Origin of the sequence: Sorangium sp. So ce887, from assembly GCF_051521455.1 — a bacterium.
GTDB lineage: Bacteria > Myxococcota_A > Polyangia > Polyangiales > Polyangiaceae > Sorangium.
On sequence record NZ_CP150354.1, the window covers coordinates 7,738,066 to 7,795,736 of the forward strand.

A 57,671-nucleotide genomic window follows, 5' to 3' on the forward strand; every position below is an offset into this window, starting at 1 on the left:
TCGGCGTACCGCGCCGTCGTGGCGAGCAGCGCGAGGCTGCCCTCCACGATGGCCTTCTGCCGGAGCAGCATCCGGCGCACGTCGGCGTGCTCGAGGATCGGCACCTGCGGCGCCGCCGGGTCCTTCGCGCCGAGCCGCCGGCCCTGCGGCCGGACGAGCGCATAGCCGAGCGCCTCGTGGTAGGCCGCCGAGGCGGTGGCCGCGCCGTTCACGCCCACCATGATCCGGGCCTCGTTCATCATCTGGAACATGTAGGCGATGCCCTGGTGGGGGCTGCCCACGAGGTAGCCGTGGCAGTCGCCCCGCTCGCCGAAGCTCATCGCCAGGCTCGGGAGCCCGCGCCAGCCGATCTTGTGGATCACGCCGGCGACCTCGACGTCGTTCGGGACGAGCTGCCCGCCCTCGGGCCGCCGCTTGGGGACGGCGAACAGGCTCACCCCCTTGATGCCCTGCGGCGCGCCCTCGATGCGCGCCAGCACGAGGTGGACGATGTTCTCGGTGAGGTCGTGATCGCCGCCCGAGATGAAGATCTTCGACCCGCGGACGAGGTAGTGCCCGGCCTGGGTCGGCTCCGCGCGTGTCTGCACGTCGGCCAGGCTCGAGCCGGCCTGGGGCTCGGTGAGCGCCATGGACCCGGTCCACTCGCCGGCGTACATCCGGGTCATGAAGGCGGACCTCAGGGCGTCGTCGCCGAACGCCTCGATCAGGTGCGCCGCCCCGGTCGTCAGCCCGAGGTAGCCGCACGCGCTCAGGTTGGCCGCCTGCAGGTAGGCGCCGGCGAGCGTGGCGACGACGAGCGGCAGCTGCTGGCCTCCCACCGCGGCCGGCCGCGTCGCGGTGAGCATCCCGAGCTCGACCATCGGCCGGAAGACCTGCTTGAGGGCGGGGTGCACCGTGACGGCGCCGCCCTCGAAGCGCGGCGGAGACGCGTCCACCGGCCGGTAGGTCGGGAACAGCACCTCCCGCGCGAACCGCCGGCAGCTCTGGAGGTAGAGGTCGAACGTCTCCCGCGCGTGATCGGCGAAATAGGGGAGCTCGCAGAGGCGGGGCGCGTCGAGCACCTCGTAGAGGAGGAACTCGACGTCGCGGTCGTTGAGCAGCGGGTTCTGAGGGGCGGTCATGGGGTCTCTCGCCGGGCTTGGCGCAAGCTAGGCGCCGATGAGGCGGGATGTCGAGGGCCTGGCTCGGCCGTGGGTCCAGCGAGCGTGGACGGACGCGCGCCGGTGGATCGCGACGGCGCGGGGCGCGAAGCCGCCGGCATCACGGCGGAGGGCGTCGTCAGCCGGGGAGGAAGCCATCGTCAGCCGAGGTCGAGCTCGTCGTCAGCCGGCGGGGACCCATGGAAGGGAGGGCGGGCGGAGGCTGGACGTGCGGTGTTACAGCAGGACGCGGAGCACCGCAACGGGTACGTTCAGGAGGCGCAGACGCATTCCGATCAGAGCCCAGCCGGGCTCGAGGTCAACACGCCGCCAAGCGAGGTCCAGCTCGACCAACCGCCATCGTAGTACTTGTGCCAGATGGCGTTGTCGGTGCCGCGCGCGAAGACGACCAGGCGCCCTTCGGGCGTGACGGCGGAGCCGGGCTGGTCGACCATCGCGCCGCCGAGCGAGAGCCAGCCGGACCAGCCGCCGTCATAGTACCTGTGCCAGATCGCGTTGTCGGGGCGGCGCGCGAACACCGTCAGTCGCCCCTCGGCCGTGACGACCGCGGAGGGGCCCGACGCGATGGCGCCGCCGAGCGAGATCCAGCTGGACCAGCCGCCGTCGTAGTACCGGTGGACGAGCTCGCCGCTCGTGCTCCTCGCGAACACCGTCAGTCGCCCATCGGCCGTGACGACCGCCGCCGGATCATGCGTGGTCGCGCCGCCGAGCGAGATCCAGCTGGACCAGCCGCCGTCATAGTACTTGTGCCAGATGGCGTTGTCGGTGCCGCGCGCGAACACCGTCAGTCGCCCCTCGCGCGTCACGGTCGCGGCGGGGGCCGAGGCGAGGGTGCCGCCGAGCGAGATCCAGCCCGACCAGCCGCCGTCATAGTACTTGTGCCAGATGGCGCTGTCCGTGCCCTTCGCGAACACCGTCAGGCGGCCCTCCTGCGTGAGCGTGGCGGAGGGCGCCGAGGCGAGGGTGCCGCCGAGCGAGGTCCAGCCGGACCAGCCGCCGTCGTAGAACTTGTGCCAGATGGCGCTGTCCGAGCCCTTCGAGAACACGACGAGCCGCTGCGTCACGTCGCGCAGGATCGGGGACTCCTCGATGATCGACGTGATCCTGACGCCGGCGTTGGCGCCTCCGACCGAGGTGCACCCGCCGTTCGTGTGGACGCCGACGAGCTTGCCAGACGGGCCATGCAGCACGCCTGAGCCGGAGTTGCCGCCGAGCGTGTCGAGAGAGCCATACTGGAGATAATCGCCGCTGAAGCTGCTGGCGGGGCCCGCGTCGATCTGCTTGGGCTCGCCGCTCGGGTGGCCGATGACGGCGAGCATGTCGTTGACCGCGGCGTCCGTCGTGGAGACCACCGTGAAGCCGTAGCTCGCGGCGGCGCTCTGCGCGAGCTGCACGACGGCGTAATCCAGGCCGCCTTGCCGGTACTCGCGCAGGGACACGATGTCGAACGACACCGCGGTCCTGAGGTCGCCGCTCGGGTCCTCCTGGTAACCGAAGTTGACGCGCATCTCGGCGGCCCCCTGGCTCGCCGAGATCGGCGTGTTCGCGGCGGTCCGGGGCCAGGTCCAGTTGCTGCCGTCAGGATCGAAGCAATGGCCGGCGGTCAAGAAGAGGTTGTGCGCGATCAGCGTCCCGGAGCAGGTGCGGGTGCCGCTCACGTTGCCCGGGTTCGCGTAGCGGGACGCGAGATCGCTCTTCCATTGGATCTGCCCGACCGGCGCCTGGTGCGCTCCGACGAACCCCGCCGTCACGCCGAGCGTGCCGTCGTACTGCTCGACGTGCTGGAAATCGACCGTGCTGCCGCAGATGCTGGGCTGGGATACCTCGCCCACGAGCTGCTCCTCGAGATCAGGCGCCGCCACGCAGCCCATCATCATCGCCGATGCCGCCGTCAACGCGCTCGAGACCATCGCGGAATATCGCATGTCAATCCACCTCGGGTGGTGTTCTGCAGGTCGACGGGGAGCCCTCCCAGCGATCGCCGGATACGGCGGCGGAAGGGGGACGTCCCTGCGTGTCCGGATGAATAGCAACCTTGATGCCACCGGCGCGCGCGGCCGATCGGGGCGATTCGCTCGCGAAAACGACCATTGCGCGGGCCTCGAGGCGCCCGGTCAGCGGCTGGAGTCTTCAGGGGTGGCGGCTCGGGCCATCACCTGGAGCAGCGGTCTGCTCCACCCGCATGCCGGGGCCGCGCGACGGCGGCGGCGCGTCGAGCGCCTGCGACGCGGCCAAGTACGACGGCAGGCCTCGGGAGGCAGCGCCATCGAAGGGCGCCGCCGTTCGGTGGGACGGGTGCGTGGCGTGGGCTCTCCTCGTGCACCGCCTCGGCCACGACGAGCCCTCGGTCCGGGCCGTCCACGACCTCGACGCGGATCTTGCGTGAGGCGAGCCTGTGGGCGCCGTCGCGATCGATCGGCTTCGTCAGCTCCTCTGCCACGCATCGAAGTATACGCGGGCGGCGCCTCGCCGGGGGAGCCGGCGGCGTGCGCGCCCGGCGCAATGCCGGGGAGCTGCGCTCGCGGCTCCTCGGCGCGCGCTCGGCACGGTGGGCGCAACGATGGCTCGCAGGAAGAAGGGCGATGCGCGGTAGGATGCGGGGCGCAGGCAGCGGCCGTGGAGGCGCGGGACACATGACCCGATGGAGTGGATGGATCGGAGGCCTGACGTCGCTCCTCGTGGCCTGGCTCGCGCTGGCGGCGAGCGCCAACGCCGCCGAGCCGCGCGGCGCCGTGCTCGGGCCGGGAGATACGACGGCCGCGCTCTGGTACATCGGCGAGGACTACACCGGCGTGGCACGCTGGCCAGAGTCCCGCATCGCATCCCACGAGGAGCGGCGATCGAACAGCGGCCGCCTCCCGAGGGATGCGGTCGAACGTGACGCCAAAGTCTTCCGTGATCTGATGGATCTCGGGGCCGCGCGGATGGGGAGCGGAGATTACTCCAGCGCCGTGCCGCTGCTCGCCCGCGCGCTCGCCGTGGCGGAGCGGGATCACGCAGCGCAGCCGGAGGACGACAGTCGGCGCGGTCGGCTCGCGATGGCCCTCGCGCTGCTCGGCGAGCTGCGCATGAAGCAAGGCGACTATGCCGCTGCGGAGCCGCTCCTCACGCGCGCGACGTTCCTGTGGGGAGAGGCTCATGCCCGGTGGACGTACGCGGGAGTCGTTGGAGCCCTGGACGGCCTCGCTCGCCTGCTCCTGGCGAAGGCGGAGTACGGCCGTGCCGACGCGCTCCTGAGCACGCTCCCGGAGGGCAAAGCCGGCCGGGATCACCTCGTCCTGACCCTGGCGGAGCTCGAGATCGCCCGCGCGCAGCACGGGCGCGCCGAGGACCGCCTCCACCGCCTCCAGAGACAATCGAAATGGAAATGCGACGAGAGCGACCTCCCCATCGCCGCGCGCTGCCTCCAGGACCTCGCCGACATCCACGCCGAGGCGGGTGATCCGGCGCTGGCCCGGCCGCTCCTCGAGCGCGCGCTCGCCATCCTCGAGAAGCGGCTCGGCCCGGAGCACCCGAGCCTCGCCGCCGCACTGGACCGGCTCGCGTCGGTCCAGCTGCTGCAAGGGGCCGAGCCCTCGGAGGTCGAGCCGCTCGTCGAGCGGGCGCTCTCGCTGCGCGACAGAACGCTCGGCAAGGGTCACGTGGGACGGAGCACCTCCCTGATGCTCCGCGGCGATCTCGCGCTGAGGCGCGGCGATCCTGCGGCCGCGGAGCGCGCCTACCGCGACGCGCTCGCGCTCCGCGAGCAGCGCCTCGGCGACAGGCACCCGGGCGTCGCGGAGGCGCTCGCCGCGCTCGGCCAGCTCCGGGAAGAGGGCGGGGAGCCTCGGGCCGCCGAGCCGCTCTATCGGCGCGCGCTCGCCATCGAGGAGGCCGCCTTCGGCCCGGGCCATCCGCGCGTCGCCCGCGCCCTTGTGCGGCTCGGCCGGCACCGGCTCGACCAGGGGGCGATCCGCGAGGCCATCGGCCTGCTCGCGCGCGGCGCGGACATCCAGGACCGGCGCGCGCTCGCGCTGCTCCCCGCGGCGAGCGAGGAGCAGCGGACCGCCCTCGCCGGCGCGCTCCGCGACGAGACCGATCTCCTCCTCTCGCTGCACGCGGACAGCGCTCCCTCCGACGCGGAGGCGGCGCGCCTCGCCTTCACGGCGGTGCTCCGGCGCAAGGGCGTGGTCCTCGACGCCGCCGCGGACCGGATCGCCGCGCTCAGGGACCGGAGCAGCCCCGACGACGCGATGCTCCTCCGGCAGCTCGTCTCCGTCGAGTCGCGGCTCGCCGATCTCATCATCCGCCTCCCCTCCTCGGGGCAGCCTGGCGAGCTCCGCGCGTCGATCGACGAGCTCGAGCGAAAGAAGCAGGCGCTCGAGGGAGAGATCGGCCGGCGCGGCGCCCCGCTGCGGATCGACGACGAGCCGGTCACCCTGGACCGCGTGGTCGCCGCCCTGCCGCAGGGAGCGGCGCTCGTCGAGCTCGTCGTGCGCCGCCCGCGCGTGCGCGAGCGCGGCGGCGCCGCGCCGCTCGCCTGGGGCGCGCCGCGGTATGCGGCGTACGTGCTCCACTCGGACGGCCGCGTCGCCTGGGCCGACCTCCGCGACGCGGCGCCGATCGACGCGGCCGCCGGCGACCTGCGGCGCGCCTTCGCCCAGCTGCTCCGTGACCCGCAGCGCACCGCGCGCGCCGTCGATGAGCGCGTCATGCAGCCGGTGCGGGCGCTGCTCGGCGGCGCCCGCTGGATCTTCCTCAGCCCCGACGGCGAGCTCAACCTGGTCCCCTTCGGCGCGCTCGTCGACGAGCAGGGCAGCTACCTGCTGGAGCACAGCTCGTTCACCTACCTGACGAGCGGCCGCGATCTGCTCCGCGCCCGGCATCACGACCCGCGGCGCGCCGAACCCGGGTTGCCTGCGCTGGTCATCGGGGCGCCGGAGTTCGGCGACGCGACCCGGCACGCGCGCTTCCGCCGCGAGGCCCCGGCCGGCGCGACGCCGGCGAGGCGATCGATCGACATGCGCGCGCTGTCGTTCCCGGCCCTCCCCGGCACGCTGCCCGAGGCGACGGCGATCGCGCGGCGGTTCCCGGGGGCGAAGGTGCTCACCGGGCTCGGCGCGACCGAGGAAGCGCTCAAGAGCGCGGCGCACCCGCGGATCCTCCACCTCGCGACGCACGGGTTCTTCCTCCCCGACAGCGAGCACGCGGGCGGGGCCGCCGGCGAGAACCCGCTGCTGCGCGCCGGCGTGGCGCTCGCCTCGGCCAACCGGCCCTACGACGGCCCCGAGGACGGCGTCCTGACCGCGCTGGAGGCCTCGGGCCTGGACCTGTACGGCACGCAGCTTGTCGTGCTGTCCGCCTGCGAGACGGGCCTCGGCGAGGTGAAGCGGGCGGACGGGGTCCACGGCCTGCGGCGAGCGCTGGTGCTCGCCGGGGCGGAGACCCAGGTGATGAGCCTCTGGAAGGTCCAGGACCGCGAGACCCGCAACCTGATGGAGGCCTACTACGAGAAGCTCGCCGCCGGGGGGGGCCGGGTCGAGGCCATGCGGCAGGCGCAGATCGAGATGCGGTCCCGACCCGGAACGGCACACCCCTTCTACTGGGCTGCGTTCATCGTCTCCGGCGACGGCGCGGCCCTCGACGGCCGCGAGGTGGCGCCGCGGCCGGCCGCGCCTCGCGCCGTGCCCTCCGTGCCGCCCGGGCCCCGCGGCTGCGCGTGCGGCGCGGCGGGTACGGGCGCTTTCTCCGGGAGCGCCGGGAGCGGCGCGCTCCTCGCGGCGGGCGTCCTCGTCGGGGGCCTCCGGCGACGGAGCGCCGCCCTGCGGCCACGGACCGCTTGATCCGCCGTCCGGGAGGCCTGTCCGCGCGGATCACGCCCGCTTCGTCGTGGCGACCCACGCCCGCGCCTCGTCCATCAGCCCGAGCGTGAGCGGGCGCAACGTCACGCCCGACCCGGCGGCCTCGGCGACCGCCTCCTCCAGGGCCGCGACCACGAGCTCGCCGCGCCGCGCGAGGTGCAGGAGCTCCCACAGCCGCGCGCCCATCGCGAGATCGCGGTCGGCCCGGGCCTCCGCGACGCTCCTGGCCGCGCGCGCGTCGGCGAGCGCGTCGTCGGAGCGGCCGGCCAGGGCCAGGATCTCCGCGCGCCGCAGGAGGGTGAGCGCCTGGCGGCGGTCGCGGTGGGCGCGCTGCAGCGCCTCGGCCTCGTCGGCCGCGGCGAGCGCGCCAGGGAGATCTCCGACGCGCCGGAGCGCGTCCGCGCGCAGCGACAGCGCGCTCGCGCGCAGCCCCGGATCGCCGGCCTCCGCCGCGAGCTCGGCCGTGCGCCTGGCCGTCTCCGCGGCCTCGATCGCGCGGCCGTCGCGTAGCAGGAACGCGGCCAGGTTGGTCAGCACGAGGCGGAGCTGGCCGCGCATGCCGTCCGCCTCGGCCTGGCCGGCGATCCTCTCGAGCCGCCCGATCGCCTCGCCGAGCCGGCCGCGCTCGGCGTCGAGCACCGCGAGATCCGCCTCGATGTGCAGCCTGTGCCAGCGCGATCCGAGCGCCGAGGCGATCGCGAGCGCGCGCGTGAGGTCCTCCTCGGCCACCGCGAGATCGCGGCGGTTCGAGGCGTAGTTCAGCTCGAAGCGCAGCACGCGCGCCCCGAACTCCAGCGCCGGCCCGGCGCGCGCCCCGAGCGCCACCGCCTCGCCCGCGAGCTCCAGGGCCCGCTCGGGGACGGCGACGCCGGCGAGCGCCATGCGCGCCTCGCAGCGGAGGGCCTCGTCGGGCTGGGCGTCGGCGGCCGCGAGCAGCCCGGGATCGTCGTAGCCCTCCTCGCGCAGGCCCCGCGCCACCTCCAGCCGGCAGAGCCGGCGCCGCAGCGCCACCTCGGCGCGGCGCGCGGGGAACACCGCCGCGCGCGCGTCGAGCGCGTCGAGCCGCCGCCGCGCCTCCTCGGGCTTCCTGCCGCGCAGCAGGGCGCGCACCACGTCGATCTCGGCGGCGGCGCGCTCGTCCGGATCCTCGATGAGCGCGGCGAGGCGCTCGCCGAGCTCCACCGCCTCGGTGAACAGGCCGGCCGACATCACCGCCGCCATCGCCGGGCCCAGCCAGCGCCGCGCCTCCGGGGCCGCGCCCAGGCGCTCGTAGCCGGAGGCCAGGAACGCGGCGTCGGCGGCCGCCGTGGGGCGGCGGGCGATGGCGTCGAGCAGCGCGCGGTGCAGGCGGCGCAGCCAGGGGCGCGGCCGGACCAGGTTGAGCACGGAGAGGCGCACCATCTCCTGGACGAAGCTGTACTCCGGCCCGTGCTGGCCGGCCCCGGAGGCGGTGAGCAGGCCGGCGTCCACGAGGGGGAGCAGCGCGGCCTCCAGCGCCTCGTCGTCGCGGCCCGCGGCCTCGGTGAGCACGTCCACGCCGAGGCCGCCGCCGTGGAGCGCCACGGCGGCCAGCGCGCGCAGGGCGAGGCGGCCTTCGTCGCTCGCGGGGTCGAGATAGCTGGCGAGGCGCGCGACCACGAGGTCGGCGACCCCCGGGACGCCGCGGCTCGCGAGGTCGGGCTCGGCGGCATCCCAGGCGCCCGCGCGATAGACGAGCGCGCCGGTCTCGCGCCACGCGACGAGCGCGTGCACGATGAAGAACGGCACGCCGCCCGAGCCGCGCACGACCGCGCGCTCGAGCGCGGGCGCGACGGGGAGCGTGGCCTGGGCGAGGCGCGCGGCGTCCTCGTCGCCGAGCGGGCTGAGGGCGAGGTGCCGTGCGCCGGGGCGGGCGCGCCCGCGCGCCTCGGCGAGCAGCGCGCGCAGGGGTGGCGAAGGGCTCGGCTCGTCGCGCGCGGCCGCGAGGACCAGGAGGCGCGCCGGAGCGCCCCTGCGCGCCACCGTCGCGCCCACGCGCTCGACCAGGAGCCGCAGCAGCGCGAGGGTGTGCGCGTCGGCCCACTGGAGGTCGTCGAGGGCGAGGACCAGCGGCGCCTCGGTGCTCGCCGAGAGCAGCGCGTCCTCCACGCCCTCCAGCGCCGCGGTCGCGTCCGGCGCGCCGGGGAGCACGCTCGGTGAGAGGGCCCGCTCGATCGCGTCCACCACCAGGCCGAGCGCGCTCGCGGCCTCCGGCGGGAGCGCCTCCAGGGCGCGGAGCAGCGGCCGGAGGGGGCTCTTCCGCTCCGGGGAGCAGGCGGCACGCAGGACACGGTCCGCGCCGAAGCTCTCGCGCTCGAGCGCCGCGGCGAGCAGGTGGGTGCGGCCGATGCCGAGCGGTCCGGTGATCAGCGCGGCGCGGACCCCGCCTCCGCGCACCTCCGCGGCGAGGCGCGCGAGCGCCGCGAGGGCGTCGTCGCAGCCGAAAAGCGGGGTGTGCAGGCAGGGCGCGGGTGGCGCGAGGGTCTCGGTCGGCGCCCTCGAGCCCTCGACCTGCGAGGCCGGACGCGAGACCGGCGCGGTCGGGCTCCCGGCGTGCGCGGCCGGACGCGCGACAAGCACGGTCGGGCCCACGACCTGCGAAGCCCGCCCCGCGATCCCGCCCGGGGCGGTGGGCATCGCAGGCTGGGAGTCGAAGGCGGCCAGGTCGTGCGGGACGGCTCTCTCGCCCGGAGGACCGTGCTCCGCGCGCCGGAGGTGCGGCAGGACCTCGCCGGTCGAGAGCGCGAGCACGCGCTCGAGCTCGCGCGCGACCCACTCGGCGTGGCGCGGGCGCGCGCGGGGATCGGGATCCAGGAGGAGCGCGGTGAGATCCGCGAGCGGCGCGAGCGCGGGTGTGTCCAGCGGCAGGATCGCGTCGAGCCGGGGTGCACGCCGCTGGGGATGGACGGCCACGGGCCCGCCCGCGGGGTCGAGCGGGACCTGGCCGGTGCACAGGCGCAAGACGGTGGCGCCGAGGGCGTAGAGGTCGGCGGCAGGGGTGGCCGCACCGCCGAGCATGATCTCCGGCGCGATGAAGCCGGGGGTGCCGACGAGGAGCGGCGCGGCGGCGCCTCGCGGCCGGAGCGCGGGGTCATCGACGACGATGCCGAAGTCGATCAGCTTGTGGACCGGATGGGCGGCGAGGCCCCGGCCTTCGCCGCGCGCCCCTTTCGCTGCGGCGCGCTCGATGATGTTGGCCGGCTTGACGTCGCGGTGCACGAGGCCGGCGCCGTGCACGGCCGCCAGCGCCCAGGCGACGCCGAGGGCGGCCCTGGCGACCCCATCGGGGCTCAGCGGGCCGGCCTCCGCGAGACGGACATCGAGGCTCACGCCCGCGATGTGCTCCATGGCGAGGCCCACCACGCCCCAGGCGTCGTCGCGGTGCAGGGCATAGAAGCGGACGACGTTCGGGTGCTCGACGCGGCAGAGGGCGCGCGCCTCGTCGAGGATCGCATCGCGCCAGCGCGCGGCGTCCGCCGAGCCCGGGGAGAGGTCCATCGGGAGGAAAAAGAGCTTGACCGCAGCGTCGCGGAGCTTGCGTCCCTCGTAGACCTCGTCTGCCAGCCAGACGGGGGCGAAGCCGCCGCGGCCGAGCTGACGGATCAGCCGGAACGGACCGAGCCAGCGATCCGCAGCGGGGCGCTGCAGGAAAGCGGGCGCTACGGAGGAGGTGGGAGACGGCATCCAGCCGGCGACGATGCTACCGCGGCCGGGCCTGCGCCGGATCACGGTTCGTGGGGGACATGTAGGGTCACCTGGCGGGTCTCGAAGGGCGGCCGGGGCATGACCGGACTCGGAGTCCGAGCGCGGGTGCGACACGGCAGGGAACGAAAGGCAACGCCTCCGGCCTCGGTGCGACGCCCTCGTCCCGGCAAGGGCCCGCGGGACGGCCCGCTCCAGCGACCGGCGGGTCGCGCCGCCGGGGCGCCGAGGAACGGCGTCCCCTTCACGGTCCGGCGGATCCCCTCCACGAACCGTGGCCCTGCGGCAGGCGGCGGCGCGGGACGCGCGGCGCCGGGTACGGCGTGGAATGCTGGTTGCCAAGAGGGTGCTCCTTGAGACCCAATCGCCGCACCGCGCGCGCCGGATCGCCGGACGCAAAGCGGATGCTGCCCACGTGCAATCACGGAGAGTTGTCATGTCCCGAAGCCTGATCCTGATGCTTCTCTCGTCGCTCGCCCTCGCGGCGACCGCCTGCCAGAGCAGCCAGCCGCAGCCTGCCGACGCCCCTGCCGCCGCCACGCCTGCCGGCACGCGCGAAGGCGCGACCCCGGACACCGCACCTGCCAGCCGCGCGCAGACGACGGCCGCCGGTGAGGCCGAAGAGGACGTCTGCGCGGACCAGCAGCCGACCGGCGATCCGCCGGTATGCCCCTCAGGCTGCGTCTGGGACGAGGGCAAACAGCGGTGTACGCAGCTCCGTGGCGTGATCGTCGACCAGCGCCCCGAAACGCTGCGGCCCCCGACCATCCCGGATATCCGCCCCGTGAAGATCCCGACGCCGTGATCCTTACGCACGTTCGTTCTCGATGAGAACGAGACCGATGACCCCCGCGTCTGGGCACAAGTCAGGGGTAGCGGCGCCATGGCGGAGGGTGGGGGCCAGACCTCCCCACGCAACGACCGGCCATAGAGCGACAAACGGGTTGAAATCCCGAAAAAAGCAGAAATTTCACAGGGAGGCGAGGAGGCGGGGAGGGAGAGACGGCGAGAGGGAGAGATTCTTTTTTTTCTTCCTCCCCGCCTCCCCGCCTCCCTGTGAAATTTCTCCCGGTTTCAACATGATTGGTGCTCTAGCGCTCGGGCGCGGCGGGGTGCGCCGGACCGGCGGGCGCCCGGCGCCCTGCGCGCCGCGCCCGGAGCCGCGCGACGCGCCCCTGCACGTCGTCGGCGACCACGTAGAACGCCGGCACGACGAGCAGGCTCAGCGCCGTCGAGACGAGGAGGCCGCCGATGACCGCGGCGGCCATCGGGGCCCGGATCTCGGCGCCGGGGCCGAGCGCCAGCGCCGACGGGACCGCGGCCATCAGCGTCGCCGTCGAGGTCATCAGGATCGGGCGCAGCCGCACCGGGCCGGCGCGGAGCATCGCCGTGCGGGCGTCCATGGCCTCCCCTGCCCCGCGCTCGCGCCCCGGTTCATTGTGGGCCGCGCGCCCGCCCTCGCGCCTCACCTCGATCGCGTGATCCACGAGGATGATCGAGTTCTTCTTCACGATCCCCATGAGCAGGAGGATGCCGATCATGCTGAAGATGTTGAGCGTGTGCCCGGAGAAGAGCAGCGCGAAGGCGGCGCCCGCGATCGACAGCGGCAGGATCGTCAGCACCGTGACCGGGTGCAGGAACGAGTTGAACTGGGACGCCAGCACCATGTAGGCGACAAGGATCCCGAGCACGAGCGCGAAGAGGAGGCCGCCCATCGACTCGCGGAACGTCACGCTCGCGCCGCCCAGCACCAGGCGGTAGCCGGCCGGCAGGTCCCGGCCGAGCTCCTCGACCCGGGCGACCGCCTCGCCCTGGGAGTGCCCGGGCGCGATGTTGCCGAAGATCGAGATCGCGCGCTCCCGGTCGCGGCGCGTGATCGCCTGCAGCGCCGGGAGCTCCTCGTAGGTGACGACCGACGTCAGCGGGACCAGCGCGCCCGACGCGCTCCTCACCTGGATGCGCGCGAGGTCCTCGGGCCGGCTCCGCTGCTCGGCGAGCAGGCGCGCGCGGACGTCGATGCGGCGCCCGTTGTCGTTGAACTTGGCGACGCGCCCGCCGCCGACCAGCGTGTTCAGCGTCGTCGCGATCGCCTCGACGCTCACGCCGAGATCCGCGGCGCGCGCCCGATCCGGCAGGATGCGGAGCTCGGGCATGCCGAGCTGGTAGTCGGTGTCGAGATCCACGACGAGGCCGCTCTGCGCGAGCTCGCCCCGCATGCGCTCGCTGTGCTTCGTGAGCTCTTCAAACGAGGGGCCGCGGATCGAGAACTCGACAGGGAAGCCGCGCTGGGCCGTGAACCCCGACTGCGAGAGGTCCTGAACCACGGCGCGCAGGCCGGGGTAGCCGTTCAGCTCCTTGCGGAGGACGCCCTGGAGGTCGGCCTGCGAGAACGACCGCTCGTCGGCCGGCTTCATCGTGACGAACAGGATGCCCGTGTTCACGGAGCCCCCGCCGAAGCCGCCGACCACGGCGAAGACGCGCGACACCGCCGGGTGCTCGCCCACGAACGCCTCGGCGCGCTGGAAGAGCCGGTCGGTCTCCTCGATGTCCGAGCCGACCGCCGTCTGCAGGCGGACCATGAGCCGCCCCTGGTCCTGCGACGGGACGAACTCCGTCGGGAGCCGCTGCATCGTGACGATCGCGCCGGCGAAGAGGAGCGCGCCGAGCAGGACGACCACGAGCGGGAACCGGAGCGCCCGGGCGAGCAGCCAGCCGTAGCCGCGGGAGAGGGACTCGAAGCCGCGATCGACGAGCCGCCCGACGCGGCTCCGGCCCTCGCGCGAGACGTCGAGGATCTGCGCGCAGCGGGCCGGCGCGAGGGTGATCGCCTCCAGGTACGAGAGGAGCACGGCGATGCAGAGGGTCACGCCGAACTGGAGGAAGAAGCGGCCGACCACCCCCTCCATGAAGATGATCGGGATGAAGATCGCGACGACCGCGAGCGTCGCGGCGAGCGCCGCGAAGGTGATCTCGGCCGTGCCCTCGCGGGCGGCGCGGACGCGGTCCTTCCCCGCCTCGGCGTGCCGGTGGATGTTCTCGAGCACCATGATCGCGTCGTCGACGACGATGCCGACCGCGAGCGAGAGCCCGAGCAGCGTGAAGGTGTTCAGCGTGAAGCCGAGGAAGTAGATCGCGGCGACCGTGCCGAGCAGCGACATCGGGATCGCGAGGACGACGTTGAGCGTGCTGGAGAGCGAGCCGAGGAACATCCAGCAGACGAGGGCCGTGAGCGCGATGGCCATGCCGAGCTCGAGCTCGATCTCGTGGACCGACTCCTCGATGAACTTCGTCGAGTCGAAGTTCACCCCGACCTCCATCCCCTCGGGCAAGGTCTTCTCGACCTCGGCGAGCGCGGCCCGGACCCCCTGCGCGACCTCGACCGCGTTCGAGCCCCGCTGCTTCCTCACGCCGAGTCCCTGCGCGGGCTGGCCGTTCACCCGGGCGAGCCGGCGGACGTCCTCGAAGCCGTCCTCGACGAGCGCGACGTCCTCCAGGTACACCGTGGCGCGCGCCGACGACGGCGGGCCCGCCGGCTGGACGGCCGCGTCCGCCGGCCGGGCGGCGGGGCCGAGATCGCCCTGGCGGAGGACGATCTTCCTGAAGGTCGCGAGGTCGAGCGCCTCCCCCATCACCCGCACGTTCACCTCGCGGCCCTCGGTCTCGATGCGGCCGGCGGGGAGCTCGATGTGCTGGCGGCGCAGGGCCTCGGTGACGTCGGCGACGGTGAGCCCCCTGGCGGCGAGGCGCTCGGCGTCGAGCCAGATGCGGACGTTGCGCTCGAGGTAGCCGCCCAGGGTCAGCTCGCCGACGCCGGGCACCGTCTGGAGCTTCTCCTTCAGCCGGTAGCGCGCGATGTCGGCGACGAGCTGGGGGGAGAAGGGGCCGGAGAGCCCGACCCACATGATCGGCTGGTCCTCCGGGTTGCTCTTGGAGACGACGGGCGGGTCGAGGTCGAGCGGCAGCCGCCGCTGCGCCTGCGAGATCTTCGTCTGCACGTCCTGGAGCGCGACGTCGACGTCGCGCGACAGGTCGAGCTCGATGGTGACCGAGGCGCTGCCCTGGCGCGACGTCGACGTGATCGACCGGATCCCCTCGACCTGGACGGCCGCCTCCTCGAGCGGCTCGACAACGTCGTGCTCCATGATCTCGGGGGCGGCGCCCTCCAGCGTGGCGGAGATGGTGATGGTGGGGAAGTCGACGTCTGGGAACTGGCTGATGCCGATGCGCGACACGGCCACGAGGCCGAAGACGATGGTCGCCGCCATCAGCATCCAGGCGAAGACCGGCTTCCTGAGGCACGCTTCGGTGAGGCTCACGGCGCGCTCCGCGTCGAGCTGGCGGGGGAGGTCGCCGGCGCCGAGCCGGCCGGCGACGCGCCGGCGCCTTCGCCTTCCCTGGCGTGCCCCGCGGCCTGGCCTTCGGGCATGCTGCCGGGCTGCGCGGCGCGGACCTGGGAGCCGTCGCGCAGCGCCTCCGCGCCGCGCACCACAAGGCGCTCCCCCACGGAGAGCCCCGACTTGACCTCGACGCGCCCGTCCGCCGTGCGCAGCCCCAGCGAGAGCACGCGCTCGCGCGCGGTGGTGCCGTCGACCACGTAGGCGAGGAACCCGCGCTCGCTCGGGCGCACGGCGGTCTGCGGGATCACGGGCGCCTCGCCGCTCGCGCCCACGGGCACGGTCACCTCGGCGAAGGTGCCGGGGCGGAGCAGGTCCTTGCCCTCGCCCTGCACCTCGCCGGTCACGGCGACCATGCGCGTCGCGGGATCGGCCGCGTCGGCGACGTGCGTGAGCTTCGCGGTGTAGGCCCGCGCGTCGCCCTTCACCGTGAAGCGCGCCTCCATGCCGGGCCGGACGCGCGCGGCGTCGGCGGCGGGGATCTGGAAGCGGAGCAGGAGCGGGTCGCGGCGGAGGAGCGTCGCGAGCACCGTGCCGACCGCGACGTGCTGGCCGGTCTGCACGGTGCGCGTCTGGATCTTCCCCTGGATGGGCGCGCGCACGTACGCGTCGCGCAGGTTGAGGAGCGCCTGGTCGACGGCGACCTTCGCCTCGGCGACCTGCGCGGCGGTCGTCGCCGACCTGGAGCGCCACGACGCGACGTCTTCCTTGCTGAAGACGCCCTCGGCGCCCTCGGCCTCGCGCCGCTCGAGGCCCGAGGCGGCCTCGGCCTGCGTGGCGGTCATGCGGTCGAGCGTCGCGCGCGCGGCGCGGACGGCGAGGTTGTACCGGGCCGGATCGATCTCGACGAGCACCTGCCCCGCCTTGACCTCGTCGCCCTCCATGAACCGCACCGCCTCGACGACGCCAGCGACGCGCGCGGTGAGCTGCACCTGCTCGAACGCATCGACCGAGCCGACGGCGGGCACGGCATACTCGACCCGCTCCGCCGCGACCTGCGCGATCTCGACCGGGAAGCTCATCCCCTGCTTCCCTGACCTGCGCCCCTGCTCGGGCGAGGCCTCCTCGCCCTTCTTGCAGGCCGGAGAGCCGATGAGGACAAGGCCCGCCACGAGGGCGAGCGCGGCGACGCGAAAAGGTTGGAGCGCCATCGAGTTGGAGGAGTAGCGCAACTCGCGGCCCAGCGCGCGTGCTTAGGCGGGGCGGCGGGCAGCGTCACGCCGGCCACGAGGCGCCTCGGAGGGGCGCGGCGCTCCCTACAACTTGCTCTCCGGCTTTCCCGCGCTCGGCGGTGGAGCCCCGCGCTTCGCGCTCCCGCCTCGCGGCGCCGGGAGAGCGCTTCCGGTGGAGGTCGCCACCGGGCTCGAGCTCACCGCAGCCGGTGGCGCCGCCGGCGGCCAGCGCGTGCACCGGTAGTCCCCGAGGACGATGTGCTCGCGCCGGCACCGGACCGAGATGTCCTTACCCCGCACGATGAGTTGGAAGCTCCGGCCGAGCGAGCTGCGCACGTAGCTGATCAAGAGCTCGTCACACGGAGCCTGCGCGCCCTCGCACGCCTGGGCCCGCGCCATCGCGTCCACCTCCGGCTCTTCCGCCGCGTAGTTGTTGACCAGCGCCAGTATCAGCCCGAGGCCCGCGAGCCAGAGAAGAAAGCCGAACGATTGTCCCAGCACACGTCCCATGGAGACGACGTTAAACCTCCTCTCCCATAGAGAAAATCCATTTCATCTCCATGCTCTCGCGAAATGCACCGCGCCGGGCGACCCCGCCGCAGAGCATTTGCGATGATTCAACGAATTTTCCTTAACGATTTTTTGCCGCTGCTCGTAAGCAGTCACGCCGCGGCGCTTCGCGTCGCATCCACAGCGTCACCGAGATCGATTTTTTGACGGATCTGATGTGCTGCTCGTAAGCGTGTGAAGGGCCGTCGGTGCACGCCGAGCCACTCAGGTCGATTTGCTGACGGATCTGACGGGCTGCTCGTAAGCGTGTGAACGGTGTGCCGGCCCGCGACGCACATCGAGCTCCGCAGCACCTGGGCCGGGGTTCCGTCGGGCGCGCGGGGGCGCCGCAGCGCACGCCGCCACGCGGGCGCCTTTCTCGCGCGCTCCGGCTCCGTGCCGCCACGGTCGCCCGCGCTCGTCACGGGAGCGCTCGGCGCGCTCAACCTGCGCGCGTGCCCTGCAGGACGTGTGTTCTGTGCTCGCGAGGACGCGCCCGCTCCTGCGCGGGACCTCCCGCACCTGCCCTCGGCCAGACGGCGCTGGCCGGGCCAGCACATCGATATCACCCCTCACGCGTGAGCTGCCCGCCGCCTCGGCATCATTGACTCTCTCGTCCGGCGGACGACGCATCAATTCCTTTCAAGGCTCGCACACATCGCTCAGCCAAATCATGTTTTCCGGCTCCACCATCAGACTTGTATGGATGCACGGCCCGGCATGCCCCTGCTCGCATCGCCTCCCGCTCGCGAGGTGCACGTGGTCGATCCCTGCAGGACGAGCCACGGCTTCAGCGTGATCCGTACCGTGTGGTGCTGGCGAGCGAAGATCGAGCCCCTTTGGATGCCAGGATCGACGCGCGGACGAAGGGCGTGTCGAACCCGAAGACGTCGATACGAACGGCATCGTTCTCCCCGAGCGGCCGGTGCTCGTCCGGCCCGGAGCACGCCGCCCCTGAAAGGCCCAGCACGGCGAGCACGGCCAGCCTCGCGATGTTGCGCATGAGGTCCTCCGATCCCAGCTTCGCCGCCGGCGAGCTCCCGTCAATTGCAGGGAGGGCAGTCCCCGTCGCAGTCGACGTCTTCCTCTTCCCCATTCCGCCGGCCGTCGCTGCACGTGCGCGGCTGACACGTGCCAGCGAAGCAAATGCCACTCTCGCAGTTCTCGTTGGCCCGACACTTGTACCCATCTGCACAAGGGTAGCAACCGTAGCCACAATCCACGTCGGACTCGTTACCGTTCTGCACGCGATCAAGACACCTGTCAACCGAGCATGTCCCGTCTTGCCCGCACACACCCGTGAGGCAGTCGTACTTGTTCTTGCACGGCCGCGTTATCCTGCATGGATCACAATGACCGCCGCAATCCATGTAAGTCTCCCCAAAATCGGGATCGAGCATGCCGTTCTTGCACTCGAGGGGAATACAGTTCCCGAGGAGGGAGCAGAACAGCGTCGAGTCAGCGCAGTCCGCATCGTACAAACATGTAACCTCCTGTCCACTGCCATTGCAGAACCCAGAGCCGGAGGGCGCGGGGGAAGGCGCTACATACTTGTTGACGGGCCCAGTCGGATCACAGACGTCATCGGTGCACGGGTTGCCATCGTCCCACACGTCATTCGGGTCGCGCTCGGCGACACGTTGCCCATCATGGCAGCGGGTGATCTCACAGTCGCCTCGATACTGGCTCCTCGATGTCTCAAGCAGCTCGATCTCGCAGGCGCCTTCGATGCAAGCCATCATCCCGCATCTCGGGTCCATATCATAAGGAAATTCACAATCCGCTGCGGCTCTGCACTCCGGTGGTGGCGTGTAGGGGGGCGGTGGAGTGTCCGAGCAAGCGAGCCAGGACGAGGCGACGATGAGCGCCGCGAATGCCGCAGCGAAGCTTCTAGGTCTCTTCATGATCCCTCGTGTCAGATATCTGGGCGGTCGATGTACAGCGGGCACGAGAGGCAGGGGCCGCCGCAATCGCGACCAGCCTCGTCGCCATTCATCACTCCATCGCTACAGGTTGCCTCGCGGCACACGCCGTCCACGCACACGCCGCTCTGGCACGACTCGTGTGAGCTGCACCTCTCTCCCAAGTCACAGGCGGGGCACGATGGGGCGCCACAATCCACGTCCGTCTCCGCTCCGTTGAGCACACGATCGCCGCAGCGCGCGTGCGCGCACGTCCCGTCTTCGGCGCAGATTTGCTCAACGCAATCGTCGTCGCTGTCGCACGGCTGTCCGGATTCGCAGGGATCGCAGGGGCCGCCGCAGTCGAGCGCAGTCTCTCCGGAGGACACATCCAGGATGCCGTTCTCGCACCATTCATGGACGCACCTGCCGGACGCGGCACATGCATAGGATGGGTTTCCACAGTCCTCATCTCGTAGACAACCAACCCACTTGCCACCCTTGCAATATCCCGACGTCTCCGGCGATGGCCCAGTCGGCTGAGGCAGGTGCGAGCTAGCTCCGTCTGTGCAGCCGTCGATTGTGCACTCGTTGCCGTCGTCGAAGACGTCGCTCCCTGAATGCTCGACCCGGATCTCCCCTGCATCATCGCATTTGACGATACGACAGTCGCCAGGGAGCTGGTGGTCGAGCTGCTCGCGCAGGGCCAACCTGCAGACGCCGGCGACGCACAGAGCTTGGCCGCACCGTGGATCCACGGGTCCCAGGCAGTCCCGAGTCGCCTCGCAGCGCGTGGCGCTGCACTCCCCAACGGGCCGGCACGCCCGATTGCAGGCATCGCCCTCTTCCTCCCTGGCGCCAGGCTCACAGCAGCTCACTTCCTCGGGATCCGAGCACCGGCAGCGCCCGTCGATGCACTGCGTTCCGGTCTCTTCGGGCGCGCATTCCTTCGTTGAGTCGCAAGGAGGATCCTGCTCCACGTCGACGTAGGCGTCACCGTTGCAGGCCGCCCAGAGGACACCTGCCAGGAACACCGCGCAGGAGGCACACAGGTGCCGCTTCCACATGCGCGCCACGATATCAGGCGTCCTCGTGCAGCGGACAGGGAGATCCGGAGCAGGTGTGGAAACGCGAGCGTGGATAGCATTACGTTGAGTGCGCCAAAATTCTCTACAAAATGGATTAACGCTCCTGGAAATGAACCCGGCGCCGCGCTCGGGAGCACGCCGGTACGAGGTGGCGCTACCACGAGAAGGAGAGCACGGCGCCGGGGGCGGCCCCGACGGCCCCCACGCGGACCTTCGCCTCCGGCGCGAGCAGGAACCCCGCGACCACGGCGCCGCCGGCTGAAAGGCCGGCCCCGATGAAGGCGCCCACCGACAGGGCCGTGAAGGTCCTCGTGCGCCCGTCGGCCTCGGCGTGGGCGTCGCAGGCCGGGAACCCCGGCCGGCAACGGAAGACCTCCCGGTGCGCCCGGGCGAAGGCGGCGTCCCGGTCGCCGGCCGCGTCGTTGGCCTCCGCGACCGAAACGCCCCCGACGACGCCGAGGACGACCGATGTGGCCGCGAGCCCGCCCACCGTCCACCAGCGGAGCTCAGGGCCGCGCGCAGACCGAGGCGGCGCCGCGCCGGGCAGATCGCCTGCCGTGCTCGCCCGGGGTCGCGCGGGCGCCTCCGCTCCGGCGCGCTGGAGCACAAGCCATACGGTCCGCTCGCCGCCCGCGTCGACGGCGGCAGGCACCTCGACCTGCCTCCCGGCGAGCTGCGCGCTCACGCGGTGCTGGCCGGGCGCGACGTACACCGGGCGCGGGAGCGGGGAGACGCCGACCTGCCGACCGTCCACGAGCACGGCAGCGCCGGGCTCGCTCGCGCGCACCTCGAGCGCCCCGACGTGCCGTCGCGCCTCGGCGAAGTTGGCGCGCGCCAGGTCGTAGCTCTCCTTGAAGCCCGGCGGGACCCAGATCTTCGGCGCCTCGGGGGTGCCGACCATGTCGAAGTAGATCGAGAGGAACTCCGCCGCCATCGGGAACTCGCGCAACCGGAACGACAGCATCCCCACGCGGAACGCGTCGGAGGCGCTCCTCGTGAGCCGCCAGAGCGTCAGGTGGATGTCGCGCGCGTCCGCGATTCGCCCCTGGTCCACGAGCCGCTTCGCCTCGTCGAGCATCTCCTGCTCCGGTCCGGTCGGCGGCGGGCGCCGCGGGAGCGGCTCTGCCTCCGCCGCCGCCGGGCCCCATAGCAACAGCAGAACGGCGGTGATCGGGCTGTGCAGCGAGCGTCGCATGGTCTCGTCTCCCGGGCGTCTTCCGCGCAACCGGCGCCCTGTGCAGTTCGCGAGGAGCTCGCAGGCGCCCTGTCGCTCGACCCGGCGTCGACGACCCGCACGGAGAGCCGCGCAACGCGATCTCCCGCCCTCGACAGGCCTCTCTTAGCAGAGATCGACGCGCGGCTGCGCTCGAGGCGCACAGGAAAGCAGACGTTGCGCGCGCCACATGCATTGCGGCGAACGCGCTTCAATTCTCTGTTTTCTGGTCCGTCCTCAAAAAAATCTCTCCGACTCTCCGATCAGCAGCGGTGAGGCGTCCATCGCGCCTCGGCCGACATGCTTGTGGTGCGGCCGACATGCTTGTGGTGCCCTGCGGCGCAGGCGCGTCCTGCGGCCAGCCGCGTGGACGCCCGCGCCGGCCGCAGGACGCGCCTGCGACCGGGCGCGTCGGCGCACGCTGTCCTCGAACGCCGCCCCTGTCCGTCGGCGAGCCATCGCCCCGCTCCGATGAGGCCGCCCGAGGACCGCTCGCCGCGCCTCCGCGCTCGCCCTCGCGTCGCGCCGCATCTACCATGGGGAGATGCGCCCCACCGTCCTCCTCTGGGACATCGACGGCACCCTGCTCTCCACCGGCGGCGCGGGCCGGCGCGCCATGGAGCGTGCGTTCGCCCGGTATGCCGGCCGGCCCGACGCGTGCGAATCGTTCTCGTTCGCCGGCATGACCGACAGGGCCATCCTCCGGGCAGGGCTCGACGCGCTCGGGCGCGAGGTCACCGAGAGCGCGATCGACGCGCTCCTCGCGATCTACGTCGAGATCCTCGCGGAGGAGATGTCGCTCGCCGACGAGACCCGGGTCCACCACGGCGTCGTCGAGGCGCTCGACGCCGCCGCCCGGCGGGCGAGGTGCGCCGTCGGCCTCGGCACGGGGAACGTCCGCGCGGGGGCGCAGGCGAAGCTCACGCGCGTCGGCATCTACGAGCGGTTCGCGTTCGGCGGCTTCGGCTGCGATCACGAGCGCCGCGACGAGCTCCTGCGCATCGGCGCGACGCGCGGGGCGGCGAGGCTCGCGGCGCCGCTCGAGGCGTGCCGCGTCGTGGTCATCGGCGACACGCCGAAGGACATCGCCGCGGCCCGGGCGATCGGCGCCGAGTCGATCGCCGTGGCCACCGGCAGCTACGCCCTCGCGGAGCTGGCCGCCTGCGCCCCGACCCACAGCTTCAGCGACCTCGGGGAAAAGGGCGTGCTCGAGGCGCTGCTCGGCTAGCACCCAGCGCGTCGTTGCCCCTCTGAGCGTTCACGGTCAACCCCCGCCCCGATAGACCGGGCTACCGCAGAGATCCGCTGCATCGCGGACCTGCACACCGCCGCGCCGGTGGGATGCTTGCGCGCCGTGATACGGACGATGGCCATCCAGGGCATCAGCGCACAGCAGAGCGAGAGGCCATCACCGAGCGCGAGCGCTGGACTCACGGGCCACCCATCGCTCCAAGACATACCGGAGATGCATTCTGATCGGGTGAGGCGCCGCCGACACGTCTGGCGCCAGCTCAACGACCTGGCCACCTGTCGAAGGGGTCGCGTTCACTCCACAGCTCAATGCACAGCGCTGCGAGGTGTCCCGATCTCGACCAGTTGTCCGGGACGGAACGGTTCGCACGAGGGCGGCGCCGACTCGCGCGTCGATATCCTGCGATATTCGGCGCCGCGCGGCCTGACCATTGCGCGAAATCTTCCTGAAATGCGACCTTTCATGGTCGTCGAGGCAGCGGAGCGTCAGGACTGAAGCACGCGCGGGGCGCTCGAAGGTTCGCCACCGAAATGGCTTGACATGCGCCAACGCTCTACGGTCTCCTAACCACTTCGAGGATGCACCTGTACGCTTCGGCAAGGTGCAACCCGGCGCGACAACCTTTCGTAGGACGGCGACTCGCCGGTTCAACATTGAAGGGCGACGCGATCGGCTGCGGGGGCAGGGCGAGGACGGGGGACGGCGCTGGAACCACTGAGTCCTGTTGCGATCGACACGGAACCCTCCCGCACGCGCCCAAACCGCTGTGACGCTAGAGTGAGGTTTACTTGAACCACCCAATCCACCATCTGCCTGAGACGGAGAAGCGAGCACGAGTATGATGGAGCCCAGCTCGACACCCAACTGGCGCAAATTCGGGTCCAATCTGCCGGCCGGTAGCGACTTTGTACCACCGGGGGAAGGCTTTCCCGTCGCGAAGATCTTGGCGCTCAACCTCGGCAAGTGGAAGGACACGGCGGGGCTGCAAATCGCGCAGGCGCTTCACCTGTTCGCGTACGGGTACAAGCGCTATCGCGAGGGGAAGTTCATCATCAAGGCCACGTCCGATCTCGGGCTGGGCGCCATCTTCGAGTCCGTCGATGACTGGGAGACCTTCGACCAGTTCGACGAGTTCTTCAAGCCGTGGACCTTCATGCGCAGGCCCCTGGTCGCGGCGCGCTGGATGGAGGACGCCGAGTTCGGGCGGCAGCGCCTGGTGGGGATCAATCCGACGCACATCCGCCGCGCGACGCCGCGCGATCTCTGCGAGTTCCTGAGCGGCGCCGAGCCCCAGCCGATCACCCTCGCCGACGGTCGCACGCTGGAGATGCTGTGCGAGAGCGGGAAGCTCTACTCCATCGACTATCGCATCTTCAAGGGCATCGTCGACACCGAAGTGCAGCAAGAGCTGGGGAAGTACCCGCTGGCCCCGACGTGCATGCTGCACCAGAGCGCGGCCGGCGAGCTCTTGCCAGTGGCCATAAGACTGGCGCACTCGCACGGCGGGGACGGGACGCCGCCCGACAAGATTTTTACCCCTCTGGGCCCAGCGGATGACTGGCTCACGGCCAAGATCGCCGTCGCGAGCACCGACGCCATCTACCAGGGCGAAGTGACCCATTTACTCTTCTCGCACCTGATCATGGAGCCGTTCGCGGTGAGCACCTACCGCAACCTGCCCGCGACGCATCCGCTCCATCAGCTGCTCAGGCCGCATTTCTTCAACACCCTGGCGATCAACGAGCTGGCTCGCCGGCGGTTCCTCGGGCGAGGGCGCTTCTTCGGCGTCACCAGCGCCGTGGCCAGCGAGGGCTCTTTCGAGCTCCTGAGGCGCGCCTATGCCGGCTCGGGCATCGGAGGATACCGTGGCAAGCCCTGGCGGTTCTTCGAGAGCGCGCTCCCCTACGATGTGGCAGCGCGCGACGTCGGCGACTTGAAAAATTATCACTACCGCGACGATGCGCTGCTGCACTGGACCGCGATCCAGGAGTACGTCGAACAGGTCTTGAAGATCGCCTTTCCGACGCCACGATGTCTGGCGAGCGACGCCAGCCTGCAGAGGTGGGTTCAAGAGCTGGCGTCTCCTGATCTTGGCGACGTGAACGGCCTGCTCCCGCCGGAGAGCTCCGATCAGCTCAAGACGCTCACGAACCTCGACGACCTGATCGCCATCGTCACCAACATCATCTTCACGGCGACCGCGTACCACGCCGCCGTCAACTTCGGCCAAGCCGATTATTACACCTGGATCCCCAATGCTCAGTTTTCCACCTATCGCCCCTACAGCGATATCCTGAACGGAGACGACAAGCGACAGTTCACGCCGCTGGAGCGTCTCCCGGGGCGGACACAGAGCATTCGCCAGATGGTGCTCAGCCGCTCGCTCAGCATCGGCCCCCCGCTGACCAGCGCGAGCCTCACGACGATGAAGTGCATGTTGCAAGATCCGGCGGCAAAGCAGGCGTTCGCTCGCTACCGCGAGCGCCTGGTCCACATCGAGCGGGAGATCACCGAGCGCAATCGCACCCGCGAGCAACCGTACATGTACCTGCTCCCTTCGATGGTCCCCCAGAGCGTCGCGATCTGATCGACCTGCGAGAAAGGAATTTACCCCATGAGCATCTGCAGCGAAGAAGATGAACAAGACGAGAAGACGGACTCTTCCAAGGCGCCTTTTGACTATCTCGAGGCCCTCCACAGCGCGCTCTTGCACGAGAATGATCCGGTCAAGAGGCAGCAGATCGAGGCCGGCATGGTCTTCAAGTGGCTAAAAGAGGAGCCGCTTCCGTTCCTCCGCCAGCTGCGACGCGAGAGGCCCATTTTTGCCAACCCAGCCCTCACGCTCGTGACTCGATACAACGATGTCGTCGAGGTGCTCAACACCAACGACGTCTTCACGGTCGACAACATCGCGCCCAAGCTGATCGAGGACGTGGGCCAGAACATCCTGGCGATGAACGACTCGCCCAAGTACGAGAAGGAGAAGTCGCTGCTCCGCCTGGCGTTTCCTCGCGCCGATCTGCCCCGCTACCGTCAATTCGTCATCGAGGAGGCGAACCGGCTGTTGACCCATGTTGGCATCGACAGGCCGTTCGACCTCGCCGGGGAATATGCGCTCAAGGTGCCGGCCGCTGCGATGGCGCGATACCTCGGCGTCGGCGAGATACCGACCGAGAAGGTGGTGGCGTGGACCCACGCGCTGTTCCACGACATCTTCCTCAATCCGACCAATGACCCGGCAGCCGTGGGGGCGGCGCAGGCCGCTCGTCAGGAGGCGCTGCCCATGATCGACGCGATCATCGCCGCGCGCAAGAAGCAGCTCGCACAATCGCCTCCGCCAGAGCAGCCCTCGGTGATGGACCGCTACCTGCTCATGCAGTCGGTCCCCGAAACCTACGAGAGCGACGAGGGGATCCGCGACGTGATCCTGGGGCTGCTCATGGGCTGCGTGGATCTCAGCGGCGGCGCGATCGTCAACGTTTTGGTCGAGCTGATGAAGCGCCCGCGCGTGCTGCGCGAGGCGCTCAACGTGGCGAATGTCGCGGACGACGCCGCCATAACCGGCTATGTGCTGGAGGCGCTCCGTTTCCGTCCCCCGTCGGTCGGCGTCACCAGCCGCTGTGTGCGCGAATACACGGTCGGGCTTGGCACGCATCACCAGGCGAAGATCCCCGCCGGCGCGCTGGTGATGGCTTGCAGCGCCTCGGCGATGCACGACCCAGAGCACATCGCGGCCCCGGACGAGTTCAAGCCCGGACGCCTGGCGAGCAAGAACTACCTGTTCTGGGAGTCAGGGATCCATACGTGCCACGGCAAGTATGTAGCCATTCTGCATATCTCGATCGCCGTCAAACAGCTGCTGCGGGCCGGCGTTCCCAACCGGATCGATCCCACGCCGCGCCATCACGGGTACCCTTCGGCGTTCCGCGTGCGCCTGGCCCCCGTCGAGGGCTGACCACGCGTCCCCGAGGCGGATCTTTTCCATGGATGCACTTGTGCCCCGGCGGGGAGGCGTACCCTCCCACCGTCGTGAGCTTGTCTAGCAATTGGTTCAATTGACCTCTGTCGAAAATTCAGCCGCTTTTGAGGGCGGCAAGGGAGGAGTCGAAATGGCAACACCGCGAGCGCTTTCGGTCGTGGAGTCATACTATGACGCTTTTCGCGCCGGCGAATCGGCCGCCGTGGCCCTCGCGCTGGCCGCGGTCTTCCATGAGGAGTTCGTCGTCGAGAGCCCCATGGTGCACGCCAAGTATGGGGGCCCGCTGCGCGGTCAGGATGCGGTGAAGGCCGCGACCGCTTTTGCGCCCTACCTGAAGCACCTGACGGTCGAGGCCACTTACCTGAGCCCCGACGGTCACTGCGTGGCGACCCTGATCCGCTTCCCGTCGCCCGTCGGCGAGGTCGTTCAGTCGGAGCACTTCGAGATCGATCCGGACACGCCGAAGATCAAGCGCCTGCGCTCCTACTACGACCCGCGCAAGCTCCTGGCGCCCGGCCCGTAGAGGAAATAGCTCGGAATGAGGCCCCGCTCCGGGGCCCCTCTTCTCCGCTCCCCGCTTCTCCGCTCCGCTCCCCTCCCCTCCCCGGATCGAAAGATCCGCCAATCCGGCAACAAACGGCGCCCTGCAGCGGAGGTGCCGCTCGCGCTACGACTCGAGCATGGCGAACGAGGCGAAGGACAGTGGACCGATGACAGACGTGGTGGGCGACATGACGAACCGCCTGCTGGCCGATGCAGGTATCGGCGCCGGCATGCGCGTCCTCGACGTGGGCTGCGGTCCCGGGGATGTCTCGTTCCGGGTCGCGAAGCTCGTCGGCGAGCAAGGGCAGGTCGTGGGCGTCGACCGCGACGCGCGTCCGCTCGCGGCGGCTCGAGACAGGGCGCGCGAGCTCGGCCTCTCGAACATGACCTTCGCCGAGGGCGACCTGGGCGCGCTGGCGCCCGAGCACGGCCTCTTCGATGCGATCGTGGGCAGACGCGTCCTGATGTACCAGGCCGACGCGGCGGCGGCCGTGAAGAGCCTCTCCCGCGCCCTGCGCCCCGGCGGCCTTGTCGTCTTTCAGGAGCACGACACCACGATGGTGCCGGCATCCGTGAAGCCCCTGCCGCTCCACGAGCGCACGCATCAATGGACGTGGGGGACGGTGGAGCGAGAGGGCGCCGACATCCACATGGGCTTTCATCTCGCGTCCGTGCTCGAGCAGGCCGGCCTCACCGTCGTGAGCGTGCGCGCGGAGGCGGTCGTGCAAACGCCGCAGACGCGCTACCGCACCGCGGCCATCGTCCGCGCGATGTTGCCTCGCATCCTGCAGCAGGGGGTCGCGACCGAGGCCGAGATCGACGTCGACACGCTCGAGGAGCGCCTCGTGGAAGAGCGAACCCAGGCGAACGCCACGTACATCAGCGACATGGTCTTCGGCGCCTGGGCCCGAAAGCCCGCCTGAGGGCCCGCGCTCTCCCGCTCAGCGCGAGCACATCTCGATCAGCATCGTCTCCAGCACCGCCTGCGCCGGGCGGCGGCTGCTCTTCAGCGCGAGATCGGTCTCGGCGAGCATGCGCATCCAGCCGGCGAGCGCGCCCTTCGGGAGCTGGCGGATCGACTGCGCCACGTCGTTCGCCTTGAAGGGGGCCACGCCCGCGCGCTGCGCGGCCTCGGCCTGGCTCGCGCCCGTGGCGAGCGCCGACTCGAACTTCACCATCTGGCGGACCGACCACGAGACCGCCCCGAGCAGGCGCAGCCCTCCGTCGCGGGGGTCGTACGCGTCGGCGAGCGCCGCGAGCGCGCGGTCGAGCCGCCGCCGCCCCAGCGCGTCGATGAGCTCCCAGACCGTGCTCTGCCGGACCCGGATGACCACCTGCGCGATCGCGTCCTCGGTGATCGGCTGCTTCGGCCCGACGTACAGCGAGAGCCGCTCGATCGCGTCGACCACGTAGCCGAGCTCGGGCCCGGCGAGCTCGGCGAGCTGGTCGGCCACGTCGCTCGAGATCGGGTTGCCCTTGTCGCGGGCCATCGACGTGATGAAGCCGGGCAGAGCGCGGCGGTTCAGGGGCTCGCACGCGACGAGGAAGTCGCCCTTCTTCGCGGACGTGACGAGGCGGCGCTGGCCGTGGAGCTTCGCCGCGACGAGGACGAGGACCGCGCTCGGCGAGGGCGCCTTGGCGTACTCGGCGAGCGCGTCGAGCGGGCTCAGCTGCTTCGACGCGCCCCGCTTGCCGCCCGCGCCGCCGCGCTCGTCGTCCCCCTCGCCGTCGTCGCCGTCGTCCTTCTTCTCCCAGCGCTCGACGCCGCGGACCATCACGAAGCGGCGCGGGCCCATCATCGGGAGCATGCGCGCGGCGCCGAGGACCGACTCGATCGGCGCGTCGCCCGCGGTGAACTTGTCCTCGTTGAAGCCGGCGACGCCCCCCTTGGACGCCGCTTCCCGGATCGCGCTCACCACGCGATCGACAAGCCAGCGCTCCTCCCCCATCACGAGGTAGACCGGGCGAAGGGCGCCGGTCGTCGCTTCCTTCAAGGCTTGGTCGGGCGTCACCGCTCCGGCATCGGGCGTTCAGGCGGGTGCGTCAAGGGCGACGCGCGGGGTCACAGCCCCGGCGGGCTCGGCGCCCGTCACGGCAGCGAGAACGGGACGTCCACGCGCACGCTCGCTCCGGGCGGCGCGACGGCGACCGGCGGGAGCGCGGTGACCAGGCAGGCCGTGATCTCGGGGCGCGAGGTCTCGCGATCCTCGAGGATGCCGCGCGCGATCTGCCGGCCCTGCGCGTCGAACGTCAGGTTGAAGACGTACTTCACCCCGCGCGGCGCAGGCTGCGCCGCGATCGCCGGCCTGTAGCAGCGCTCGACCAGGGCCGGGCGGTGCGCGTCGAGCGCCCGCGCGGCCTGCCTCGCGACCTCCTCGCGCGGCACGCTCGACGCGCGCTGCGGCGCCGGCGCGCCCTCTCCGGACGCGCGGGCGCGCTCCGCCGGCCCGGCGGAGGACCCCGGCCCGGCGCGCTCCGCGGCCGTGTCCCCGGCGGAGCGCGCGTCCGGGGCGACGGCGGCCGGGCCGTGGCGCAGGCCGAGGTAGACCGCGGCGGCGATCAGGGCGCTGCCGAGGAGGATCGCGGTGGGGGTCGAGAGCTGCCTGCCCATGCCTTGGCGTTCCCGCGGAGCCCGGGAGAGCGCCCCCGCGGACCCCGGGAGAGCGCCCCGCCCGCGCCCGTGCGAGGCCGTCGCTGCTTACCCGGAATGCGCGCCGGCGGCGAGACCGCTGCGTCGCCTCCGTTTGACAGCCGCGCGCCCGACCGCTCAGATGCCGCGCCGTGTGGTCCGTCCTGCTCGTATTCTCCGCGACGTACCTCCTCATCGCGGCGCGGCGCCTGTCGATCCTGCCCATCGGGCGCCCGGCCGGCGCGCTCGCGGGCGCGTGCGCCATGGTCCTCCTGAGCGCGATCGAGCCCGGCGCCGGCCTGACGCCGCACGAGGCGTTCGCGGCGATCGAGCCGAACACCATCGGCCTCCTGCTCGGCATGATGCTGCTCTCGGCGTCGCTCGACGCGGCCGGGGTGTTCGAGCGCGCCGCCGCGTGGGTCGCGCGGCGGAATCTCTCGCCGGTCCGCCTGCTCTACCTCGTCACGGTGGGCGCCGGGCTCGCCTCGGCGGTGCTGCTGAACGACTCGGTCTGCGTGATGCTGGCGCCGCTCGTCGACCGGACCGCACGGCGCGCGGGGCTCGATCGGGTGCCGTACCTCCTCGCGCTCGCGATGGGCGCCAACGCCGGCAGCGCGCTCACGCTCGCCGGCAACCCGCAGAACATGCTCGTGGGCCACCTCTCCGGCATCTCGTACCGCACGTACCTGCTGGAGGCCGGCCCCGCCGCGCTGATCGGGCTCGCCGTCACGGCCGTGATGCTGCACCTCTTGCTCCGGCGCCGCATCGCGGTCCAGGCGCCCCTGCCCGAGCCCGAGCCCCTGCCCACGCCCGCGCGTACGCCGGACGTTCGGCCGAGCGCCCTCGTGCCGCTCGCGTGCATCGCGGTCGTGTCGGTGCTGTTCGTGCTCGGCGCGAACCTGGCGTGGACGGCGATCGGCGGCGCGACCGCGGCGATCCTGCTGCACCGGCGCGACGCGAACGGGCTGTTCGACAGGGTCTCGTGGACCGTGCTCGTGTTCTTCGGCGCCCTCTTCATCGTCGTGGCGGCCCTCCAGAAGACCGGCATGCCCGAGCAGGCGCTGCGCGCGGCGAGCCCCTACCTCCCCGCGGGGCCGACGCTCGGCCTCCTCGGGCTCGGCATCGCGATGCTCGTCGGGTGCCAGATCGTGTCGAACGTCCCCTTCATCCTGCTCGCGGAGTCGTACATCCGCAGCCAGCCCGATCCCCACATCGCCTGGATCGCGACCGCCCTGGTGTCGACCCTCGCGGGCAACTTCACGCTCCTCGGCTCGGTGGCGAACATCATCGTCGTGGAGACCGTGGGCGCCGAGCGCGAGATCGGCTTTCGCGCCTACGCCAGGGTCGGTGTCCCGGTGACGCTGGCCTCGACCGCCGCGGCGCTCCTCTGGCTCCTCTTCGTGCGCTGAGCCGTACCGCCACCGCGCCCTGGAAGCACCGTGTCAATCACAGCCTGGCCTGGTCGCGCGGCCGCTGGAGCCGATGCCGCACCGCAGCGCGGGCGAGGCGGCGCCGCTCCGGCGACCTGCGCCGCACGTCGAGCCACGCGTGGATCAACGAGATCCCCACGGCAGCACAGAACACGGGTCCCATGGCGAGCATCACGAGAGGGCGCAGGGCCTGTCGCAACGTGCGTCTATTCATGTGGCCCAGCATACGACGCCCAGGGGGCGACCAGTAGCGCGTTGCGTTGAAAAACTTCAATTCTGCTGGTGAAAAGGCGGAGCACCGGCGCAGCAGCACGACAGAACGACGTAAAAATCCTGTATTGCTGGATCTCGGTGGATACCGCAACCGTTGACCTACCTCGGCCCTGTGCGCGCGCGGCGAGCGGCTCCGCGCGCGCAGGGAGGCTCCCGCAGGCGCGCCTGCGCGGTCGATCTCCTTTACAGTGCCGGGCGAACCGCGATCCCCCATCTCCTGGAGAGGCCTGAATGGCGCACGATCTGTCGAAACGAGTTGCCCTTGTCACCGGCGCTTCGCGCGGCCTTGGAGCCGCCATTGCCCGCAGGCTCGCGGCCTCCGGCGCGCGTGTGGCGGTGAACTACTTCGCCGGCCGCGAGGAGGCGGGGCGGGTGGTCGAGGAGATCCGCCGGGGCGGCGGCGAGGCCGAGGCGTTCCAGGCCGACGTGCGCGAAGAGCAGGAGGTCGCCCGCCTCGTGGACGGGGTGCGGGCGCGCTTCGGTCCGATCGAGGTGCTCGTGATCAACGCGACGGGCCCGCAGCCGCACGTCAAGCTGGAGGAGCTGACGTGGCGTCACTGCCTCGACCAGCTCGAGTTCTTCGTGAAGAGCCCGGTCCTCCTCGCGAAGGCGGTGCTCCCCGGGATGAAGGAGCGCCGCGCGGGCCGGATCATCCAGATCGGGTCCGAGGTCTTCGAGCAGGGTGTCCCCGAGTTCTCCAGCTACGTCTCGGCCAAGGGCGCCCAGCTCGGCCTCACGCGCTCGTGGGCGCTGGAGCTCGGCCCGCACGGGATCACCGTCAACCTGGTGGCGCCCGGCTGGGTCCCGGTCGAGCGCCACCTCGGCGAGGGCGCGAACCCTGCGGCCATGCAGTCGTATGCCGCGAGCAACCCGCTCCGGCGCATGGGCACGCCGGACGAGATCGGCGATGCCGTCGCCTTCCTCGCGTCCGACGCCGCCAGGTTCATCACGGGCCAGAAGCTGTCCGTGAACGGCGGCAGGACCCTGGCCTGACCCGGCCCCCGGGAGGACCCCATGAATCGATCTCTTTCTTCCCTCGTTCGACTCGACTCCTTCGCTCGTAAGGCAGCCGCACTCTTCGCCGGGCTCACCCTGATCGCCGCGTCCGGCTGCGCCACAAAGCAATGCACGGAGATGGGCTGCGTCGAAGGCTTCACGATCACCGCGGCGACGGCGGACAAGAGCTGGGCAGCGGGAGAGTACACGCTGGATCTCGAGGTGGATGGCAGCAAGGTGTCGTGCGCCTACAGCTGGACGAACACGCCGCAGCCCGGCGGCGGCGTGTTCGTCCAGTGCAGCCCGACCGTATCCGTCTCGATCCAGCCCGTGACACGATGCACCGAGAGGTCGGACCGCGACTCCGTATCGCAATCCTGCGTCCCGATCCCCGGGCAGTTCACGCAGCTGCTCGCGATCCAGGGCACGCCGGCGCGCGTCGACGTCGTGGCGCGGCGGGACGGCGCCGCCCTCGGAGAGCGGAGCTTCACCCCCGGGTACCAGACCTCGTACCCGAACGGCAAAGACTGCAGTCCTGGGTGCCGACAGGCCACGCAGGACTGGGAGCTCCCGTAGCCGTCTCCTCCGACGAGCCGCCGCGCCGGCCCTCCCGCGGGCCAATCCGCGAGGGCCGCGGCGCTCGGCGGCGCCCGAGATGCCGAGCAGCGCCCGCGGAGCGCGCCTCAGCGGCGGCAGCCGATGCGCTCGGTCGCGATGACGACATCGTCGTACAGGATCGTGTGCGCGTCGGAGACGGTGAGGCCGCGCTCCTCCATCTCCGCCCGCCGGCGGGCGTCGGAGTCGCGCTCGTAGTACGCGTCGAGCATGAAGCTCTTGAAGCGCACGTCCTCGCTCGATCGGAAGTCGAAGCCCCCGAACGGCTCGGGCGGCGTGCACGCGCTGAACTCGCACCCTCCCGTGTGGAACTGGGCGCGGAGCCAGGTGCCGTCGGGGTACCCGGGGCGGTAATCGCCGATCGGCGCGCCGTCGATCCAGAACGCGAGCGCGCCGTCGCTCTCGCCCACCGTGTTCGCGCGCGCATGCATCTCGATGCAGAACCAGCGGTCGCGCGGGAACGACGCTTGTCCCGGCGGCTCGAAGACGTTTCCGTAGTAATACGTGGTCCCCTGATCGCCGGCGCATCCGGGCGTGGCGGTCCCGTCGTTACAGCGGCCGGAGCGCATCTTGTACCAGTAGGCGTAGAAGTTGAAGACGTCGTCGGTGTTCGTGTCGAAGTCGAACCAGAAACCTTCGTCTCCGGCCGGCACCGTGTTCGCGAGGCCGCTCCAGTCCCATTCTTCGGTGCCCGCCGCCATGCGCACCCAGTGGTGCGGGTTCGGGGCGAGCTCGGGGAAGCGCGCGTGAAAGCGCCAGTAGATCGCGTCGACGCGCTCGTGGGTGACCCACGTGGACGACGAGATGTACATGTCCTCCGCGAGGTCGGCCGTGGTCACGGTCGAGCGGAGGTAGCCCTGTCCCCCGTGGGCGGTGGCCGGATCGGCCTCGATGTGCAGGGTGCGCGTGTCGGCGGCGGGCCCGTCCCAGCGCCCCCACCCTGCCTCGAAGTCGTCGTGGAAGAGCACGGCCGGGTCGCCGCGGATCCCCTCGTCGCCCGGGTAGCGCGCGCTCAGCGTGCCCGTCGGCGACACCGAAGCGTCCTCGTCGTCGCCCCCGCCGCCGTCCGTGGGCGGCGACACACCGCCGTCCATGGACGGCGGCGAGCCGCCCGCCGGTGCTCCCCCATCGCCGGTGGCGCTCGACGGGTCGCCGCAGCCCGCGAGGACCACCGCGAGCGCCGCCAGGGTAGATTGAAAATGGTCGCTCATCGTTCCACGCTCCAGAGGGTTCTTCATCCTTCCACGCTACCTGCTCCAGCACATGAGCGCCCGAACGAGCGCCCCTGTCCGTGACGCGCGCATTGCCCGGCCGGCGAGCGCCTCCTGAGAGCGCCAGTCCTCCCCCGCTGAGGAATCCCCTCAGATTTTCGGAAAATTCACAGGGAGGCGGGGAGGCGGGGAGTAAAATCTCAGAAAAACTCCCCGCCTCCCCGCCTCCCTGTTCAATTTCCCGCTGTATACGGGCACGAAATGAGGGGATTCCCCAGCTCCCCCTCCCGTCCCGCGATCCCCTCAGCGCCGCGCCGGCACCACCGCCTCGGCGTCGCACCCGGCCTGCCGCAGCAGGTCGGCTGCGCGCCGCGCGTGCTCCTCGGTCACGTCGACGAGGATCTCCCGCGGCAGCCCCTCGAGGGCGGCCTTCACCTCGTCGAGGTCGCAGCCGACGGCCTGTCGCACCGCCTTCATCGCCGCGATCCGGTCCGGGCCGATCTGCCAGAGGATCACGTGGAACGGGCCCCAGGGGTTCGGCCGCGCCCGCAGCCGGGCGAACGGATCGGCCACGCCGTGCGGGCACTCCGTCACGCGCACGGTGAGGCGCATGCCGTGCTCGCGCGCCAGACGCCGCACGCCCTGCACGCCCTCGACGAGGTCGGCGAAGACGGCGGACAGGTGCCGCGAGCGCCATCCGTCGCCGTGCCACGCGGGCGCGATCGGCGGCCGGCTGTCGTGCTCGCGGGGAGCCGTCCAGGCGGGGAGCTCGGCGGTGACGCGCTGCTCGAACGCGTCGAGCCGCTCGGCCGCCCCGGGGTCGTCCCAGCGCACGTCCGCGGGCCAGTAGCTGAACTCGACGGCCAGCTCCTCGTGGGCGTGATCGAGCTCCGTCTCGACGCGGCCGCCCTTCGCGTAGAACAGCGCTCCGAAGACCGGCGGCATCGTCACCGTGTACGGCGCGTGGACGATGACCTGATGGCCCGCCGCGATCGCCGCGGGCGAGGGCCCGTACTGGGGCCAGTCGTCGCCGTCGCCTCCGTGGTTGTCCGCGCGCAGGCCCTCGCGCTGCGCAAAGGCCTCGAGCGGCGAGTCTCCCTCGGGCGCAGCGGCCGCCGGCGCCGCGTCGCGCGCGCCGAGCCAGGCAGAGTGGGCGTCACAGACCTCCTGCACGAGCCGCGCGACCTCCTCGGCCGTGGCGGCGTCACGGAAGGAGCCGACGATGGTGTAGCTGCCGCTGTTGTTGCTGGCGAAGGCGTTGAAGAGGCGGATTCTCATGGTTCAACCTGCGAGAGGAAGGCTCCGCGGCCCGGCATCGAGGCCGAACCCGGCGGCCCGGGCGCAGCCGGGGTCGCGCGCCGGGGCGGCGAGGGAGGCGCGCTCCTGCTCCCAGACGCGGAGCACCTCGGCGGCCGTCGCGACAGGGAACGAGGCTTGGTGAAAGCTGCACGGCGCGAGCCGCCCGTCGCTCGTCAGGACGATGAACTCGCGTCCTGCCGGGCACGGGCCCGGCGCGAAGAGGCGCGGGACGGCCTCCATCCGCTCGCCCCAGCAGACATCGAGCTTGAGCGTCATGCGCCCTTCCAGCGCGCGGCCGAGCGCCCGGACGCGCCGCGCGAGGTCCCCGGCCTGGGCGGGAGAGAGGTGGAGCGCGCGATCGCGGCCGTTGTACGAGAGGAGCAGCACGTCGCGGCAGCCGCGCTCCAGCAGATCGAAGACGAGCTCTTCCATCCGCGCGAGGCGCGCCGGCGTCACGAGCCAGTTGACGCCGAAGCGGGCGCGGCGCGCGGCGAGGCGGGCGATGACGGGGCGGTGGTCGACGTCGTCGTACACGGAGAGGCGGATCTGCCCGACGTGCGGGACGAGCGCGGCGAGGAGCCGATCGGTGAGCCCGGTGCCGTTCGTGGTGAGGCTGACGGCGAGCACGGTCTCCTCGTCGAGGCGCCGGACCAGATCGGCGAAGCCCTTGAAGACGAGCGGCTCGCCGCCCCCGAAGGCCACCTCGAGCGCGCCCGCACGGCAGAGGTCGCGGAGCATGGCGAAGGCGTCGCCCGCGGTCCAGACGCTGTCGGCCCCGGCGTCGCGCGAGCAGAAGGAACAGGCAAGATTGCAGGCGTTCGTGATGGCGAACTGGACGACCCGCGGAGCGCGCATGCGCAGGTGAGCCGTCTCGGGGCCATCGCATAGCGCCGTGAGGCCGGAGCGCCGCTCGAACAGCAGGAGAGCGCCGTCGAGCGGGAACCGGCGGAGGTGGGCAAGCGCCGGCGGGACGGCGATGGCGTCTTCGGGGCGCTGGTCCATGCGAAGCAGCATACCGAATGAGGGTCTACAGGAGGGGAGCTCCCGCCCGTGCAGCTCGGCCGGCTCTGGCAGCGCGGGGTCGATGCCGCCGAGAGCTATCCACTGCGGGTGGACTTTGCTCTGATGCGGGTCTTCATGTTCCGCCTCCGCACCGTTCGCGCGAAGCTCATCGTCCTCGTCGCGCTCTCCTCGCTCGCGACGCTCGCGGCCCTCCCCGTGCTGTCGTGGGTGATGCACCGGCAGCTCATCGCGCAGATCAGCGAGCGCGTCCCGCAGGCGATCCGCAACTTCCGGCTGGAGCTCAGGCAGCAGCAGCGCGCCATCGCGACGAGCTCGCGCCAGGCGTCTCGTACGCGCGAGCTCGTCGAGGGGCTTCGGCTGTGGAACGAGGCGGCCGTGGGAACGGCGCTCGAGGCCGTCATCGACGCTCATCCGAACGTCGCCATCGCCGCCTTCGACGAGCTCGGCGATCTCGTCGCGGCGAGGGGGTTCGACGCGCCGCCGCCGAGCACGGACGAGGTCCCCGGGCTCGCGGAGGGCCTCTCGGGCCTCGATGAGATGGAAGACCTGCGGGACGTGCTCGTCCACGGGTGCGATGGACAGCGCGGCTCGCCGCCGGCGTATCTGGTCGCCCAGCGCGCGCGGAGCGACGCCGGATCGCTGCTCGCCTGCATCCCCATCGATCCCACGTACTTCAGCGAGGTGGCGACGAAGCTCGGCGTGGAGATCGCGCTCGTCGAGCCGTCCGGCAAGAGGATCACGGGCACGGCACGTTTCCCGACCGAGCTGCTCCAGGGCGCCGTCATCGGCGACGAGACCCACCCCACGATCGTCGAGGACGCGAGCTCGCTGTGGGCCCTCTCCCGCTTCGCCCCCCGATCGCTGCGCGGCAAGGTCGGTGATTTCTCGATCGTCATGGCGCTCGACGTGAGCGACGTCCGGAAGATCGTGCGCCAGAACCTGACCTTCGCGGCCGGCGTGCTCACCTTCACGGCGATCGTCGCGCTGATCCTCGGCGCGCGCCTCGCGACCACGATGTCGCGCGCGCTCTCGCGCGTGAACGTCGCCCTCAAGCAGCTCGAGCACCAGCATTACGTCCACGTGGAGGCGTTGAAGACCGGAGACGAGCTGGAGGATCTGGCGACCGGCTTCAACTCGATGGTCGACGGCCTCAAGGAGCGCGACAAGCTCCGCAGCACCTTCGGCAAGTACATGACCGAGGCCGTGCTCGAGCACCTGCTCGCCGGCAAAGTGCAGCTCGGCGGCGAGACGCTCACCGTCTCGATCCTCTTCTGCGATATCCGGAGCTTCACGACGATCAGCGAGAAGATGAACGCCCAGGAGCTCGTGGGGCTCCTGAACGAGTACTTCACCGAGATGGTGGCCATCATCCTCGACGAGGGCGGGGTCGTCGACAAGTACATCGGCGACGCGATCATGGCGGTCTTCGGCGCGCCCGTCCCCAAGCCGAACGACGCCGTGCGCGCCGTGCGCGCGGCCCTCCGCATGCGCGCGGCGCTCGAGCGCTTCAACGGGCGCCTCGCCGCGCGGGGCATCCCGGATCTCAAGACCGGTGTCGGGATCCACACCGGCGAGGTCGTCGCGGGCAACATCGGGTCTGAAGCGCGCATGGAGTACACCGTCATCGGCGACGCCGTGAACCTCGCCTCGCGCCTGGAGAACGCGACAAAGGAGCTCGGCGTGAGCGTGCTCCTCAGCGAGGAGACTCACCAGCTCGTGAAGGAGGTCTTCAACACCCGTCCCGTCAGCGAGATCACGGTCAAAGGCCGGGTGCAGCCGGTGATGACCTACGCGGTGGCGGACCTCTGAGGAACCTCGACGCCGCTGCCGGTGCAGGGCAGCGCGAAGCTTGAAGAACTAAGGAGCCAGGAACACCGTCGCGGCGCCCTTCTGCATCTTGCCGTAGGGATCCCTGCACTTGTCGTAAGCGCCGTCGTCGAGCTCCCGGCTGCAGACGTCATCGCAGTCCCCGAGCACCTCGATGGGGGAGCAGCCCTGGAGGGAGGGCCCGCACACCCGCGGGATCTGCGACGCGCCGGGCGCGACGCAGGCATAGAGCTTCTGCGGGCTCGCGAAGATGTCCCCGAAATAGGCGCCCTCGCGCTCGGTGTAATCCGAGCGCTCCTCACTCGTGCTCGCGAGCGCCTTGTCTTTCCCCCGGACCGAGATCATGACGCTCTGGCCGAGGTAGTTGACCCGGGAGATCACGCACGCGGACACCCAGGCCTTGCAGCTCTCGCCGCACTCGCCGTCGTCCTCGCCCCACGCGGGCGCGAGGCCAACCGAGCCCGCGAAGGAGTAGTCGACGCCCTCGATGTTCAGGCCGATGGCCTCCCCCTCGGGGAGCGCGCAGCTCACGATGGCGGACAGCAGCATGCGGCCCAGCGGATCCGAGAGCTCCTCCATGACAAGCCCGTTGAACGTCAGCCCGTTGAACGTCAATCCGTTGAACGTCAGCCCGTTGAACGTCAACCCGTTGAACGTCAGCCCGTTGAACGTCAGCCCGTTCCCCATGAGCGCGGCCTGCCGGTCCGCACCGATGGGCTCGTCAGCCGTATCCTCCGGGAGCACAGCACAGCCAATTTGCACGAGGGATGCCGCGGTGGCGATGACGAGCGCGAGTCGTGGCGACTTTGTCATGATGCTTAACAATTACCTGTCCCGCGCGGGTGTTCAAATTTTTTCTTTCGAGGGCAATGCGCGCTTTTGTGCGTTCTCGAGCCTGCACCCATCGCCCACGACCCCCTGGAAGGCGCAGCGGGGCACGCTCTCCACCGCGACGTCGTGCAGAGTTGAACGATGGAGCATTCACAGAGCGATCGGTTCGATAAACTTACCGTCGCGCTGGAACAAGGGCGGCTCTCATTGCCAGCCGGTCGCCGCTCGCAGGCATTGGCGCCCGCATGCGCGTCCTCGACGTGGGCTGCGGTCGCGGGGCCGCCAGTTCGTCCGTGAGGTGCTCCCCTGGCGGCGAGGAGGAGGTCTCCATCGCGGAGGCCACGGGGCGTCGCTATAGACGCCCTTGGTGCCACAGGGAGAGGAGGTCCATCGATGTCGCGACGGCGATATGGATCGCGCAGCCGCCCCAGATGGAGTCGCTCTTCAGGCTCACGGTGCCGAGGATGAACCCGGCGATCACCGAGCCGAGCGCCTCGGGCAACGGCTTGCCGAAGTGGATCATCGCGTAAGGCACCATCATGGCGAAGATCGAGGCGTAGCCGAGCGCACGGCGGACGCCGTGGATGAAGAAGCCGCGATAGAAGAACTCGAGCGCGACGAACTGCGCGGCGTAGAGGGCCTCCCATGCCCAGAACCACGGCCACAGGTCCTCGCCCCGCCCGAGCTTGTAATAGGGGTACTTCGCCTGGAAGGCCGGCGAGAGCGACGCGACGTAGAGGATCGGCGCCATGACCGCGAAGAAGAAGGCATAGACGGACATGTGCCGGGCCGTCCCGCGGACGCGCAGGCCGAGGCTCGTGATCGGCACCCGCAGCACGAAGCGCGCGACGAGGAGGGTCGGGACCAGGTAGCCGGTGAGGCGCCCAGCCGCCCAGACGATCCGCTGGTGAAAGCGACGGTCCGGGGAGGTGTTCAGCGCGTCGTGGAGCCCCGCCGCGGCGTCATCGAGGCCCACGGCGCGCAGGCCCTGGACCATCCAGCGCGTGTCGTTCTCGTTGCCGGCGAACCGGACGAACAGGAGCACGCCGATCACGGTGAGAAAGACGCTCACCATGCGGCGGGTGACCTCGCCCGCCGGCGTGGTGGCCCGGTGGAGCGCCGCCTCGGCGTCGAGCCGGTCGCGCAGATCGATGACGTACTCCTGCCAGATCCCGCGAAAAACACGTCCGATCACGCGCCGTGCTTATCACCGCCGCACCCCCTGGCACAATCCGGCGCGGGGACGATCGCGCTGCGCTTGAGATCACGTACGGGACATGGAGGACCCCGGGAAGCAGCACCGGGGTGCCGATGGTGGCGGGCGGGGGCGGCGGATCCGGGATCCGCGACGGTCTCCCGGCCCAGTGAGGTGAGGGTCGGACCGGAACATGAGGGCCGCCGGCAGGCGCGCGGCCCTCGGCGGCTTCACTGCGCGGAGGTGGGATTGACGATGATCTCGACGCGCCGGTTGTTGGCGCGGCCCTCGGCGCTCGAGTTCTCCGCCACGGCGCGATCCGGCCCGTGGCCGACGGTCGAGATCTTGTCCGCGGGCAGACCCACGCTGACGAGGTGGGCCTTCACGGAGTCGGCGCGATCGAGCGAGAGCTTGCGGTTCGCCTGGGCGGAGCCGGTCGAGTCGGTGTGCCCCTCGATCCGCATGGGCGGCGACCCCTGGTCCTTCAGGGTGGTCGCGACCTGGTTGAGCTTCTCCTTGGCGATCGGCAGGAGCTCGGACTTGCCCGAGGCGAAGAGCACCGCGCCGGAGAGCGTGATGACCACGCCGCGCTTCTCCTCCTTCACCGCGGCGATCTCCTTGAGGCTCGCGAGCGCCGCGTTCGCGACGCGCTCGGCCTCGCGCCGCGCCGCCTCGGCCTCCTGGCGCCCCTTCTCGGCCACGGAGCGCGCGCTCTCCGCCTGGGACCGCGCGCTCTCCGCCTGGAGCCGCGCGCTCTCCGCCTGGGCGCGCGCCTGGCGCTCCCGCTCGATCTGCTGCTGGCCGCTCTGCAGCGCGTCCTTCGCGGTGGCGAGCTGCTGCTGCGAGAGCTCCTTGAAATTGTCCTCGGCCGCGGCCTTGTCGCGCTGCGCCTGCTGCAACGCCGCCGCCGCCTCGGCCTCCCGCGCCTTGCGATCGGCGATGTAGGCGAGGTCGCGCGCCTGCTGGGACTCGGCGTCCTCGTTGAACGCCCCCTCGGCGCGGGAGAGCGCCTGCTTCGCCGTGTCGAGCTGGGCGGGCGCGAGGCTCGCCGCGGAGCCCTGGGCCGCGCGCGTGTAGCTGGCGCGGGCGTCGACGAGCTCCTTCGGCGGGATCGCCGCGCTGCACCCCGAGGCCGCAATGAGCGCGGCGCAGAGCGCGAACGACCGGCCCCGCAACGATAGATTCTTCACTCCAGAAGCCATCACCTTCACCTCGCGCATCACTGGACCCCCGCCTGCTTCAGCTTCTCGACCTGCTTCAGCGCCTCCTGCGCCTGGGCCTGCGTGGAGCGCGCCTTGGCGATCGCGAGCGCGAGCTCGGCGTCGGCCTCGGCGCGCTCGAGGAGCCGCAGGGCGGACTCGTTGTCCTCGGCCGCCATCTGCTGCCTGGCCTTGTCGAGCTGCTCGCGGGCGAGCTTGAGGTGGAGGGTGGCCTGGGGATCGGCCTCGGCGCCCACCTCGTCGGCCGCGCGGATGGCGGCCTGGGACGCGGCGAGCTGGTCGTTCGGCGGAGGCACGGTGCCGCCGCAACCGGCGAGGGCGAGGCCGACCAATGCAGCGAGCACTGCGGCCGGGCTCGCAAGACGGCGTATGGCTGGCTTGATGTTGGGGCTTCGGTTCACCCGGCGTTTGTACAACACCTGAGGTCCCCGATAAATCAGGAAACCCCTGCACTTGCTGGCGATTGTCGTTATCGCGCGAGCTCGAGCGCGCGTCGCGGTGCGCCGCGCCGGATCCACGCTCGATCTGCGCTGGATCCGCGCGCGGTCGAGCCACGTGCGTCCGTGTGCGCTCCGACGCCGGGGCGCACGGCCGAGCCCGCCTAGTCGACGTGCATCGAGCTCGCGCGGACGATCCGGATCCGCGCGTCGCGCGCGTCCGGCTGGTTGACCGCGCGCGCGAAATCGGGCGCGGCGGGGGAGGCCACCTCGACGACGGACGCGGTGGAGCCGATCCGGATCGCGCCGATCTGACGGCTCGATACGCCGCCACGGCGGCAAACGAGGGCGAGCAGGCGCCGGGGATCGGCGCCGTGGCGCTCCCCCCAGTTGACCTGGAAAGGCACGAAGGGCAGCCGCGGGGACTGCTCGCCGTCGGCGCGATGCGCGGCGGGACGGCCGCGCGGCGGGCCCTCGGACCACGGCGGCGCGGCGGGGCGGCCGCGCGGCGGGCCCCCGGACCACGGCGGCGCGGCGGGGCGGCCGCGCGGCGGGCCCCCGGACCACGGCGGCGCGGCGGGGCGGCCGCGCGGCGCGAACGCGTCGGACCGCGGCGCGATGGCGGTGACGGGCTGCGGAGCGCAGGGGCCGGTGTGCTTCGCCCGCGCGAGGAGGGCCGCAACGAGCTCGGTCGCGTCCATGTCCGCGAGCAGCCGCGCGGCGAGCTGCTTGAGCCGCGCGTCGGGCGCGGGGCCCGACGGCGCGCGGGGCTCGCGCGCCTCGCGCGCGCCCTCCGCGACCGCGTTGCTCACGCCCTCCGCGACCACGCCGTCCGCGACCGCGTCGTCCGCGACCGCATCGCTCACGCCCTCCGCGATCGCGTCGCCCGCGACCGCATCGCTCTCGCCCTCCGCGACCGCGTCGTCCGCGCCGCCCCGGCGCGCGGCGGCGAGCTCGGCGGCGAGCCGCTCGTCGGCGGCGCGCAGCACGTCCTCCGGCGACGGGGCGGGCCGGAACGTGGCCTCGACGCGCGCGCGACGGAACAGCCTCAGCGCGTGCTCGCGGGCGAACGGCGCGACGAGCAGCACGCTCATCCCCTTGCGGCCCGCCCGCCCGGTGCGGCCGCTCCGGTGCGTGAAGATCTCGGGGTCGCCCGGGGGATCGGCGTGGATGACGCGCCCGACCTCAGGCACGTCGATGCCGCGCGCGGCCACGTCGGTGGCGACGAGGGTGGTGACGGCGCCCGAGCGGAACGCGTCGAGGGTGCGCGTGCGCTCGCGCTGCTCGAGGTCGCCGCTCAGGGCGCGCGCGGGCAGGCCGAGCGCGGTGAGCTTGTCCGCGAGCTCGGCGGCGCCCTCGCGCGTGCGCACGAAGACGAGGGTGCGCTCGCCGGGCGCGAGGAGCAGCAGGTTCACGAGCGCCGCGTCGCGCTCCGACGGCAAGACGAGGTGGGCGACGTGCGCGATGTCGACGTTGGCCGCGCCGGGGCGCGTGCCCTGCACGCTCACCGGGTCCCGCTGGAAGCGGTCGGCGAGCGCGCGGACCTCGCGCGAGAAGGTGGCCGAGACGAGGTGGGTCTGGCGGTCCTCGGGCATCTTGCCGGCGATCGCCTCGAGCTCGTCGCGGAAGCCGAGGTCGAGCATCTGGTCCGCCTCGTCGAGCACGAGGGTGAGGACGCCGCGCGGATCGATGGTCCCGCGCTCCAGGTGGTCGACCATGCGGCCGGGCGTGCCGGCGATGACGAGCGGGTCGCGGCGCAGCGAGCGCGCCTCGGCGCCGAAGCTCGTGCCGCCGGTGACGCAGGCGACGCGCACGCCGATGGCCGAGAGGAGCCAGCTGAGCTCGCCGGCGATCTGCGCGGCGAGCTCGCGCGTCGGCGCGATGATCACCGCGGCCGGGGCGGCGGCGGCCCGGGGCGCGCCGTCGGGCGCGGCCGCGGCGGCGCGCTCGGCGAGGACGCGCTCGAGGCGGGGGGCGAGCGCGAGGCCGATGGCCACGGTCTTTCCTGAGCCGGTCTGCGACGAGACGCGGAGGTCGCGTCCGGCGAGCTCAGGGGCGAGTACGGCCTGTTGAACGGAGGTGAGGGAGGTGAAGCCGCGGTGGGCGAGCGCGCCCGCGAGCGGCGCGGGCAAGGCGTCGAGCATTGATTCTGGATTCATGAAAGCCGCGCAATCTAGCAGAAGCTGGACGGTTGTCGCGGCCAATCGCTCAGTGAGCGCGGCGGGGCCGCGTGCACGACCGGCGCGGCGGGGCCGCGTGCACGACCGGCGCGGCGGGGCCGCGTGCACGACGGGCGCGGCGGGGCCGCGTGTACGACCCGCGCGGTGCGGTCCTTTCCGCGGGCGGCCTGCGGGGCGGGAACGCGTGTGCTGTCGGTGCGGCGGGGATGCGCCGCGCGGTCACGCGACCGCGCGGCGCTTCCAGATCACTGGGCGCTCGCCTTGGCCTTCTCGTCGAGCCAGGCCACCGTCCACGCGAACGGGCTGTTCCAGTTGATGGTGATCTCGTTGACCGACCACGCCTCGATGTCGTCGATGTAGCACTTCTGCGGGACGCACTTCGCGCGCTCCTCCGTCTCGTCGAGCGCCGCTTTCGCCACGTCATCCTCCAGCCCGGAGTTCGGCCCGCCGGACACCGCGCCGGGCGGAGCGGACGGGTACTCGGGGTCGATCTGGGCAGCCCAGAAGCGATGATGCGGGTTCTCGAGCGGGCTCTCGCCGTAGCCGGAGACATAGGACTTGTCCATCGGGTTGCGCCCGAGGAGGTAATCCGCGCCCGACGCCACGCCGTCGAAGTACTTCTGCTCGCCGGTGAAGTCGTGCGCCAGGGCGAGGACCAGCATGTTGTTGAGCACGAACGAGTTCGAGCCCCAGGGATACCCTCTCTGGTCCGCCTTGAAGGGCACCCGGTACCCCTCCGCGCCGATGATCTCGAGGTACTTGTCGGCGAGCGCGACCAGCTGGGTCCGGACCGCCTCGCGCTCCGCCGCGGCGTGCTGGGCCTCGACCACGGCGAGCGAGATGGCGCCCAGCCCGTCGACCTGGCCCCAGGTCATGGCGCTGAACGTGCCGTCCACGCCGATGAGCTCCTCGGTGTACGGCGACGCCGCGAGCTCGGCCTTGTACGCGGCGTCGCCCGTGGTGAGGAAGAGCTCGGCTGCCGCCCAGTAGAACTCGTCGCTCAGCTCGCCATCGCCGTAGGCGCCGCCGCCCACGACCATGCCCTCGTTCGGCATGACCTCCGGGTTCGCCTTCGCCGCGGTCCACGCCCGCTTCGCGGCCTCCAGGCACTTCGCCGAGTACGCGGGGTCGAGCTCGCTCCAGATGCGCGCGGCCTGGGCCGCGGTGGCGGCCAGGTTGAGCGTCGCCGCGGTGCTGACCGGCCGCAGGAATCGCGGCTGCTGATCCTCGTGCGGCGCCAGCGGCAGGCCGGTCCACTCCACGTCGTGGATCTTGTGGTGCACCATGCCCGCGTTGGCGTCGCCCGCGGGCACCTGCATCTTGAGCATGAAGTCGAGCTCCCACCGGGCCTCGTCGAGGATGTCGGGGATCTGGTTCGTGCTCTCGGGGATCTTCAGCTTGCCGTCGCCGAAGTCCCCGGCCGTGGACCCGAGCGCGACGAACCGCTCGTACTGGTTCAGCAGCGTCCAGGCGGAGATACCGCCGTTGACCACGTACTTGCCGTGATCGCCGGCGTCGTACCACCCGCCGGTGACGTCGAGCGAGTACGTGCAGCCGATGCCGTCGGCGCACGGCGCCTCGTCCGGCAGGTGCCCCGCCGGACGGGCATGGCTCGGGCCGACGTACTGCTCCAGGATCTCGATGCCGGAGCGGTTGTGATAAAAATACGCGAGCGCGTCGTACTTCATCTGAGAATAGAGGGTCGGGCTCACGTCGAACGGATGGCTCGACACCTCGCCGACGCGGAGCTTGTAGCCCTCGCCGGCGGTCGTGAAATCGCTGAAGTCGATGGTGTGCACGTGCTCGCCGGAGGCGGCGTCGTCGCCCACGACCCGGGTCGCCCCGCTGTCGACCACCGCGCCGGCTGCGTCGACGAGCTCCCACGCATGCGGCTTGTCCGCCGCGGCGACGACCGTGGCCACCTTGGCGGCGCTCGGGAGATACCCGACCTGATTGACACGGATCAGCTCCGTGCCAGAAGGCGGCACCGTCTCGACCGGCGCCTCGCCACCGGCGCCGCCCGTGCTGCCCGACGCCCCCGCACCCCCTGTGCCGCCCGAGGCCCCCGCACCCCCCGTGCCGCCCGAGGCCCCCTCGCCACCCGCGCCGCCCGAACCGTTCGAGGCGTTGTCGTCGCCGCAGCCAACGGCGGTGAGGCCGCCCACGAGCGCCAGAAGGAGCGACCCTCCCAAGGACAACCATGAGCGCTTCCAACCAGCCGACCTAGAAGCAAAAAGCATAATGAGCATCTCCGGATGAAGTTGACAGCCGTGCAGCAGAGGACGATGCGCACGGAACGTTACGACGGCGCAAACATCAATGGAGCCGGTGTGATTGTCAAGCGCAGACATGCACTCCGGGAGCGGTACGATCACCTGACCTCGTCAACTCGAGATCACGCATCGCGGCGTCATCGAGATCACGCGTTGCGGCGTCGCTGGAGGCGCCGCCACCGTGGACACGTCGCACTCGTACACCAAAGACGAAAATTTACAGGTAAACCCAAACGTTCGGATCGCAGGATCCGCGCCCCGCGCCCGCGATTCTCCCCATATTTCCTGTCTATTTTCGAATCTTTACGCGCGTTCGCCGGCCCCTCCAGGGGGGTCGACCGCGACCCCACGGAGCGGCGCTGTCAGTAGTGCCAGGGAAAGCGCTTGAAATCCGGACGGCGCTTGTCTAGAAAAGCATCCCTGCCTTCCTGAGCCTCGTCCGTACCGTAAGCGAGCCGCGTCGCCTCGCCGGCGAAGAGCTGCTGTCCGACGAGCCCCTCGTCAGGCAGGTTGAAACCGTATTTCAACATCCGCATCGCGGTCGGGCTCTTCGAGTTGATGATCGCCCCCCAGCGCAGCGCCTCGTCCTCGAGCTCGGCGTGAGGGACGACGGCGTTGACCATCCCCATCGCCGCCGCCTGCTCCGCCGTGTAGTCGAGCCCCAGAAAGAAGATCTCCCGCGCCTTCTTCTGGCCGACCTGCCGCGCGAGCAGCGCCGAGCCATAACCGCTGTCGAAGCTCGCCACGTCCGGGTCCGTCTGCTTGAACATCGCGTGCTCTCGGCTCGCCAGCGTCATGTCGCAGACCACGTGGAGGCTGTGGCCGCCGCCGGCCGCCCAGCCGGGCACGACGGCGATGACGACCTTCGGCGTGAACCGGATGAGCCGCTGCACCTCCAGGATGTGGAGTCGACCGAGCCGCGCCGGATCCGCCTGCCCCGCGCTCTCGCCCTCGTACTTGTAACCGTCCTTCCCGCGGATGCGCTGATCGCCGCCGGAGCAGAACGCCCAGCCGCCGTCCTTCGGAGAGGGCCCGTTGCCGGTGATCAGCACACAGCCCACGTCGGAGGTCGTGCGCGCGTGCTCGAGCGCGGTGTACAGCTCATCGACCGTGCGGGGACGAAAGGCATTGCGCACCTCGGGCCGGTTGAACGCAATGCGCACGGTGCCCTGATCCACGGCGCGGTGATAGGTGAGATCCTCGAACGAGAACCCGTCGACCTCGCGCCAGCGCGCCGGGTTGAAAATCGCAGAGACGGTCATGGTCCACTCCTTTGGGCGCGGACCCTACCCGCCTCACCAGGGCCTGGCAACCGCGCCGACACCGACAGTGGGCGCCAGCCAGCGGCGCACACGCACACCCGGCCCCGGCCGCTCCTCGTGGCTCTGGGCGCCTGCAGCGACGCCCTTGACATAAAAATCGATCTCGTGGACAAGCAAGCTTCGACGTACGGGTGGGGTCGACTTCGCGCTGCCTGGACGCGAGCGCCTGCGCGCTCCGGCCAGACGGCGTGAGCAACGTTCACCTGCATCCGGGCAGGGACATCGCAGGAAGCGGGCGGTCGCGACGAGGAGCGCGCGCCGCCGGCACAGGGGAAGATATGGGCTTGAGCCACGAAAAGATGTTCCAGGTGTCGGCGGGGCTCCTGGCTACCGCGGACGCGCACGGCCACTTCCACGATCTGAACCCTGCCTGGGAGCGGACCCTCGGCTGGTCGCTCGACGAGCTCAGGGCCAGGCCGTTCATCGAGTTCGTCCACCCAGGCGACCGGGAGGCCACGCTCGCCGAGGCCGCCGCCCTGTTCGAGGGTCGCACGACATTCCGGTTCGACAATCGCTATGTCTGCAAGGACGGGTCGTACCGGTGGCTCGGCTGGTCCGCCCGTGTGGACATGGATGACCCCCCTTCGGAGCGCCTCATCTATGCCACGGCGCTCGACCTGACGAGCGACCGCGAGCGGACAGAGCAGCTCGCGCAGGTGGCGGAGCTCGCAAAAGTGTACGAGCGGCTGTTCCGGGTCTCGGTGGGCCTGCTCGTGACCCTGGACGTCAACGGGTACTTCCGCCACGCCAACCCGGCCTGGGAGCGCACCCTCGGCTGGTCCCCCGAGGAGATGACCGCAAAGCCGTTCATCGAGTTCGTCCATCCCGACGACCGCGAGGCCACGGTCGCCGAGGCCACCGCCCTCTTCCAGGGCCGCACGACCATCCGTTTCGACAACCGCTACGCGTGCAAGGACGGCTCCTACAAGTGGCTCGCGTGGACCGCGCACCTGGACGCGGCCGAGGATCCGGCGAGCCGCCTCGTCTATGGCACCGCCCACGACGTCACGTCCTACCGGGAGCTGCTCGGAGAGTTCGAGCGGACGCTCGCGCGGCTCCGTGACTCGATGCAGGCGATGTCGACGCCGCTCATCCCGATCACCGATCGCATCGTGGTCATGCCGCTCATCGGTCAGATGGACTCGGAGCGGATCGGCCAGGTGATGTCGGTCGCGCTCGACGGAGTCCAGTCCACCCAGACGCAGATCGTCATCCTCGATGTGACAGGGCTCAAGGAGATCGACACGCGGGTCGCCTCCGCGCTCGTCGACACCGCGAGGGCGCTGCAGCTGCTCGGCGCAAGGACCATCCTGACCGGCATCCGGCCGGCGGTGGCCCAGACGCTCGTCGGGCTCGGGCTCGACCTGGCCGGCGTCATCACAAAGAGCACCCTCCAGAGCGCCATCTCCTTCGCGCTGCAAAGCGGCCAGGCCCCGGCCCGGGCCCTGGCCCTGTAACGGTCGCGCGGCGGCGCCGCGGCCGCGCCGGCTCCGCCCCCCCGCCGCGATCCGCGCGCGGCGGATGCACGCGGCGAGGCGGCTCGTGTATAAGGCCGCGTGGTGCGCGCGCGTGTCCCCGGAGGTCGCATGGTGCTCGGCAGAGGTCCGGTCGCAGGAGCCTGCTGCGCAGCCATCGTGTTGTTCACCGCCGTGCCGGCCTGCTCGACGAAGGTGCGGCGGTTCGAGCAGGAGGGCGCCGGAGGCGACGGGGGCGGCGCCTCGGCGAGCGCCGGCGGGGGCGGCTCGACGGCGAGCGGGGGCGGCTCGACGGCGAGCGGGGGCGGCGGGCGGCCGTGCGAGCCCGGGAGCCAGGACGGCTGTTACGGCGGGCCGCCCGACACGCTGAACCGCGGCGCCTGCCGCGGCGGCGTGAGGACCTGCGACGAGGAGGGAGACGGATACGGCCCGTGCGCCGGAGAGGTGTTGCCGGCGTCCGAGCGCTGCGACACCGCCGAGGACGAGGACTGCGACGGCGTGGCCAACCAGGGGTGCGTCTACCCGAGGTGCGCCGACGTTCCCCCCGGCCTGCCGAGCGGCGTCGTTCTCCTCGATCTGGACGGGCCCGGCCCAGAGCCGGAGTTCCCCGCCTACTGCGATCTGGCGACGGACGGCGGCGGCTGGGCGCTCGTCTACAACAGCGTCGGCTCCGAGGCGGGAGCGACGCTTCCGTTCTGGAACATCCCTTACGCCGAGCGGCTCGGGACCCGGGGAGAGCCGGACACCTCGCAGAACTTCTACCGGGGCTCGCTCTATTTCGTCGGTCGAGAGTACCGCGACGAGATCGAGGATATCGAGGGGACCGTCGAGGAGGCCATGCGCGCGACCGCCGAAGGCATCGACTCGGCGACCATGAAGCTCCTCCGCCCCGCGCACGTCTCGGGGAATGCCGACGTCTACGTCGCGCATTTCCTCTCGGGGTGGTCGTCCCACGACTTCGACGGCGACCCTCACCCGGGGAACTGTGCGCTCGAGTTCCTGAACGTCACCCAGCACTACGCGCAGTGCTGGGAATACAACCTCGGCGCGGACGCGGAGGCGCCGCTCGACGACGGCGGCTGGGGTCCTCACCTCGGGACGCACATCGCGGAGCGGCTCGGGCTCGCCAGCGACGAGACACGCTTCACGCGGGTGCGACGAATCTCTCGCTGGACGCGGTGGTGAGCCGGGCAGCAGGCGCACATCCGCGGATTTGGTGACAATTTCCGGGCGCCTCGGTATGCTGGCCCGGCCATGCGCTTCTATGCACTATGTTTGCTCATGCTCTTCGCGGGCCTCTGCCTGGCGAGCTGCTGGAACAGCGGCGCCTGCGTCGATGGAGACGCGTGCGAGTGCTCCAACGGAGACGAGTGTTACCTCGGCTGCGACGGTGACTTTTGCGACCAGCGCTGCTTCCAGATGGATCGCTGCGGAGCGGTCTGCGAGCACGGGTGCTCGTTCGAGTGCTTCGACGTCAACGAGTGCTCGTCCTCCTGCGGCGACGACTGCGATCTCAACTGCCACAACACCGCGTCGTGCGGGGCCATCTGCGACCGCGGCTGCCGGTACGAGTGCCACGACACGAGCCGGTGCGGCGTCAGCGTCGGGTCGAGCAGCGTCGTGACCTGCCGGAACGTGGGGACCTGCGAGATCGAGTGCCGGGGCTCGTGCCGTGTGTTCTGCGAGAACGTGAGCGGCGAGTGCCGCGTCACCTGCCCCGACGGCGAGGCTCCGGTCCTGTGCACGGACCGCGCGCTCGCGTGCGGCGGATGCTGAGGAGACCGAGACCATGCAGACAGCGATGACATCGCAGCTTCGCGCGCCGCGCCTGCTGGCCGCCGCGCTCTCGTTCGTGGCGCTGACCGTCGGATGGGCCGAGGTCGGGGAAGCGCAGATGACGATCAAGCGCCCAGGGGACCGCCCCGACTACAAGGTCGAGCTCGAGCCGCACCTGCTCATCGCGCCGTTCGAGCCGCTCGGCCCCGGCGTCGGGACGGGCGTCGGCGCCGGCTTCCGCGCCACCATCGAGCTCGCGCCCGACGGCTTCATCAAGCGCATCAACGACTCGGTCGGGATCGGCTTCGGCATCGACGGCATCCACTACGGAGGCAACGGGAACTACCGCGGCGACTGCAGGCGCTTCGAGAACGGGCCTGCGGGCACGCGCGTCTGCACCGAGGTCGACACGTACGGGGACGCGTCGAACTACCTGTTCGGCTCGGTCGTGATGCAGTGGAATTTCTGGCTCCACCGGCGATGGTCCGTCTTCGGCGAGCCGGGGCTGTCGTTCTATCTCGGCGACCTGGGGCGCGATCCGTATCCCGGGGTCTCGCCGGTGTTATCCGTCGGAGGTCGCTTTCACTTCACGGAGAACATCACGCTCACGATGCGGCTCGGGTATCCCGCGTTCTCGCTCGGCGTGTCGTTCCTCCTGTGAGGTGCGCCGCCGGAGGGCGCGCGCTGCCGTCCACCCCCCGGCCGGAGCGCCGCGCCCGTTCCCCGCAGCGCCGGCCGACCTGATATCCTGCGCCGCATGCCGGAGACGCCGCGATCCGAAGAGCCGCTCGGCTCGGCCTACATCGAGGACCTCACGGTGCCGAGGGCCGGAGCGCCGGCCACAGGGCCCGTGGAGGAGCTCTCGAGCTCGGCCCTCGCCGAGGACGTCGAGGCGGCGGTCCTCGCCGAGGGCGTCGAGGCGGCGGACGCCGGCGGCGCGGGCGGCGACGCGCTGATCGGGAGCCTGATCTCGGGGCGCTACCGCGTGGAAGCGCTCATCGGGGAGGGCGGGATGGGCGCCGTCTACCGCGGCGAGCAGGTGCACCTCCGCAAGCACGTCGCGATCAAGCTGCTCAGGCCGCTCGCCCGGCGAATGCCGGAGCTCGTGGCGCGGTTCGAGCGCGAGGCCGTGGCGGGCGCCCACATCCGGCACCCGAACGTCGTCGCGGCCATCGACTTCGGCCAGCTGGACGACGCGTCGTTCTTCCTCATCCTCGAATACGTCGAGGGCACGCCGCTCAAGGACGTGATCGCGGCGGGGCGGCTCCAGCCCGCGCGAGCGCTCCGCATCGCGCGCCAGCTCGCGTCTGCGCTCTCGGCGACGCACGAGAAGGGCATCGTCCACCGCGACGTGAAGCCGTTGAACATCCTGCTCGACGCGCACGACCAGGTCAGGCTCATCGATTTCGGGCTCGCGAAGGTGGATGTCGATCTCCTGTCCAGCCAGCGCCGCGAGACGACGAGCCCGAGGCCCGCCCTCACCAGCGCCGGCGAGGTGTTCGGCACGCTCGCGTACCTGGCGCCGGAGGCGCTGCGCGGGATGGATGCGGTGGATGCGCGCGCGGACCTGTATGCGCTCGGGCTCGTGCTCTACGAGATGCTCACCGGACGGCACCCCTTCGACACGAAGAACATCGTGGAGCGGCTCAAGCAGCAGGGCCCGGATGGCCCGCCGGCCCTCCGCCTGCGCGCTCCGGATCTGGTGGTGCCCTACGAGGTCGAGCAGGTCGTGGCGCGGCTCATGGAACACGACGCGTCGTTCCGCTATCAGACGGCGGCCGACGCGATCGCGGCGCTCGACGATGGGCTCGCGGCGCTCGCGCGGGCGACGGCGCCGGCGGCGGTCGAGAGCCGGGCGCAGGCGGAGGCGGGGGCGGAGGCCGCCCAGGGGGCGCAGGCCGCTCAGGGGGCGCACGCAGCCCAGGGGGCGCAGGCCGCTCAGGAGGCGCAGGCCGCGCAAAGGACGCACGCAGCCCAAGGGACGCACGCAGCCCAAGGGACGCAGGCCGCGCAAAGGACGCACGCAGCCCAGGGGACGCAGGCCGCGCAAAGGACGCACGCAGCCCAGGGAGCGCACGCAGCCCAGGAGGCTCCCAGGGCCCAGGCGGCTCCCAGAGCCCAGGCGCCGCCTGCCTGGTCAGGGCCCCGGAAGACCTTGCTCGCGCACGCGCACCGCCGGTCCACGCCCTCGGCGGGCTGGGTGCCCCTCGCGGCGGCGCTGGCGGCCGTGACGGTGCTCGCGATCGGCGGCGCGATCTGGCTCGTCCTCCGGCAGCCCACGGCGACCACGGCGGCGCCCGCCCCCGCCTCCGTGGTGGAGCCCCCGCCCGCGCCGGCAGCACCGCCTCCGGCAACGACGGCGAGCGCGCCGCCCGAGGCCGACGACCGAGGCGCCGCGGGGCTGCGCGCTCAGCTCAGCCGGGCGGTGGCGATCAGGAACTGGGTGCTCGGGGCGCAATCGATGCTGGCCCTGGCGGAGGTCGACCCGGAGCTGATCCTGAGCCGGGGCCTGCGCGAAGAGGTCCTGTCCACGGTGGCGGGCATCGCGTTCGAGGAGGGCAATCCGGCGGCGGACGAGGTCTTCGACCTGCTCACGAACCGGCTCGGCAGCGGCGGCCTGGACGTGCTGCTCGACATCACGCGCGCGCGCGGGGGTACGAAGGCGGCCCGGCGCGCCAGCGAGATCCTGGCGCGGCCCGCCGTGATGGCGCGCGCGACCCCCGCGCTCCGCGTCACGTTCGCGTTCCGCAAGGCCACATGCAACGGCAAGCGGGCGCTGTTCGGCCGCGCCGCGGCCGAGGGCGACGAGCGCACGCTCTTCGAGCTGCAGGTGCTGCACGGCGCGCGGTGCAGGCGCACCGACCCGTGCTGCTTCCGCGACGACAAGGCGATCGCCGAGGCCATCCAGCAGCTGAAGACGCGCCTCGGGACGTAGCGAGCGCGCGCGGCGAGCTGCGCTTCCGCCGGCCAGCGCGCGGCGAGCTCCCCTCCCGCCGGCCCGTCACCAGGCCAGCGCCGGTCAGAGCAGGCCGCAACCTGGGTAGAGCGGGAGGAGATCGACGTCGCGTAGCTCGGTCCGGATCGTCTCCGAGAAGCTCGCCCCAAGCAGCGGCCCGAGCAGCGGCCCGAGCAGCGGGAGCGTGTGGCACGTCTTGTCGCCGGCAGCGTTCTCCGTGCAGGCCAGGTCGCAGAGCCCGACGAAGGCGATCCCGCACGTCGGCAGATGGCCGCAGAGCCTCTCCAGCGCGAGGAGGCTGAGGTCGAGCGGGCAGCTCAGCGAGATCCTCGAGAGCTCCCCCGTCAGATCGGGATCGATGCAGGCAAACCCGGCAATGGGCCCAGGAGCGAAGGCGTTACCGTACATCGTGGCGTCCCGCACGATGAAATCCACGAAGGGCTCCTCGTCCAGGGGACACTCGAGGACCGGGTGGCCGCCCCTCAGCAAGATATCGACGTGATCGCCGGAGCCGTTCAGGTGCTGGAAGATGCACGCCGAGACCCAGCGCTGCTCCGAGGTGTTGAGAGCACGACCGGTCCACCCCGGCGCGAATCCAAAGGCACCGGAAAACACATCACCGCCCGGCCCGTAGACGACCTGATCCGAGGACAGCGCGCAGCGCACCGTGTAGTCGAGCACGCTCTTCCCGCCATCGGTGCCGAGCAGCGGCGTCGCGACCAGGACGGCGCCCGCGCCGGTGAGCGCAGCGCCGCCGAGCGCCCGGAACGCCGTGCGGTTCGCCGGCGCCCAGAAGTGGGCGGGATCCAGGCCGTTCGCGCCGATGGGCACCACCGTGCGAGGCTTGAGCGGCATCTCGGCCGTCTCGACCGGCTCGACGTCCGATGGCCCGACGCATCCAGCCGTGAGCACACAGGCGCCAAGAAGACACACTGCGACGAAGCGAATCGAGAACATTCCGCGCTCCTTCGAGATGATTACAGCGGTAGACACACGCCGACAATCTCGTTCTTTCTCAAACGCGCAGTATTTCACTTTCCAGGAAGACATGCAATGCTGAAAAGCGTTAGACCCTGTTTGTCCGAATATCGGGTCTCAGGTCTCAGGTCTCAGGTCTCAGGTCTTAGGCATCACGTATCGGGTCTCGCCCGAACGCGGCGCGGGAACATACCTTGTCGAGTCAGGCCGGCAGGGTTGGACGAACGTCTGGAGCCCGGGACCCTTCCTCCAGCCTGCGCTCCAGCTCGCCGAAGCGGGACAGCCACATGGGGCTCTCGCCGCGGCGCTCCCGCGCGCTCGCGAGCGCTTCCTCGGCCTCCGCGGTGTGTCCCCGACGAAGCGCCATTCGAGCACGCCAGTAGAGGAGCAGCAGCGTGTTCTCGACAAAGGGCTGGTCCTTCGCGAGCTGGATTGCCTCGCTCCACGAGACAGAGGATGAGTTGGCCGGCCAGTTGGCCGGCCAGTTGGCCGGCCGGAGCCCGACCTCGGAGAGCACGAGCTTGAGCAACGTGTAGTCCGGGACGTCGCCCGGCCCGAGGACGCAGGATCGCTCGATCCACAGGGCGAGCTGGCTCGCCTGCTCGTACTCGTCGAGGACGAGGTGAATCTGCCCGAGCAGAATCGCCGTCTGGGGCATCGGGCGCTCCGAGGCCTGCTCCTCCAGCCACCGGGCGCGCCGCGCGAGCGCGAGCGCCTCGCGCTGCCTGTCGCTCCAGTGAAGCAGCACCGCGACGTTGTACGAAGCCATCTTCTCGAGCCACGGATTGCCGATCTCGCGCGCGAGATCGACGGCCCGGCGGAGGTCGTCGACCGCGCCCGGCAGAGACCACCGCCAGGCCCACAGCGCGATGCGGTTGATGTACGCCGCGCAGAGGTGAAATCGATCGCCGGCCGCCGAGAGCAGGGTGATGAGATCCCCGGAGGCCCGCTCGGCCTCCTCGCGGCGACCCGCTGACGCGAGCAGGAACGACAGCATGAGCAGGGCGAGGACGCGCGCGTCGTAGTGTCCCGACGCCGCGGCGCGCCCGGCGCAGTCGGTGAGCTCGGCGATCGACGCATCGAGCCGCCCCCGCCGCCACAAGGTCCGGCCCTCGGCGACCCGGAGGAGCAACGCGAGCTCGGGCGAGCGCTCCGCGTCGACGAGCGGCTGCGCCTCCTCCACCCGGCGCGCCGACTCGTCGAAGTCGAAGGCCCAGTCGAGCGCGATCGCGTCCTCGAGCAGGAGGGTCGCCCTGAGGTGCGCGTCGCCGAGCGCCTCGGCCAGCGCGAGCGCCTCGCCGAAATCGCCGCGCGCCTCCTGGACGCGGCACATGCGGTACCGGCTCCTGCCGCGCCCGGCGAGGCCGCGCGCGCGCCGGCGCGCGTCGCCCCGCTCGGCGACGTGGAGCGCGGCGTCGTAGCGCTGGTCCGCCTCGACGGCGTGGTGCCGCGCGGACGCGAGATCGCCGAGCGCGAGGTAGGCGTCGGCGGCCTCGGCGCGCTCGCCGCAGACGGCCGCGTGGCGCGCGAGGGCGCGGAGCCCGTCGGTCGAGCCGGCCGCCACCTGCGCCCGCCAGTACTCGAGGGCGCTCCGGTGGATCTCGGCGCGGTGCGCCGGGTCGAACATCTCGTAGACAGCCTCCTGGAAGACCGCGTTCTGGAACGCGTGCCGGTCGCCCGCGCCGCCATGACCCTGGCCGTCGCGCAGCAGGATCCGCCGCTCGACGAGCGCCGCCAGCCCGAAGCCCGCGTCGACAAGCGAGCCGGCGCCGCCCGCGCGCTCGAGGCCGTCCAGCACCGCCTCGAGCTCGGCGCGATCGAACGACATGCCGAGCGCCGAGCAGACCCGGGCGCACGCCGCGAGCTCCGCCGGCAGCTCGTCGAGCTGCCGCGCCGCGAGCCACTGCCACGCCGGCGCGGGCGGCAGCGCCTCGACCTCCGCGGTCGCGACGTAAAAGCCGCCGCCGGCGCGCCGGCGCACGATCCCCGCGTACTTGAGGGAGCGGACGATCTGGCGCAGGCAGTCCGGGTTGCCGCCCGCCCAGTCGGCCAGCCGGCGGAGGGTCTCCGCGGGCGGGTACTCGGCCGGCAGGAGCAGGCGCGAGGCGAGATCCATCGCCGCCTCCTCCGCGAGCGGCGCGAGCGTCACGCGGGTGTGGCGCTGGTTGCGCTGGCCCCAGCTGGGGCGGGCCTGCTCGAAGCGAGGGCGCGCGGTCACGACCACCCAGAGCGGGGTGCCCTCGCCGTCGAGCGTGGCGTACTCCAGGGCGTCGAGGAGCACGTCGTCCGCCTGGTCGGCGTCGTCGAGGATCACGGCGAGCGGGCCGCGGCGCGCCCGATGGCGGAGCGCGTCGGCGAGCGCCAGCATCAGGCCGTGGCGGGCCTCCCCGGACAGCCGCCCGCCCCCCGCGCCGGCCCAGCCGAGCACCGCCGCGACCGCCTCCCAGGTGGCGCCCCCGATCGGCTCGCCGAGCCGCTCGACGCAGAAACCCCGCGGATCGTCGGGGATCTCGACCGGCGCATCGAGCGCGACGCGCAGGAGCGCGCGCACGGCCTGCGCGGCGCCGCCGTGGATGGGGTGGAGCGCGCGCACCACCACCACGCGCACGTCCGGGACCGGCACGCCGGCGACGCAGGCGGCCTCGGCCGTGAGGCGCGTCTTGCCCAGGCCGGCGTCGCCGATCAGCGTGAACAGGCCGGGACACGTCCCGTCGAAGGCGTCGGTCGCGCTGCTCGCGAGCGCCGAGAGCACGTCGTCGCGGCCGAGCAGCGGCGGCTCGCTCAGGCTCTCCGGGTCGTCCGGCGGCGTGGGGGCGAGCTCGTCTTCGGGCAGCGCGCGCTGGAACTCCTCGGTCATCACGAGGCCGCGCCAGGGCTCGGCGGGGAGCCACGTCTCGGGGCGCTCGACGGGGGC

The 57,671-nt window shown here is 71.5% G+C and carries 40 protein-coding genes (2 of these 40 only partly in view); 17 read left to right on the forward strand and 23 right to left on the reverse strand.

Annotated elements, in window-relative coordinates; all coding sequences use genetic code 11:
- Window positions 1-1,121, reverse strand: the 5' portion of a protein-coding gene (locus tag WMF36_RS28630) for an acyl-CoA dehydrogenase (protein ID WP_437573937.1). Its footprint begins 682 nt before the window's first position; 1,121 of the gene's 1,803 nt are visible here — the first part of the coding sequence; its start codon is at window positions 1,119-1,121; its stop codon lies off the left edge, out of view.
- A 314-nt stretch (window positions 1,122-1,435) separates the two neighbouring features.
- The gene (locus WMF36_RS28635) at window positions 1,436-3,085 is read right to left on the reverse strand and encodes a trypsin-like peptidase domain-containing protein (RefSeq protein ID WP_437573938.1); all 1,650 of its coding nucleotides are present in this window, start codon (window positions 3,083-3,085) and stop codon (window positions 1,436-1,438) included.
- A 257-nt stretch (window positions 3,086-3,342) separates the two neighbouring features.
- Between WMF36_RS28635 and WMF36_RS28640 the strand changes: the two genes are divergently transcribed.
- Together WMF36_RS28640 and WMF36_RS28645 are read left to right on the forward strand one after the other, a co-directional pair.
- On the forward strand, window positions 3,343-3,546 hold the full coding sequence (locus WMF36_RS28640; RefSeq protein ID WP_437573939.1) for a hypothetical protein: 204 nt from the start codon (window positions 3,343-3,345) through the stop codon (window positions 3,544-3,546).
- A gap of 247 nt (window positions 3,547-3,793) precedes the next feature.
- Window positions 3,794-6,982, forward strand: a complete 3,189-nt coding sequence (locus WMF36_RS28645; RefSeq protein WP_437573940.1) for a CHAT domain-containing protein — start codon at window positions 3,794-3,796, stop codon at window positions 6,980-6,982.
- Between the two features lie 30 nt (window positions 6,983-7,012).
- Here WMF36_RS28645 and WMF36_RS28650 read toward each other — a convergent pair whose 3' ends face one another.
- The gene (locus tag WMF36_RS28650; RefSeq protein ID WP_437573941.1) at window positions 7,013-10,702 is read right to left on the reverse strand and encodes a serine/threonine-protein kinase; all 3,690 of its coding nucleotides are present in this window, start codon (window positions 10,700-10,702) and stop codon (window positions 7,013-7,015) included.
- A 454-nt stretch (window positions 10,703-11,156) separates the two neighbouring features.
- Here WMF36_RS28650 and WMF36_RS28655 point away from each other — a divergent pair, with 454 nt between their 5' ends.
- On the forward strand, window positions 11,157-11,525 hold the full coding sequence (locus tag WMF36_RS28655; RefSeq protein ID WP_437573942.1) for a hypothetical protein: 369 nt from the start codon (window positions 11,157-11,159) through the stop codon (window positions 11,523-11,525).
- Between the two features lie 286 nt (window positions 11,526-11,811).
- On the opposite strand, the gene WMF36_RS28660 is transcribed toward WMF36_RS28655, so the two are convergent.
- The 5 genes from WMF36_RS28660 to WMF36_RS28680 all read right to left on the reverse strand — a co-directional run bounded on the left by WMF36_RS28660 (window position 11,812) and on the right by WMF36_RS28680 (window position 21,019).
- The gene (locus WMF36_RS28660) at window positions 11,812-15,036 is read right to left on the reverse strand and encodes an efflux RND transporter permease subunit (RefSeq protein WP_437573943.1); all 3,225 of its coding nucleotides are present in this window, start codon (window positions 15,034-15,036) and stop codon (window positions 11,812-11,814) included.
- Entirely contained in the window at window positions 15,033-16,265 is a 1,233-nt protein-coding gene (locus WMF36_RS28665) for an efflux RND transporter periplasmic adaptor subunit (RefSeq protein ID WP_437573944.1), read from the reverse strand. The genes WMF36_RS28660 and WMF36_RS28665 overlap by 4 nt, the downstream gene beginning before the upstream one ends.
- A gap of 105 nt (window positions 16,266-16,370) precedes the next feature.
- Window positions 16,371-16,796 (reverse strand): hypothetical protein, encoded by a 426-nt coding sequence (locus tag WMF36_RS28670; protein WP_437573945.1) that lies wholly within the window; start codon window positions 16,794-16,796, stop codon window positions 16,371-16,373.
- 829 nt (window positions 16,797-17,625) lie between these two features.
- Window positions 17,626-17,838: a hypothetical protein gene (locus tag WMF36_RS28675; protein WP_437573946.1), complete on the reverse strand. Its 213-nt coding sequence runs from the start codon at window positions 17,836-17,838 to the stop codon at window positions 17,626-17,628.
- Window positions 17,839-19,978: 2,140 nt separating this feature from the next.
- Entirely contained in the window at window positions 19,979-21,019 is a 1,041-nt protein-coding gene (locus tag WMF36_RS28680) for a hypothetical protein (protein WP_437573947.1), read from the reverse strand.
- A 562-nt stretch (window positions 21,020-21,581) separates the two neighbouring features.
- Here WMF36_RS28680 and WMF36_RS28685 point away from each other — a divergent pair.
- From WMF36_RS28685 to WMF36_RS28705, 5 genes are all read left to right on the forward strand, one after another.
- The gene (locus tag WMF36_RS28685; RefSeq protein ID WP_437573948.1) at window positions 21,582-22,265 is read left to right on the forward strand and encodes an HAD family hydrolase; all 684 of its coding nucleotides are present in this window, start codon (window positions 21,582-21,584) and stop codon (window positions 22,263-22,265) included.
- 967 nt (window positions 22,266-23,232) lie between these two features.
- Window positions 23,233-24,876, forward strand: a complete 1,644-nt coding sequence (locus WMF36_RS28690; RefSeq protein WP_437573949.1) for a lipoxygenase family protein — start codon at window positions 23,233-23,235, stop codon at window positions 24,874-24,876.
- Between the two features lie 27 nt (window positions 24,877-24,903).
- Window positions 24,904-26,244 carry a cytochrome P450 gene (locus WMF36_RS28695; RefSeq protein ID WP_437573950.1) on the forward strand — a complete coding sequence of 447 codons (1,341 nt, stop codon included), beginning with the start codon at window positions 24,904-24,906 and terminating at the stop codon, window positions 26,242-26,244.
- A 154-nt stretch (window positions 26,245-26,398) separates the two neighbouring features.
- Window positions 26,399-26,791, forward strand: coding sequence for a nuclear transport factor 2 family protein (locus tag WMF36_RS28700; RefSeq protein ID WP_437573951.1), 393 nt, complete (start codon window positions 26,399-26,401; stop codon window positions 26,789-26,791).
- Between the two features lie 187 nt (window positions 26,792-26,978).
- The gene (locus tag WMF36_RS28705; protein WP_437573952.1) at window positions 26,979-27,734 is read left to right on the forward strand and encodes a class I SAM-dependent methyltransferase; all 756 of its coding nucleotides are present in this window, start codon (window positions 26,979-26,981) and stop codon (window positions 27,732-27,734) included.
- 18 nt (window positions 27,735-27,752) lie between these two features.
- Here the strand turns inward: WMF36_RS28705 and holA are convergent, their stop codons facing one another.
- Both holA and WMF36_RS28715 read right to left on the reverse strand, forming a co-directional pair.
- Window positions 27,753-28,805: a DNA polymerase III subunit delta gene (gene holA / locus WMF36_RS28710; RefSeq protein WP_437573953.1), complete on the reverse strand. Its 1,053-nt coding sequence runs from the start codon at window positions 28,803-28,805 to the stop codon at window positions 27,753-27,755.
- Window positions 28,806-28,900: 95 nt separating this feature from the next.
- On the reverse strand, window positions 28,901-29,422 hold the full coding sequence (locus WMF36_RS28715; RefSeq protein WP_437573954.1) for a hypothetical protein: 522 nt from the start codon (window positions 29,420-29,422) through the stop codon (window positions 28,901-28,903).
- Window positions 29,423-29,592: 170 nt separating this feature from the next.
- Here WMF36_RS28715 and WMF36_RS28720 point away from each other — a divergent pair, with 170 nt between their 5' ends.
- A complete protein-coding gene (locus WMF36_RS28720; RefSeq protein ID WP_437573955.1) occupies window positions 29,593-30,849 on the forward strand; it encodes an SLC13 family permease in 1,257 nt (418 codons plus the stop codon).
- Between the two features lie 37 nt (window positions 30,850-30,886).
- Here WMF36_RS28720 and WMF36_RS28725 read toward each other — a convergent pair whose 3' ends face one another.
- The gene (locus WMF36_RS28725; protein ID WP_437573956.1) at window positions 30,887-31,084 is read right to left on the reverse strand and encodes a hypothetical protein; all 198 of its coding nucleotides are present in this window, start codon (window positions 31,082-31,084) and stop codon (window positions 30,887-30,889) included.
- A gap of 290 nt (window positions 31,085-31,374) precedes the next feature.
- Between WMF36_RS28725 and WMF36_RS28730 the strand changes: the two genes are divergently transcribed.
- Complete coding sequence (locus tag WMF36_RS28730; RefSeq protein WP_437573957.1) at window positions 31,375-32,136, forward strand: SDR family oxidoreductase; 762 nt, start codon at window positions 31,375-31,377, stop codon at window positions 32,134-32,136.
- Window positions 32,137-32,157: 21 nt separating this feature from the next.
- The gene (locus WMF36_RS28735; protein WP_437573958.1) at window positions 32,158-32,715 is read left to right on the forward strand and encodes a hypothetical protein; all 558 of its coding nucleotides are present in this window, start codon (window positions 32,158-32,160) and stop codon (window positions 32,713-32,715) included.
- A 107-nt stretch (window positions 32,716-32,822) separates the two neighbouring features.
- On the opposite strand, the gene WMF36_RS28740 is transcribed toward WMF36_RS28735, so the two are convergent.
- The 3 genes from WMF36_RS28740 to WMF36_RS28750 form a co-directional block, all read right to left on the reverse strand.
- The gene (locus WMF36_RS28740) at window positions 32,823-33,992 is read right to left on the reverse strand and encodes a hypothetical protein (RefSeq protein ID WP_437573959.1); all 1,170 of its coding nucleotides are present in this window, start codon (window positions 33,990-33,992) and stop codon (window positions 32,823-32,825) included.
- Between the two features lie 276 nt (window positions 33,993-34,268).
- On the reverse strand, window positions 34,269-35,243 hold the full coding sequence (locus WMF36_RS28745; RefSeq protein WP_437573960.1) for a ribosomal protein L7/L12: 975 nt from the start codon (window positions 35,241-35,243) through the stop codon (window positions 34,269-34,271).
- Between the two features lie 3 nt (window positions 35,244-35,246).
- Entirely contained in the window at window positions 35,247-36,266 is a 1,020-nt protein-coding gene (locus WMF36_RS28750) for a radical SAM protein (protein WP_437573961.1), read from the reverse strand.
- A 48-nt stretch (window positions 36,267-36,314) separates the two neighbouring features.
- Between WMF36_RS28750 and WMF36_RS28755 the strand changes: the two genes are divergently transcribed.
- A complete protein-coding gene (locus WMF36_RS28755) occupies window positions 36,315-38,096 on the forward strand; it encodes an adenylate/guanylate cyclase domain-containing protein (RefSeq protein WP_437573962.1) in 1,782 nt (593 codons plus the stop codon).
- Between the two features lie 48 nt (window positions 38,097-38,144).
- Here WMF36_RS28755 and WMF36_RS28760 read toward each other — a convergent pair whose 3' ends face one another.
- The 7 genes from WMF36_RS28760 to WMF36_RS28790 all read right to left on the reverse strand — a co-directional run bounded on the left by WMF36_RS28760 (window position 38,145) and on the right by WMF36_RS28790 (window position 47,512).
- Entirely contained in the window at window positions 38,145-38,927 is a 783-nt protein-coding gene (locus tag WMF36_RS28760) for a hypothetical protein (RefSeq protein ID WP_437573963.1), read from the reverse strand.
- A gap of 370 nt (window positions 38,928-39,297) precedes the next feature.
- Window positions 39,298-40,140 (reverse strand): CPBP family glutamic-type intramembrane protease, encoded by an 843-nt coding sequence (locus WMF36_RS28765; protein WP_437573964.1) that lies wholly within the window; start codon window positions 40,138-40,140, stop codon window positions 39,298-39,300.
- A gap of 230 nt (window positions 40,141-40,370) precedes the next feature.
- Window positions 40,371-41,342 carry an OmpA family protein gene (locus WMF36_RS28770; protein WP_437573965.1) on the reverse strand — a complete coding sequence of 324 codons (972 nt, stop codon included), beginning with the start codon at window positions 41,340-41,342 and terminating at the stop codon, window positions 40,371-40,373.
- A gap of 17 nt (window positions 41,343-41,359) precedes the next feature.
- Entirely contained in the window at window positions 41,360-41,704 is a 345-nt protein-coding gene (locus tag WMF36_RS28775; protein ID WP_437573966.1) for a DUF4398 domain-containing protein, read from the reverse strand.
- A gap of 257 nt (window positions 41,705-41,961) precedes the next feature.
- Entirely contained in the window at window positions 41,962-43,956 is a 1,995-nt protein-coding gene (locus tag WMF36_RS28780; RefSeq protein ID WP_437573967.1) for a DEAD/DEAH box helicase, read from the reverse strand.
- Between the two features lie 266 nt (window positions 43,957-44,222).
- On the reverse strand, window positions 44,223-46,175 hold the full coding sequence (locus tag WMF36_RS28785; protein ID WP_437573968.1) for a glycoside hydrolase family 9 protein: 1,953 nt from the start codon (window positions 46,173-46,175) through the stop codon (window positions 44,223-44,225).
- A 437-nt stretch (window positions 46,176-46,612) separates the two neighbouring features.
- A complete protein-coding gene (locus WMF36_RS28790) occupies window positions 46,613-47,512 on the reverse strand; it encodes a 1,4-dihydroxy-2-naphthoyl-CoA synthase (protein WP_437573969.1) in 900 nt (299 codons plus the stop codon).
- A gap of 344 nt (window positions 47,513-47,856) precedes the next feature.
- Here WMF36_RS28790 and WMF36_RS28795 point away from each other — a divergent pair, with 344 nt between their 5' ends.
- The 5 genes from WMF36_RS28795 (at window position 47,857) to WMF36_RS28815 (ending at window position 53,758) form a co-directional block, all read left to right on the forward strand.
- Entirely contained in the window at window positions 47,857-49,029 is a 1,173-nt protein-coding gene (locus WMF36_RS28795) for a PAS domain-containing protein (protein WP_437573970.1), read from the forward strand.
- 177 nt (window positions 49,030-49,206) lie between these two features.
- Window positions 49,207-50,232 (forward strand): fibrinogen-like YCDxxxxGGGW domain-containing protein, encoded by a 1,026-nt coding sequence (locus WMF36_RS28800; protein WP_437573971.1) that lies wholly within the window; start codon window positions 49,207-49,209, stop codon window positions 50,230-50,232.
- A 96-nt stretch (window positions 50,233-50,328) separates the two neighbouring features.
- Window positions 50,329-50,823, forward strand: a complete 495-nt coding sequence (locus WMF36_RS28805) for a hypothetical protein (protein WP_437573972.1) — start codon at window positions 50,329-50,331, stop codon at window positions 50,821-50,823.
- Window positions 50,824-50,848: 25 nt separating this feature from the next.
- Complete coding sequence (locus WMF36_RS28810) at window positions 50,849-51,484, forward strand: hypothetical protein (protein WP_437573973.1); 636 nt, start codon at window positions 50,849-50,851, stop codon at window positions 51,482-51,484.
- Between the two features lie 96 nt (window positions 51,485-51,580).
- Window positions 51,581-53,758, forward strand: a complete 2,178-nt coding sequence (locus WMF36_RS28815) for a protein kinase domain-containing protein (protein WP_437573974.1) — start codon at window positions 51,581-51,583, stop codon at window positions 53,756-53,758.
- Between the two features lie 84 nt (window positions 53,759-53,842).
- Here WMF36_RS28815 and WMF36_RS28820 read toward each other — a convergent pair whose 3' ends face one another.
- Together WMF36_RS28820 and WMF36_RS28825 are read right to left on the reverse strand one after the other, a co-directional pair.
- Window positions 53,843-54,736, reverse strand: a complete 894-nt coding sequence (locus WMF36_RS28820) for a hypothetical protein (RefSeq protein ID WP_437573975.1) — start codon at window positions 54,734-54,736, stop codon at window positions 53,843-53,845.
- A 223-nt stretch (window positions 54,737-54,959) separates the two neighbouring features.
- Window positions 54,960-57,671, reverse strand: partial view of a serine/threonine-protein kinase gene (locus WMF36_RS28825; protein WP_437573976.1) — the 3' portion only. It continues 1,290 nt past the right edge of the window; 2,712 of the gene's 4,002 nt are visible here — the last part of the coding sequence; its start codon lies off the right edge, out of view; its stop codon occupies window positions 54,960-54,962.

What these genes read in the sequence shown, in the direction of transcription:
- WMF36_RS28635 (WP_437573938.1), bottom strand. Translation starts at nt 3,085, where the DNA reads ATGCGATATTCCGCGATGGTCTCGAGCGCGTTGACGGCGGCATCGGCG.
- WMF36_RS28640 (WP_437573939.1), top strand. Translation starts at nt 3,343, where the DNA reads ATGCCGGGGCCGCGCGACGGCGGCGGCGCGTCGAGCGCCTGCGACGCG.
- WMF36_RS28645 (WP_437573940.1), top strand. Translation starts at nt 3,794, where the DNA reads ATGACCCGATGGAGTGGATGGATCGGAGGCCTGACGTCGCTCCTCGTG.
- WMF36_RS28650 (WP_437573941.1), bottom strand. Translation starts at nt 10,702, where the DNA reads ATGCCGTCTCCCACCTCCTCCGTAGCGCCCGCTTTCCTGCAGCGCCCC.
- WMF36_RS28655 (WP_437573942.1), top strand. Translation starts at nt 11,157, where the DNA reads ATGTCCCGAAGCCTGATCCTGATGCTTCTCTCGTCGCTCGCCCTCGCG.
- WMF36_RS28665 (WP_437573944.1), bottom strand. Translation starts at nt 16,265, where the DNA reads ATGGCGCTCCAACCTTTTCGCGTCGCCGCGCTCGCCCTCGTGGCGGGC.
- WMF36_RS28670 (WP_437573945.1), bottom strand. Translation starts at nt 16,796, where the DNA reads ATGGGACGTGTGCTGGGACAATCGTTCGGCTTTCTTCTCTGGCTCGCG.
- WMF36_RS28675 (WP_437573946.1), bottom strand. Translation starts at nt 17,838, where the DNA reads ATGCGCAACATCGCGAGGCTGGCCGTGCTCGCCGTGCTGGGCCTTTCA.
- WMF36_RS28680 (WP_437573947.1), bottom strand. Translation starts at nt 21,019, where the DNA reads ATGCGACGCTCGCTGCACAGCCCGATCACCGCCGTTCTGCTGTTGCTA.
- WMF36_RS28685 (WP_437573948.1), top strand. Translation starts at nt 21,582, where the DNA reads ATGCGCCCCACCGTCCTCCTCTGGGACATCGACGGCACCCTGCTCTCC.
- WMF36_RS28695 (WP_437573950.1), top strand. Translation starts at nt 24,904, where the DNA reads ATGAGCATCTGCAGCGAAGAAGATGAACAAGACGAGAAGACGGACTCT.
- WMF36_RS28700 (WP_437573951.1), top strand. Translation starts at nt 26,399, where the DNA reads ATGGCAACACCGCGAGCGCTTTCGGTCGTGGAGTCATACTATGACGCT.
- WMF36_RS28705 (WP_437573952.1), top strand. Translation starts at nt 26,979, where the DNA reads ATGACAGACGTGGTGGGCGACATGACGAACCGCCTGCTGGCCGATGCA.
- WMF36_RS28715 (WP_437573954.1), bottom strand. Translation starts at nt 29,422, where the DNA reads ATGGGCAGGCAGCTCTCGACCCCCACCGCGATCCTCCTCGGCAGCGCC.
- WMF36_RS28725 (WP_437573956.1), bottom strand. Translation starts at nt 31,084, where the DNA reads ATGAATAGACGCACGTTGCGACAGGCCCTGCGCCCTCTCGTGATGCTC.
- WMF36_RS28730 (WP_437573957.1), top strand. Translation starts at nt 31,375, where the DNA reads ATGGCGCACGATCTGTCGAAACGAGTTGCCCTTGTCACCGGCGCTTCG.
- WMF36_RS28735 (WP_437573958.1), top strand. Translation starts at nt 32,158, where the DNA reads ATGAATCGATCTCTTTCTTCCCTCGTTCGACTCGACTCCTTCGCTCGT.
- WMF36_RS28740 (WP_437573959.1), bottom strand. Translation starts at nt 33,992, where the DNA reads ATGAAGAACCCTCTGGAGCGTGGAACGATGAGCGACCATTTTCAATCT.
- WMF36_RS28745 (WP_437573960.1), bottom strand. Translation starts at nt 35,243, where the DNA reads ATGAGAATCCGCCTCTTCAACGCCTTCGCCAGCAACAACAGCGGCAGC.
- WMF36_RS28750 (WP_437573961.1), bottom strand. Translation starts at nt 36,266, where the DNA reads ATGGACCAGCGCCCCGAAGACGCCATCGCCGTCCCGCCGGCGCTTGCC.
- WMF36_RS28760 (WP_437573963.1), bottom strand. Translation starts at nt 38,927, where the DNA reads ATGACAAAGTCGCCACGACTCGCGCTCGTCATCGCCACCGCGGCATCC.
- WMF36_RS28770 (WP_437573965.1), bottom strand. Translation starts at nt 41,342, where the DNA reads ATGGCTTCTGGAGTGAAGAATCTATCGTTGCGGGGCCGGTCGTTCGCG.
- WMF36_RS28780 (WP_437573967.1), bottom strand. Translation starts at nt 43,956, where the DNA reads ATGAATCCAGAATCAATGCTCGACGCCTTGCCCGCGCCGCTCGCGGGC.
- WMF36_RS28790 (WP_437573969.1), bottom strand. Translation starts at nt 47,512, where the DNA reads ATGACCGTCTCTGCGATTTTCAACCCGGCGCGCTGGCGCGAGGTCGAC.
- WMF36_RS28805 (WP_437573972.1), top strand. Translation starts at nt 50,329, where the DNA reads ATGCTCTTCGCGGGCCTCTGCCTGGCGAGCTGCTGGAACAGCGGCGCC.
- WMF36_RS28810 (WP_437573973.1), top strand. Translation starts at nt 50,849, where the DNA reads ATGACATCGCAGCTTCGCGCGCCGCGCCTGCTGGCCGCCGCGCTCTCG.
- WMF36_RS28815 (WP_437573974.1), top strand. Translation starts at nt 51,581, where the DNA reads ATGCCGGAGACGCCGCGATCCGAAGAGCCGCTCGGCTCGGCCTACATC.
- WMF36_RS28820 (WP_437573975.1), bottom strand. Translation starts at nt 54,736, where the DNA reads ATGTTCTCGATTCGCTTCGTCGCAGTGTGTCTTCTTGGCGCCTGTGTG.